The organism is Mesorhizobium sp. WSM4808, from assembly GCF_055811675.1.
On the sequence record NZ_JBVVQX010000001.1, the window covers coordinates 1 to 57671 of the forward strand.

General features: G+C 63.7%; 47 protein-coding genes and 1 pseudogene (1 of these 48 running past the window's edge). 23 read left to right on the forward strand and 25 right to left on the reverse strand.

Annotation, left to right across the window (positions count from 1 at the left end):
• The 6 genes and pseudogenes from AC0L2U_RS00005 to AC0L2U_RS00030 form a co-directional block, all read left to right on the forward strand.
• Positions 1 to 243: pseudogene (locus AC0L2U_RS00005) on the forward strand (hypothetical protein); the annotation flags it as partial.
• An 88-nt stretch (positions 244 to 331) separates the two neighbouring features.
• Positions 332 to 1357 carry a sugar ABC transporter substrate-binding protein gene (locus AC0L2U_RS00010; protein WP_473601249.1) on the forward strand — a complete coding sequence of 342 codons (1026 nt, stop codon included), beginning with the start codon at positions 332 to 334 and terminating at the stop codon, positions 1355 to 1357.
• 87 nt (positions 1358 to 1444) lie between these two features.
• Complete coding sequence (locus AC0L2U_RS00015) at positions 1445 to 3568, forward strand: ABC transporter permease (RefSeq protein ID WP_473601250.1); 2124 nt, start codon at positions 1445 to 1447, stop codon at positions 3566 to 3568.
• Complete coding sequence (locus AC0L2U_RS00020; protein ID WP_473601251.1) at positions 3565 to 4614, forward strand: SMP-30/gluconolactonase/LRE family protein; 1050 nt, start codon at positions 3565 to 3567, stop codon at positions 4612 to 4614. The genes AC0L2U_RS00015 and AC0L2U_RS00020 overlap by 4 nt, the downstream gene beginning before the upstream one ends.
• Complete coding sequence (locus AC0L2U_RS00025) at positions 4614 to 6110, forward strand: sugar ABC transporter ATP-binding protein (RefSeq protein ID WP_473601252.1); 1497 nt, start codon at positions 4614 to 4616, stop codon at positions 6108 to 6110. The genes AC0L2U_RS00020 and AC0L2U_RS00025 overlap by 1 nt, the downstream gene beginning before the upstream one ends.
• Positions 6111 to 6361: 251 nt before the next feature.
• Positions 6362 to 6769: a carboxymuconolactone decarboxylase family protein gene (locus AC0L2U_RS00030; RefSeq protein ID WP_127809928.1), complete on the forward strand. Its 408-nt coding sequence runs from the start codon at positions 6362 to 6364 to the stop codon at positions 6767 to 6769.
• Between the two features lie 4 nt (positions 6770 to 6773).
• Here the strand turns inward: AC0L2U_RS00030 and AC0L2U_RS00035 are convergent, their stop codons facing one another.
• From AC0L2U_RS00035 to AC0L2U_RS00090, 12 genes are all read right to left on the reverse strand, one after another.
• On the reverse strand, positions 6774 to 7661 hold the full coding sequence (locus AC0L2U_RS00035) for an amidohydrolase family protein (RefSeq protein WP_473601362.1): 888 nt from the start codon (positions 7659 to 7661) through the stop codon (positions 6774 to 6776).
• Complete coding sequence (locus tag AC0L2U_RS00040) at positions 7661 to 8797, reverse strand: vWA domain-containing protein (protein WP_367144584.1); 1137 nt, start codon at positions 8795 to 8797, stop codon at positions 7661 to 7663. Before AC0L2U_RS00040 ends, AC0L2U_RS00035 begins: the two co-directional genes overlap by 1 nt.
• A 199-nt stretch (positions 8798 to 8996) precedes the next feature.
• Positions 8997 to 9878 carry an AAA family ATPase gene (locus tag AC0L2U_RS00045; RefSeq protein ID WP_128288635.1) on the reverse strand — a complete coding sequence of 294 codons (882 nt, stop codon included), beginning with the start codon at positions 9876 to 9878 and terminating at the stop codon, positions 8997 to 8999.
• Positions 9879 to 9886: 8 nt separating this feature from the next.
• On the reverse strand, positions 9887 to 10891 hold the full coding sequence (locus tag AC0L2U_RS00050; protein WP_473601253.1) for a xanthine dehydrogenase family protein molybdopterin-binding subunit: 1005 nt from the start codon (positions 10889 to 10891) through the stop codon (positions 9887 to 9889).
• 1 nt (position 10892) lies between these two features.
• Positions 10893 to 12260, reverse strand: a complete 1368-nt coding sequence (locus AC0L2U_RS00055) for a xanthine dehydrogenase family protein molybdopterin-binding subunit (RefSeq protein WP_127397971.1) — start codon at positions 12258 to 12260, stop codon at positions 10893 to 10895.
• Positions 12261 to 12273: 13 nt separating this feature from the next.
• The gene (locus AC0L2U_RS00060) at positions 12274 to 12756 is read right to left on the reverse strand and encodes a (2Fe-2S)-binding protein (RefSeq protein ID WP_127397969.1); all 483 of its coding nucleotides are present in this window, start codon (positions 12754 to 12756) and stop codon (positions 12274 to 12276) included.
• Positions 12757 to 12816: 60 nt separating this feature from the next.
• Entirely contained in the window at positions 12817 to 13611 is a 795-nt protein-coding gene (locus AC0L2U_RS00065; RefSeq protein WP_473601254.1) for an FAD binding domain-containing protein, read from the reverse strand.
• 13 nt (positions 13612 to 13624) lie between these two features.
• Positions 13625 to 14068 (reverse strand): SRPBCC family protein, encoded by a 444-nt coding sequence (locus AC0L2U_RS00070; RefSeq protein WP_127321791.1) that lies wholly within the window; start codon positions 14066 to 14068, stop codon positions 13625 to 13627.
• Positions 14069 to 14198: 130 nt separating this feature from the next.
• Positions 14199 to 15026 (reverse strand): AraC family transcriptional regulator, encoded by an 828-nt coding sequence (locus AC0L2U_RS00075; protein ID WP_292633714.1) that lies wholly within the window; start codon positions 15024 to 15026, stop codon positions 14199 to 14201.
• Between the two features lie 175 nt (positions 15027 to 15201).
• Entirely contained in the window at positions 15202 to 15969 is a 768-nt protein-coding gene (locus tag AC0L2U_RS00080; protein ID WP_127809935.1) for an SDR family oxidoreductase, read from the reverse strand.
• Between the two features lie 87 nt (positions 15970 to 16056).
• The gene (locus AC0L2U_RS00085) at positions 16057 to 17055 is read right to left on the reverse strand and encodes an ABC transporter permease (protein ID WP_127266789.1); all 999 of its coding nucleotides are present in this window, start codon (positions 17053 to 17055) and stop codon (positions 16057 to 16059) included.
• Between the two features lie 41 nt (positions 17056 to 17096).
• The gene (locus AC0L2U_RS00090; RefSeq protein ID WP_013530854.1) at positions 17097 to 17837 is read right to left on the reverse strand and encodes an ATP-binding cassette domain-containing protein; all 741 of its coding nucleotides are present in this window, start codon (positions 17835 to 17837) and stop codon (positions 17097 to 17099) included.
• A 463-nt stretch (positions 17838 to 18300) separates the two neighbouring features.
• Between AC0L2U_RS00090 and AC0L2U_RS00095 the strand changes: the two genes are divergently transcribed.
• Together AC0L2U_RS00095 and AC0L2U_RS00100 are read left to right on the forward strand one after the other, a co-directional pair.
• Positions 18301 to 19290: a sugar-binding protein gene (locus AC0L2U_RS00095; protein WP_127396614.1), complete on the forward strand. Its 990-nt coding sequence runs from the start codon at positions 18301 to 18303 to the stop codon at positions 19288 to 19290.
• A gap of 198 nt (positions 19291 to 19488) precedes the next feature.
• A complete protein-coding gene (locus AC0L2U_RS00100) occupies positions 19489 to 20271 on the forward strand; it encodes a FadR/GntR family transcriptional regulator (protein WP_127396613.1) in 783 nt (260 codons plus the stop codon).
• Between the two features lie 24 nt (positions 20272 to 20295).
• Here AC0L2U_RS00100 and AC0L2U_RS00105 read toward each other — a convergent pair whose 3' ends face one another.
• Positions 20296 to 21234 (reverse strand): NAD(P)-dependent oxidoreductase, encoded by a 939-nt coding sequence (locus tag AC0L2U_RS00105; protein WP_127331723.1) that lies wholly within the window; start codon positions 21232 to 21234, stop codon positions 20296 to 20298.
• Between the two features lie 118 nt (positions 21235 to 21352).
• On the opposite strand from AC0L2U_RS00105, the gene AC0L2U_RS00110 reads away from it, so the two are divergent.
• Positions 21353 to 22249, forward strand: coding sequence for an NAD-dependent epimerase/dehydratase family protein (locus AC0L2U_RS00110; RefSeq protein WP_128288631.1), 897 nt, complete (start codon positions 21353 to 21355; stop codon positions 22247 to 22249).
• Positions 22250 to 22517: 268 nt separating this feature from the next.
• Positions 22518 to 23294 (forward strand): FadR/GntR family transcriptional regulator, encoded by a 777-nt coding sequence (locus AC0L2U_RS00115; RefSeq protein WP_023813240.1) that lies wholly within the window; start codon positions 22518 to 22520, stop codon positions 23292 to 23294.
• Between the two features lie 12 nt (positions 23295 to 23306).
• On the opposite strand, the gene AC0L2U_RS00120 is transcribed toward AC0L2U_RS00115, so the two are convergent.
• Positions 23307 to 23597, reverse strand: coding sequence for a DUF3175 domain-containing protein (locus AC0L2U_RS00120; protein WP_127270870.1), 291 nt, complete (start codon positions 23595 to 23597; stop codon positions 23307 to 23309).
• A 171-nt stretch (positions 23598 to 23768) separates the two neighbouring features.
• Between AC0L2U_RS00120 and AC0L2U_RS00125 the strand changes: the two genes are divergently transcribed.
• From AC0L2U_RS00125 to AC0L2U_RS00155, 7 genes are all read left to right on the forward strand, one after another.
• A complete protein-coding gene (locus AC0L2U_RS00125; protein ID WP_127809937.1) occupies positions 23769 to 24998 on the forward strand; it encodes an MFS transporter in 1230 nt (409 codons plus the stop codon).
• Between the two features lie 177 nt (positions 24999 to 25175).
• On the forward strand, positions 25176 to 26204 hold the full coding sequence (gntR, locus tag AC0L2U_RS00130; protein ID WP_127396021.1) for an HTH-type transcriptional regulator GntR: 1029 nt from the start codon (positions 25176 to 25178) through the stop codon (positions 26202 to 26204).
• A 298-nt stretch (positions 26205 to 26502) separates the two neighbouring features.
• Positions 26503 to 27630: a sugar ABC transporter substrate-binding protein gene (locus AC0L2U_RS00135; RefSeq protein WP_127322625.1), complete on the forward strand. Its 1128-nt coding sequence runs from the start codon at positions 26503 to 26505 to the stop codon at positions 27628 to 27630.
• Positions 27631 to 27712: 82 nt separating this feature from the next.
• Positions 27713 to 29260, forward strand: a complete 1548-nt coding sequence (locus tag AC0L2U_RS00140) for a sugar ABC transporter ATP-binding protein (protein WP_127396020.1) — start codon at positions 27713 to 27715, stop codon at positions 29258 to 29260.
• Positions 29257 to 30237, forward strand: coding sequence for an ABC transporter permease (locus tag AC0L2U_RS00145; protein WP_128288629.1), 981 nt, complete (start codon positions 29257 to 29259; stop codon positions 30235 to 30237). Before AC0L2U_RS00140 ends, AC0L2U_RS00145 begins: the two co-directional genes overlap by 4 nt.
• A complete protein-coding gene (locus AC0L2U_RS00150) occupies positions 30234 to 31220 on the forward strand; it encodes an ABC transporter permease (RefSeq protein ID WP_128288628.1) in 987 nt (328 codons plus the stop codon). The genes AC0L2U_RS00145 and AC0L2U_RS00150 overlap by 4 nt, the downstream gene beginning before the upstream one ends.
• A gap of 2 nt (positions 31221 to 31222) precedes the next feature.
• Complete coding sequence (locus AC0L2U_RS00155; RefSeq protein WP_128288627.1) at positions 31223 to 31771, forward strand: gluconokinase; 549 nt, start codon at positions 31223 to 31225, stop codon at positions 31769 to 31771.
• Here the strand turns inward: AC0L2U_RS00155 and AC0L2U_RS00160 are convergent.
• Entirely contained in the window at positions 31766 to 32917 is a 1152-nt protein-coding gene (locus tag AC0L2U_RS00160; RefSeq protein ID WP_128288626.1) for a hypothetical protein, read from the reverse strand. The genes AC0L2U_RS00155 and AC0L2U_RS00160 overlap by 6 nt on opposite strands.
• 172 nt (positions 32918 to 33089) lie before the next feature.
• Positions 33090 to 33995 (reverse strand): LysR family transcriptional regulator, encoded by a 906-nt coding sequence (locus AC0L2U_RS00165; RefSeq protein WP_127809942.1) that lies wholly within the window; start codon positions 33993 to 33995, stop codon positions 33090 to 33092.
• 119 nt (positions 33996 to 34114) lie between these two features.
• Between AC0L2U_RS00165 and AC0L2U_RS00170 the strand changes: the two genes are divergently transcribed.
• Together AC0L2U_RS00170 and AC0L2U_RS00175 are read left to right on the forward strand one after the other, a co-directional pair.
• Complete coding sequence (locus AC0L2U_RS00170) at positions 34115 to 34537, forward strand: DoxX family protein (protein WP_128288625.1); 423 nt, start codon at positions 34115 to 34117, stop codon at positions 34535 to 34537.
• A gap of 43 nt (positions 34538 to 34580) precedes the next feature.
• A complete protein-coding gene (locus tag AC0L2U_RS00175; RefSeq protein ID WP_473601255.1) occupies positions 34581 to 35450 on the forward strand; it encodes an NmrA family NAD(P)-binding protein in 870 nt (289 codons plus the stop codon).
• Positions 35451 to 35566: 116 nt separating this feature from the next.
• Here AC0L2U_RS00175 and AC0L2U_RS00180 read toward each other — a convergent pair whose 3' ends face one another.
• Both AC0L2U_RS00180 and AC0L2U_RS00185 read right to left on the reverse strand, forming a co-directional pair.
• Positions 35567 to 36016: an RrF2 family transcriptional regulator gene (locus tag AC0L2U_RS00180; protein WP_013530871.1), complete on the reverse strand. Its 450-nt coding sequence runs from the start codon at positions 36014 to 36016 to the stop codon at positions 35567 to 35569.
• Positions 36017 to 36273: 257 nt separating this feature from the next.
• Positions 36274 to 37260: a sulfate ABC transporter substrate-binding protein gene (locus tag AC0L2U_RS00185; RefSeq protein WP_127271870.1), complete on the reverse strand. Its 987-nt coding sequence runs from the start codon at positions 37258 to 37260 to the stop codon at positions 36274 to 36276.
• Positions 37261 to 37488: 228 nt separating this feature from the next.
• Here AC0L2U_RS00185 and AC0L2U_RS00190 point away from each other — a divergent pair, with 228 nt between their 5' ends.
• Positions 37489 to 37761 (forward strand): antitoxin, encoded by a 273-nt coding sequence (locus AC0L2U_RS00190; RefSeq protein ID WP_127271402.1) that lies wholly within the window; start codon positions 37489 to 37491, stop codon positions 37759 to 37761.
• Positions 37762 to 38160 carry a type II toxin-antitoxin system VapC family toxin gene (locus AC0L2U_RS00195; RefSeq protein WP_127809945.1) on the forward strand — a complete coding sequence of 133 codons (399 nt, stop codon included), beginning with the start codon at positions 37762 to 37764 and terminating at the stop codon, positions 38158 to 38160.
• A 15-nt stretch (positions 38161 to 38175) separates the two neighbouring features.
• Here AC0L2U_RS00195 and AC0L2U_RS00200 read toward each other — a convergent pair whose 3' ends face one another.
• From AC0L2U_RS00200 to AC0L2U_RS00230, 7 genes are all read right to left on the reverse strand, one after another.
• Positions 38176 to 39216: a sulfate/molybdate ABC transporter ATP-binding protein gene (locus AC0L2U_RS00200; RefSeq protein ID WP_127381770.1), complete on the reverse strand. Its 1041-nt coding sequence runs from the start codon at positions 39214 to 39216 to the stop codon at positions 38176 to 38178.
• Between the two features lie 13 nt (positions 39217 to 39229).
• A complete protein-coding gene (gene cysW, locus AC0L2U_RS00205) occupies positions 39230 to 40114 on the reverse strand; it encodes a sulfate ABC transporter permease subunit CysW (protein ID WP_127809946.1) in 885 nt (294 codons plus the stop codon).
• Complete coding sequence (gene cysT / locus AC0L2U_RS00210) at positions 40107 to 40958, reverse strand: sulfate ABC transporter permease subunit CysT (RefSeq protein ID WP_013530875.1); 852 nt, start codon at positions 40956 to 40958, stop codon at positions 40107 to 40109. Before cysT ends, cysW begins: the two co-directional genes overlap by 8 nt.
• 21 nt (positions 40959 to 40979) lie before the next feature.
• Positions 40980 to 42005 (reverse strand): sulfate ABC transporter substrate-binding protein, encoded by a 1026-nt coding sequence (locus tag AC0L2U_RS00215; protein WP_127271865.1) that lies wholly within the window; start codon positions 42003 to 42005, stop codon positions 40980 to 40982.
• Positions 42006 to 42225: 220 nt separating this feature from the next.
• Positions 42226 to 42984 carry a M15 family metallopeptidase gene (locus AC0L2U_RS00220; RefSeq protein WP_473601256.1) on the reverse strand — a complete coding sequence of 253 codons (759 nt, stop codon included), beginning with the start codon at positions 42982 to 42984 and terminating at the stop codon, positions 42226 to 42228.
• A gap of 201 nt (positions 42985 to 43185) precedes the next feature.
• Complete coding sequence (gene pbpC, locus AC0L2U_RS00225) at positions 43186 to 45276, reverse strand: penicillin-binding protein 1C (RefSeq protein ID WP_473601257.1); 2091 nt, start codon at positions 45274 to 45276, stop codon at positions 43186 to 43188.
• Between the two features lie 212 nt (positions 45277 to 45488).
• Positions 45489 to 50987 carry an alpha-2-macroglobulin family protein gene (locus tag AC0L2U_RS00230; protein WP_473601258.1) on the reverse strand — a complete coding sequence of 1833 codons (5499 nt, stop codon included), beginning with the start codon at positions 50985 to 50987 and terminating at the stop codon, positions 45489 to 45491.
• 272 nt (positions 50988 to 51259) lie between these two features.
• On the opposite strand from AC0L2U_RS00230, the gene AC0L2U_RS00235 reads away from it, so the two are divergent.
• Together AC0L2U_RS00235 and AC0L2U_RS00240 are read left to right on the forward strand one after the other, a co-directional pair.
• Positions 51260 to 53188, forward strand: a complete 1929-nt coding sequence (locus tag AC0L2U_RS00235; protein ID WP_127809949.1) for an autotransporter assembly complex protein TamA — start codon at positions 51260 to 51262, stop codon at positions 53186 to 53188.
• 3 nt (positions 53189 to 53191) lie between these two features.
• Positions 53192 to 57671, forward strand: partial view of a translocation/assembly module TamB domain-containing protein gene (locus AC0L2U_RS00240; RefSeq protein WP_473601259.1) — the 5' portion only. Its footprint extends 1574 nt past the window's final position; 4480 of the gene's 6054 nt are visible here — the first part of the coding sequence; the start codon lies at positions 53192 to 53194; its stop codon lies off the right edge, out of view.

Below are 57671 nucleotides of genomic sequence, written 5' to 3' on the forward strand. Positions count from 1 at the left end.
CGCGGCCCCCCGCGGCCGCCGCCGGGCCGCCCGCGGCGCCGGCCGGCGGCCGGGGGGGGGGGGGCCCGCAACGTGCTGGTGGGGGCGGCACTGATCGGCATCCTGCTCAACGCCATGACCATCATCGACATCCCGCTGCTCTACCAGAACCTGATCAAGGCCGCGATCCTGCTCGGCGCCATCATCGTCGACGGCATCATCAACCCACGTGACGAACAGACCGCCCAGCAAGGCGACATTTAGGGCAGATGGGCTAGCCCATCTGCTCGGGGTACCCGGTCCGATCCATCCCGGTCGGCTGGCAATGAAAATCGAAACGAGAGGATCTGACATGAAATTCATCAGGACATTGATGGCTGCCGCCACGGCACTCGCCGTCACCGCATTCGTGGCGCCCACCTTCGCCGCCGACGATCCCGGCCCGGCGGCTTACGCGCAGGCGCTCAAGGGCAAGCGCGTCATGCTGGTGCCGCTGGCGATGGGCTTCGACCTGGCGCAGGGCTGGGCGCATTATCTGAAGACCGAGGTCGAGGCGTGGGGCGGCGTGTTCGAGACGCGCGATCCGAACTGGGTCGTCGACGCCGGCGCGCAGGCGATCACCGACGCCATCTCGTCGGACACCAGGCCGGATGTGCTGATCATCCATGCGCCGGACCTCAACTCCTATTCCAAGCTGATGAAGAAGGCGCAGGCCGCCGGCACCTACGTCATCCTGGTCGACAATCCCGCCAACTTCCCGGCCGACGCCTTTATCGGCAGTGACTGGGACCGGCTTGGCCAGCTCGAGGCCGAAGCGGCGATCAAGGGCTGCGGCCCGAACTCCTCCAAGAAGCTCGGTTTGGTGCAAGGCGACCAGGCCAATTCGTCGAGCCTTTACCAGTATGCCGGCATCATGAAGGTGCTGGAGAAGCATCCCGACTTCAAGGTGGTGGCAAAGCCCGATTCAAACTGGGATGCGACGACCTCGCGCAATGTGACGACGACGATGCTGCAGCAGAACCCGGACATCTGCTCGATCATCGATTTCTGGGATGGTGACGCCACCGGCGCGGCCGCCGCGATCCGCGACGCCAAGCTCGACGGCAAGGTGTTCCTGGTCACCACGGGCGGTGGCGAGAAGGCGGCCGATTGCGACAAGCTGCAGGACGGCACCTATGGCGCCGTGGTGATGACCGACCTTGCCCGCCAGTCGGGTGACATGAACGCCATCATCAAGTTCTTGCTGCAGAGCGGCCAGCCGGCCGGCACGTCGCACACCTACATCTACACGCTGGAGAAGGCGACGACCAAGGCCGACCTGAAGCCCGACAGCTGCTGGGACCTGAAGGCGCTGCAGGCACAAGCGGCGGCGAAATAAGCGAACTCTTCTCAACACCGATCGAAGAGGTGGCCGGATTGCCCGACCACCTCTTCTCTTGAATCCCAGATTTGCAGCAGTGACCTGATGTCCTTTCGCGAACGCCTCCAGTCCTGGCGCTACAATCTCGTGCCCGACCATGTCGTCGGCGAGATCCTGACCAAGCGCTGGACCGACAATGCCATTCCGTTCCTGGCACTGGTGGCGACGCTGGCAACCTTTGGCTCGATCATTCCGGGCTTCTTCAAGTTGACCGCACTGCAGGAATCGACCCGCCAGCTTGGCGAGTTCTCCATGGTGGTGACCGGCATGACAGTGGTGATGCTGGGCGGCGGCATCGACCTGTCGGTCGGCTCGATCTTCGCGCTGTCATGCTTTTCGGCGGTTTACGTCTTCTTCATCCTCGAACAGTCGATCTGGCTGGCGCTGGCCGCGTCGCTGGCCACCGGCCTCATCTTCGGCGCCATCAATGGCTATCTCGTTGGATATCTGCGCCTGCGCGCCTTCCTCACCACGCTGGTCACCTTCATCTTCGGACGGGCGCTGTTCGACATCCTGGTCACCACCTATGCCGCCGATGTGCAGCTCTCGACCGCGACATCGGATGTGCTCGACTTCATCGGCGACAGCACCTTCTGGGGGCTCTCCGTCTCGGTGTGGCTGGCGATCATCCTGGCCATCGTCACCCATATCGCGCTGACCCGTTCACGGCCGGGCTGGCACGTGCTGGCGGTCGGCGGTTCGAGGCGCTCGGCCCACAATGCCGGCATCCGCGTGCGCCGCACGGTGTTCATGACCTATGTCTTCTCCGGCTTCTGCGCCTCGATCGGCGGCTTCCTCATCGCTTGCCGGCTGAGCGGGGCAGGGCCGGGCACGGGCCTCAACCTCGAGATCATGGCGCTGACGGCGGCGGTGGTCGGCGGCGTCAGCCTTGGCGGCGGCCGCGGCTCGGTGATCAAGGGGCTGATGGGCGCCATCATCGTGCTGACCATGACCAACGGGCTGATCCGGCTGGGCTATGGCACCGGCACCAACCAGATGGTGCTGGGCATCATGCTGGCGGTCGCGGTGACCATCGACATCCGCTGGCTGAAGAACCGCCACAAGGTGCTGAACGAGGTCTATGTTGCGCCGGTCTATCTCAAGATGGGAGAGACGCAGTCGGCCGCACCAGGCTCCGGAACGCCCTACGAACTCGACAACCGGTTGTCGGCCGCAGAGCATATCGGGCTTGGTGAGCTGGAAGGGCCTGAAGACGTCATTCTCGACCGTGACGACAATCTCTATTGCGGCACGCGCCATGGCGAAATCGTCCGCTTCTTCGCGCCGGACTACGTCAAATCCGAGGTGTTTGCTCACATCGGCGGTTTCCCCCTGGGGCTGGCCTTCGACAAATCAGGCAATCTGATCAGCTGCGTCGGCGCCATGGGGCTCTACTCCGTCTCGCCGGAGCGGGAGGTCAAACGCCTGTCGACGGAGACGTCGCGTTCGTGGACCTCGATCGTCGACGATGCGCGGCTGCGCGATCCCAATGACTGCGACATCGCACCGGACGGGCGCATCTATTTCACCGACTCCACCAAGCGCTACGACGCGCATGACTGGGCGCTGGATTCGATCGAGAACCGCGCCACCGGCCGGCTGCTGGTCTATGACCCGAAGGACGGCTCGACGAAGACGCTGCTTGACGGCTACCGCTACACCAACGGTGTGTGCATGGCGCATGACGGCAAGTCGCTGTTCTTCGCCGAAAGCTGGGCCTGCCGCGTGCATCGCTACTGGCTGGAAGGACCGAAAGCCGGCACCGCCGAATGCGTCATCCGCGACATGCCGGGCTATCCCGACAACATCAACCGCGCCTCCGATGGCAATTACTGGATGGCGTGGCTCGGCATGCGCACGCCGAGCTTCGACCTGTCGCTGCGCCATCCCGACATGCGCAAGCGCATGACGCGCCGCCTGCCGCAGGATGAATGGCTGTTCCCCAACATCAACACCGGCGGCGTGGTCAAATTCAACGAGAAGGGCGGCATCGTCGAGGCAATGGGCGACCTCACCGGCGGCGCGCATCCGATGGTCACCTCAATGCGCGAGCACAAGGGATATCTGTTCGTCGGCGGCATCCTCAACAACCGCATCGGCCGCTACAAGATCGCAGGCGCCGACCCGAACTGGACCAGTCCCGCTTCCTATTGGGGGGCGAAGCCATGATCCTCGATCCGGTGCTGGACCTGTTTCGCGGCAAGGCGGTCACCATCCCGCCGCTCGACGGCGCTTTTCGCCCCAACACGCGGCTGGATGATGCGCCGGCCTTTGCCGAGCTGACGGAACCGGACAATCTGCTCGTTACCGGTGACAGGCTACTGGCCTCCAGCGGCAACGCCATCCATTCGATTGCGGCTGGAGCGGAACCTGTCGTGGTCGAGACTTTTCCGTCTGCCGTCACCGCGCTGGCGCTGTCGCCATCCGGTGAACTGACGGTCGGGCTGGAAAGCGGAAAGCTGCTGATTGGCGGCAGCGACGTTTCGCTGCCGGCTGACCTCAGCTGCATCACCGCACTTGCCTATGCGGATGACGGCACGTTGTGGCTGGCCAATGGCTCGGCCGAGCACGCGCCGTCGCAATGGGCCGCCGATCTGATGAAGAAGGGTGCCTCCGGTTCGCTGTGGAAGCGAGACGCCGCGGGCGGTGATTTCCGCAAAGTCGCCGGCGAGATTGCCTTTCCCTATGGCCTGCATCCAGTCGGCAGCGATGTGCTAGTCAGCGAAAGCTGGCGTCATCAGTTGGTGCGTTTCGATGGCGCGACGGGCAGCCGCTCGACGGTTCTGACGCATCTGCCCGGCTATCCCGCGCGGCTGTCGCCTTCCGCCGATGGTGGGGCGTGGCTGACCCTGTTTGCGCCGCGCAACCGGCTGATCGAATTCGTGCTACAGGAAACGCATTACCGTCAGGACATGCTGAGCCAGGTGCCGCCGGCCTACTGGATCGCGCCGGCGCTGGCCTCCAGCCGCAGCTTCCTCGAGCCGCTGCAATGCGGCGGCATCCGCACCATGGGCATCCACAAGCCATGGTCGCCGAGCCGCTCCTACGGGCTGGTGGTCAGGCTCGACCAGAAGATGCAGCCGCAATTCAGCCTGCACAGCCGCGCCAACGGCACGCGCCATGGCATCTGCAGCGTTGCGGAAAAGGACGGTCTTCTGTTCATCGCCTCCAGGGGCGGCGACTGCATCCTTTCCGTCGCCACGGGAGGTTTCTGATGGAACCGATTGTCCGTCTGGAGAATGTCACCAAGAACTACCGCGGCGTGCCCGCGGTGAAGAATGTCAGCTTCCACCTGCGCAAAGGCGAAATCCACGCGCTGCTCGGCGAGAACGGCGCGGGAAAATCGACGCTGACCAAGATCATCGCCGGTGTGGTCGACGCCACCTCGGGCAAGATGTTCCACAAGGGGCAGGAGATCGCCTACGCCTCGCCGCACGCGGCGCTTCAGGCCGGTATCGCCATGGTGTTCCAGGAAACCAGCTTGGTGCCGTCGATGACGGTGGCGCAGAACCTTTATCTCGGCACCGAAAAGTTCCTCAACCGGCTGCGCGGCACCTACATTTCGGCGCAGCAATTCCTGCAATCGCTGAACTTTCCCGTCGACCCGAACGCCATGGTGGCGACGCTGGGTGCTGCCAAGCGGCAGATGGTCGAGATCGCGCGCGCGGTGCACCACAATGCCGAGATCATCATCTTCGACGAGCCGACGGCGACGCTGACGCCGGAAGAAAAGCGGCACTTCTTCGCGCTGATCCGGCGGCTGAAGGCGAGCGGCGTGTCGATCGTCTTCATCAGCCACGCGCTGGAAGAGGCGCTCGATATCGCCGACCGCATCACCATCCTGCGCGACGGCGAGCTGGTCATCACCGACGACACCTCTGCTTTCGACCGCGACAGGATCGTTTCCGCCATGGTCGGGCGCACGCTGTCGGGACAGATATACCGGCAGCGCGACGAGGCAAAGCTGCGCAAGGCGGGCAAGAAGGTGCTGTCGGTGCAGGACATCTCGATGAGCAATGTCGTGCGCAACACGTCCTTCTCGATCTTCGAGGGCCAGATCACCGGCGTGTTCGGGCTGATTGGCTCCGGCCGGACCGAGACGTTCAAGATCGTCTCGGGCATCTACAAGCGCGATTTCCGGCGTGGCGGCGCCATTGAGCTGGACGACAGGCCGGTGCGCTACCTCGTGCCGAGCGAGGCGGTGGCCGACGGCATCGTCTATGTCACCGAGGATCGCAAGAGCGAGGGCATCTTCGAGACGATGGGCATTGCCGAGAACCTGTTCGGCGGGCTGCTGGCGGCGGGCCGCGAAAAGGCCTGGGTAATCAACGCGCAGGAAATGCGCGCGCTCTCAGCCGAATGGACGAAGACGTTGAACATCAAGGCGATCAACGACAATGCGCGCGTCGTCGAACTGTCCGGCGGCAACCAGCAGAAGGTGGTGATCGGCAAGGGGCTGGTGCAGCAGCCGCGCATCGTCATCTTCGACGAGCCGACGCGCGGCGTCGATGTCGGCGCGATCGCCGAGATCCATCAGATCATCAACCGGCTGGCCGACGAGGGCCTGGCCGTCGTCGTCATCTCGTCCTACCTGCCGGAGATCATGAACCTGTCCGACCGCATCCTGGTCTGCCGCCAGGGCCGCATCGTCGAGGAGTTTTCGCCGGCCGAGGCGACGGAGGAGAAGATCATGTACGCGGCGGTTCACTAGGTTTTTTGGCGGGTGGTCGGTGGTCCACATACGTTGGCAATTTGGCGAAGGCTTCTACCTCATCGTCATCCTCGGGTCTCCGCGACGGCGCTTCGCGCCTGCTTCGCCCGTGGATGACGAAGTTTAGGTGCCTCGGCTAATCTTCAACGCTATTGCGGGCCAAAAACTGGGTCAAAGAAGCCGGTTAGCCGCCTTTGCTCGAAACTTGATTCAACGAACCAGTTCATCGATCGAAGCGAAAGGACCACACCATGGCCACAGCAAGACTCCTGACCGATGCCGAAGTCGAAAAAATCCCGGCCGTGAAAGTCGTCTTCGACGACATCCGCGCGACGCGCAAATCTGATTTCGTCAACAATTTCTGGCGCGGGCTGGCCAATGATCCTCCGGCGCTGAAGCGGATCTGGGAACAGTTGAAGGTGGTGATGGTGGCCGACAGCGCCATCGATCCGCTGACCAAGGAGATGATCTACATTGCTGTCTCGACCGCCAATGGCTGCTCCTACTGCGTCCACTCGCACACGGCGGCAGCGCGAGCCAAGGGCATGACCGATGCGCAGCATGGCGAGCTGGTGTCGATCATCGGGCTCGCCGGCCAGACCAACCATCTGGTGACGGCGATGCAGATTCCGGTTGACCCGCAGTTCGAGGTGAAGTGAGGCCTCACACCGGCCGGTAAACCTTCTCCGCCGTGTTCCAGAAGATATCCGCTTCCGCTACCGAACCATGCTTCGCCACCGCGTCGCGGTGCGCCTTGATCAGCTCGGCGTGGCTGGTCCACAGTTTTTCGATCGGGAAGTTCGAGCCGAACATCAAATGGTCGGCGCCCAATATGTCGATCGCATTGTCGACGATATAGGCGATCAGAGCCGGGTCGTTGCGGTGGACGAAGGTGCCGAGGCCGGAGAGCTTGGCGTAGAAGTTGGGGGCGGCTGCAAGCGTGCGCAGGCCTGCCTTCCAGGCTTCGGTGGTTTCCGGCTCCATGCCGGTCAGCATACCGGCATGGGTGAGGATGAAATTCGTCTCCGGGTTTTCGCCGACCAGCGTCAGGCCGTCCTTCATCTGGGCGGGGAAGAGCTGCAGGTCGAAGGACAGGCCATAATCCTTGAGCCACGCCACATTGGCGCGCACGTTGGGGTCGATCACCTGGTCGGCGGAGGCGGCGAAACGGAAGGCCGGCGTCTCGTGCCAGTGCAGCTGCATGCGCACGCCGCGCAGCAGCGGATACTTTTTCAGGCGATCGATCTGAGGCCTGATATCGTCGACGGTCATGTCGGTATAGCCGACGATGGCATGCGGCCAGCCGGTTTCGTCGGATGTCTTCTGCAGGAAGGCGACTTCCTTCTCGAAATCCTCCTTGGCCCAGTTGGTCTGGACATAGACGGCCTTTTCGACGGCTGAATCCCTCTGGTCTTCGAGAAATTCCTCGATCGGGTAGTCGCGCCGGATCGGCTCGTAGGGACCGAAGATGCGCGGCACCATCGGCCCGACCAGCCAGGGCTGGTCCTTTTGGCGCCAGATGTGGAAATGCGCGTCGATTGTTTTCTGCATCATGAAACCCTCTTCCAGATTGCCGCCGCCGCTGAAGCAGGGCGAGCGAGCGACAGGATGAAATCGGTGAGGCCGGCGAGTGATGAGCCGTCGACCAGATCGTCGAGCACCGGCAGGATGGCGCGAAGTGCAGCCGTTGCCGGCCGGAAGCGCGGGTCGCCGGCTAGCGGTGTGGCCAGCGACAGCCGGAAAGCGCGGGCGCTCAGCCGTCGCATCGCCGTCTCCATCTCGCCATGATCGCCGCGCTCCAGCGCGTCGGACAGGATCACGACCGTGGCACCGCGTGCAAACGACGAGAAGCGCGGCACCGAGAGGAAGGCGAGCAGCGTCGGTCCCATGCGGGTGCCGCCATCCCAGTCGTCGACCTGGGCAGCGGCGCGCGCCAGCGCCTGGTCGCGGTCGCGGATGCGCAATGCCGTGGTGATGCGCGTCAGCCGCGTGCCGAAGGTGAATATCTCGGCGCGGTCGGCACCTTGCACGGCCGCATGTGCCAGCTTGAGATAGTCCGCTGTGTGCAGCTTCATCGAGCCGGACACATCGATCAGCAGAAGCAGCTTGCGCGGCACAGTCTGGCGGCGGCGTAGCAGTGGCGAGGGCACGTCGCCATCGGCGCTGACGATTTCCCTGAGCGATCGGCGCAGATCGAGCTTACCGCGCGAGTGGGTGCGTACGGTGCGGAAGGAGCGCCGGGCTGGTAAAGCGGTCGAGAGTTTGCGACGAAAGGCGGTCAGCCTGTCATCGTCGCGCTGGAAGTCGCGGGCACTCAACTGCTCCAGGGCCGAAGAGAGGTCGCCGCCCTCTTGGCTTTGTTCGGCCTCGAGCCGTTCGTCGTCGGGGCCGCCATCATCCTTGATGCGAGTTTCCTCGTCGGCGTCGCCTTCGACCACGGCGGACGTATTGCCATAAAAATGGCTCTGGAAATGCGCCTCGAATTCGTCGCGGCGGTCGGGCGGCGGCGCCAGCGTCGCGAGCGCCGCCTCGCGGATGTCTGCCATCGAGCGCGGCCCGAGCAACGTCACCGCCTGCATGAAACAGGAGACCTGCTCGGGGGCTATGGCGAAGCCGTAGCGGCGCAGCAGCCGACCGAAGCCGAGGAGGGGTACGGCGGCGCGGGGCAAGCTTGTTTCCCGCATCATTGCGTGGCGCCCCCCTCTGTCCTGCCGGACATCTCCCCCTCAAGGGGGGAGATTGGCAGGTTCGACGCTTCGCTCTGTTCGGCGACGTCAGCGATTAGCGAAAGCGGGGATGACATCCGATCTCCCCCCTTGAGGGGGAGATGCCCGGCAGGGCAGAGGGGGGCGCTCTCCCGCCCGCATTGCAAAATGACCTCCCGCGTCACGCCAGCGCCTCCTCGACGATCCGGCCAAGCTCCGGTGCGATGTAGGAAAGGTCTTCCTCGTCCTTGATCAGCACGCCGATGGCGCGGCGGAAGGCTTCCGGCCACGGGCTGCCGCCTTTCTCCAGGATGGTGGCGGCATTGGCCCATTCGACGGCCTCGGCGATGCCGGGCGGCTTGGCCAGCGGCCGGGCGCGAATGGTCTGCACGGCTGTCGCCACGGCGCGCGCCGTTGCTTCAGCCACATTGCCGGCGCGCAGCATGATGATGGCGGCCTCGCGCTCGGCGCCGGGATAGCCGATCCAGTGATAGACGCAGCGGCGGCGCAGCGCTTCGGCGAGCTCGCGGGTGCGGTTCGAGGTCAGGATGACGATCGGCTGTGCGGCGGCGCGGATGGTGCCGCGCTCGGGAATGCTGATCTGGAAGTCGGAGAGGAATTCCAAAAGCAGCGCTTCGAATTCGTGGTCCGAGCGGTCGATCTCGTCGACCAGCAGCACGCGCTGCTCGGGCGCCTTCAGCACCTGCAGCAGCGGTCGTGCGATCAGGAAACGGTCGTCGTAGATGTCGATCTCATGCTCGCCGGCATGGCGGATGGCAAGCAGTTGGCGCTGGTAGTTCCATTCGTAGAGCGCGTGCGCGGCGTCGATGCCTTCATAACATTGCAGCCGCACCAGATCGCGGCCGAGCAGCTCGGCGATCGCTTTGGCCGCTTCCGTCTTGCCGACGCCCGGCGCGCCTTCGAGCAGCAGCGGCTTGCCCAGCCGGATTGCCAGGAAGATGGCCGTCGAAAGGCTCTCATCCGCCAGATAGCGCGAGGCGGCCAGATGCTGCGCCACCGCCTCCGGCGAGGTCGCTGATGTCTCGGCGCTTGTCCCGGTCATTTCGGCCCTCAGTTCGCCGCTTGCGCCTTCAGCGCGCGCAGGATGCGCTCCGGCGTGATCGGCAGCGTGTCGATGCGCACGCCGACGGCGTCGAAGACGGCATTGGCGACCGCCGGGATCTGCGGATTGGCGCACATTTCGCCAGGCCCCTTGGCGCCATAAGGTCCGTCCGCCGAGGGACGCTCCAGCACGATGATCTCGGTCTCGGCGAGGTCGCCGGGGCCGGGCATCAGATACTGGTTGAAGTCGGTGCCGCCATGGTCGCGGTTGGGATAATAGGGCTCGGTCGTCTCATAGAGCGCATGGCTGATGCCCATCCAGGAGCCGCCGACCAGCTGCTGTTCGACCATCTTTGGGTTGAGCGCGCGGCCGATCTCGAAGACGTTCTTGACTGTCAGCACGGTCACCTCGCCGGTCTCGTCGTCGACCTCGACCTCGGCCACCGTGCAGGCATGGGCATAACAGGTCGACGGCTTCATCGCGCCGGTTTCTTTCTCGGGGTAGGAGCGCGGGATCAGGAACATGCCGCGGCCCGAGATCGAGCGGCCTCGCTTGAAATGCGCCGACAGCGCGACATCGAAGATCGAGATCGATTTTTGCGGTGCGCCCTTGACCAGGATGTTGCCCTGGCCGTCGGTCTCGAGGTCGGAGGCGTTGACCTCCAGCTCCTCGGCCGCCACTTCCAGCATCACCAGGCGGGCTTCCCTTGCCGCCTGGATGACGGCGTTGCCGGCGCGGTGGGTGCCGCGCGAGGCGAAGGTGCCCATGCAGTGCGGGCCGGTGTCGGTGTCGGCGGTGTCGACGACGACACGGTCGGTCGGCACGCCGATCGCCTCGGCGCAGATCTGCGCCATGATCTGCTTCATGCCCTGGCCGAGATCGACCGATGATAGCGTCACCATGAAATTGCCGGTCGGCGTCGAATGCACCAGCGCCTGCGTCGGGTCGCCGCCGAGGTTCATGCCTGTAGGATAGTTGATGGCGGCAACGCCGCGTCCGCGCCTGATCGCCATCTCAAGCTCCCTTCACGTAGGATGACATCGCCATGTATTTCTCCGCCACCGGCCAGTTGGCGGCGCGCGAGGCTTCCTGCATGCATTCGATCAGCGCCGCGCCCTCGGTCGGCTGGCGGTGCGCTTTCATATCGCCGTCGCGATAGGCGTTGATGAAGCGGAATTCGAGCGGGTCCATGCCGATCAGCCGCGCCAGCTTGTCCATCTGCACCTCCAGCGCGAAATCGCCGATGGTGACGCCGAAGCCGCGCATGGCGGAGGAGGGCGTGCGGTTGGTGTAGACGCAGTAGGTATCGATCCAGACGTTCGGGATGGTGTAGGGGCCGGGATAGTGCCCCGCGCCCTTCTGCGCGCCATAGGGCGAGTGGCGCGAATAGGCGCCGGCATCGGTGTAGCCAGTGACCTTGCGCGCGACGATGCGGCCGTCCTTCATGACGCCGTCCTTGATGACGACCTTTTCGGCCGCGCGCGGTGACGATATCTGCATCTCCTCTTCGCGGCTGTAGATAAAACAGACTGGTCGTCCGGTTAATTTTGCACCGAGGATGGCGACCGGCTCGACGATGACGTCGACTTTGCCGCCAAAACCGCCGCCGACGGTGCCGCCGACGAAATGCAGTTTGCTGCCCGGCATCTGCAGGATGATCGAGGTGTTGTCGAGCGTGAAGAACATCGCCTGCGTGTTGGTGTAGCAGGTGAAGCGGTCATTGCCCTCGGGTGCCACCACGCAGCCGGTGGTCTCGGTCGGCGCATGTTCGATGGGCGAGGACTGGTAGCTCTCCTCCAATATGTGGTCGGCGCCGGCGAAGCCCGCCTCGACGTCGCCGAAGCGCACCTTGCGGCACTCGCCGCTGTCGTAGAGATAATAATTCTGGCCGTGATATTCGTTGACCAGCGGCGCGCCGGGCTTCAGCGCCTCTTCCATATCGAAGACGGCCGGCAGCACCTCATAGTCGACCTTGACCTTGGCGGCCGCCTCTTGCGCCGCGCGCTCGGTTTCGGCCAGCACCGCCACCACGGCCTCGCCCTTCCAGCGCACCTTGCCGTCGGCAAGCACCGTCTCGTCCTCCGGCCCGACCTGGATCAGGATCAGGATGGTGTAGACATTGTGCGGCACGTCCTTGGCGGTCAGAATTTTCACCACACCTGGATGTTTTTCCGCCTCGGAGGTGTCGATCGAGCGGATGCGGGCATGGTGATGCGGGCTGCGCACCATCTTCAGGTGCAGCATGCCGGGGAAATTGCGGTCGGCGAAAAAGGCGGTCTTGCCGGTGACATGGCCGGGTGAATCGGAGCGCGGCCGAGGTTGGCCGATCTCGTGCAGATCATCTTTGCGGACATCGGCGAAGTAATTCTTGCGCAGTTCCATTCTTTCGGACCCCTCAGGCCGCGTTCTGCGAATTGGCGCGGGCGGCAGTCAGCACCGCCTGGATGATCGGCTCGTAGCCGGTGCAGCGGCAGATGTTGCCCGACAGCGCCTCGACCACTTCGTCGCGGCTGGGGTTGGGCGTATGGTCGAGCAGCACCTTGGCGGCCATGATCATGCCCGGCGTGCAGAAGCCGCATTGCGTGGCGAACGTGTCGAGGAAGGCGCGCTGCAGCGGGTGCAGGACGCCGCTTTCCGAAAGCCCTGATGTCGTGCTGATGGCCGCCCCATTGCAGGTCTCGGCCAGCGTCAGGCAGGAGAGCCTGAGTTCGCCGTCTATGATGACTGAACAAGCGCCGCAGGTGCCTTGATGGCAGCCGCCTTTCGGCGAGGTGTCGCCGATCTTGTCGCGCAAGGCGTGCAGCAACGTTGTGCCGCTGTCGATGAATTCGGCCTTTTCAGAACCGTTGAGTGTGAATTGAACCGGAACCTTTGCCATGTTTTCCTCCCAGCGTGCCTGCCCGAAGCATCGGACAGACGCGCGCCCCCGAACGAAATGTTATGTGAGCAGCAGCCGGCCGAGATGAACCGGCAGCACTTCAGCGCGATACCAGGCGCTGGCGATAGGATCCGTGATCGGCGCGATGCCGTCACCTGCCGCCGCCAGTGCCGGCGCGATGCCGTCCTTGGTGAGCTTTCTGCCGATCAGCGCCTTTTCCGCCGCTCTGGCACGCAATGGTCGGTCGGCCATACAGCCGAGCGCGATCCGCGCCGAAGAGACGGTGCCGTCAGACACCTGTTGGAAAACAGCGGCGATGCTGAGCACCGAGACGCCCTTCGGCTTCACCCTGGACACTTTCAGGAAGCGAAAACCGCCTTGTGGAGGAAGCGTGAAGCTTACGGAAGTGACGATGGCGCGACTGCCGTCCCGATTGGCCAGAAAAGTCTCGATCGGCGTTTCGCCGCCGTCGGTGCTGACAATGGCGTCGAGCGCCAGCAGGGCAACGGCGAAATCGCCATAGGGAGCCGGGGCAAACAGATTGCCGCCGACGGTCGCCATGTTGCGGATTGCCGGGCCACCGACGGCGCGGGCGGCCTTGGTGAGTGCGCTGAGCTCCGGATGGCTGGCGATCGCCGCCATCGTCACCGAAGCGCCGATGCGGACTTTGCCGCTGGCAACAGCGATGGTGGACAAAGACGGCTCGGTCGACCTGACAAGGCCGGAAACCGAAACATCGCCTTCATTGGCCGCGCGGACGACCAGCGTGCCGCCGCCGAGATAGCGTGTTCCCTGGGCTTTCAGTGCCGCGTTCGCGTCTTTCACCGTTGCAAAGGTCTGCAGTGCCAGCGCCATGGTTTGGCTCCTGTCAGCTCTGGCCGGCGAAATGGCTTTTCAGGGCGTTGAAGCCGCCCTGAAAGACATTCGCGCCCATGCCCTCGGCCAGCTTGTCTGCCTCCTCGGGCGCGGCGTCGAAGCTGGCGGTCCATTCGGCGTAGGTGCGGTCGCCATCGGTCACACGCCGCAGCTGCAGGGTCGCCTTGTGATTGGTCAGCGGTTGCGGCGTCTCGAGGATGGAGTAGCTGACCAGGAAATTCTGATCGGAGAAGTCGAGCAACTTTTCGCGCAGGCGGGCGCCGCTGGCGAGCTGGAAATTGCGCACGCAGCCGATCGTGGTGGCATCCTTGCCGTCTTCAATGTGGCTCTCCACCATGCGCGGATGCCAGCCCGGCAGCCCGTTGAAGTCGCGTATGCGCGCCCAGACCTTTTCGACCGGCGCGTCGATGACGCTGGATATGGTGACTTTGGCCATTCAAATGTTCCCTTGCAAAAGCGATCCGGTGCAAGGGTAGGGCGGCCATTTCAGCGGCGCTTATCAATGCGTCTTGAGCGTGTATCAAGGAGTCTGAAAAACAGTCGACCTTGACTAAACGAGGACACGCTCAGGCAATCGCCCGCGCGGCCTCGCGGTAGAGCGTCGGCGGCACGCCGACATGGTCGCGGAAAAAACGCGAGAAATTGCCCTGCGTGGTGAAGCCGAGATTGCAGGCGACCGAGATCAGCGGCTCCCGCGACCATTGCAGCTGCCGCACCGCTTCCTCCATGCGCAGCGTGTTCCAGTAGACATTGGGCGTCAGATTGGTCTGTTCCTTGAACAAAGCGAAGAAATGCGGTCGCGACAGGCCGACGCTGCGCGCCACGTCGTCGAAGCAGATGCGCTCGCAGACATTGGCCTTCATCAGCTGGATTGCCTTGCGGACACGGAAATCCTGCATGGTGTTGATGCGGACACGGGCCTCCTGCGGCGCCGAGGTGTCGGCGGCGTCGAGCACGCTATCGATGAAACGCTCGATCTCGTAGTTGGCGATATCGTCGACGCTCTCATTGTCGCTGAGGTGGTCGAGCAGATTGGCGGCGGCCTGATGCAGCCACGGTTCCAGCGTGATCGCGGCTTGTGAAAACAGCGGTGCCGACGAAGGCAGGTCGCGGCGGCGCCGCGCCCAGTCGGGATCGATGTAGAAGGCGAGAAACAGACCGGGCGTCCCGTTTTGCGACAGAACATGGCTGTGCGGCTGGAAGGAGTTGATGCCGGCGGCCGTTCCAGGTCCAAGCCGGACGGTCTCGCGGCCGATGGTCATTTCGCCGGCCGTACCTTCCAGCCAGATGATCAGATGGGCCTCGACATGGGCATGGGTGACGAAGTCGCTTGCGACATTCAGGATAGATACATGTCCGAACCGGCCCCAGTAGAGCCTGATCGCTTCCGTCATGGGTATATCCTCCCGCAGACGACTGGCCTCCCTTCGTCTGCAACAGGGATTGTGCGGCTGAGTTCGGGGCCGCGTCAAGACGCGCGGGGGCGGCGAGGGCGAATGACGGCCGATGCGGCAGGATTTTCAGACTGAGCGATAGGTTTCCTCTCCTCCCACAAGGGAAGAACGCCCCTCAAACCGAAGCCGTCATGCCGCCATCGACATACAGTGTATGGCCGTTGACGAAAGACGATGCGTCGGACGCAAGGAACACGGCGGCGCCGATCAGCTCGTCGACAGCGCCCCAGCGTCCGGCGGGCGTGCGCTTTTCCAGCCAGGCGGAAAATTCCGGATTGTCGACCAGCGCCTGGTTCATCTCGGTGCGGAAATAGCCGGGCGCGATCGCATTGATCTGCAGGCCGTGTTTGGCCCAGTCGGCGCACATACCCCTTGTCAGGTTGCGGATCGCGCCCTTGGTCGCGGTGTATGGTGCGATGTTCGGCCTTGCCAGTTCGCTCTGCACCGAGCCGATGTTGATGATCTTGCCCTTGCCGCGCGGGATCATGTGGCGGGCGACCGCCTTGCCGACATGGAAGGCGCCCGACACATTGGTCTTGAACAGGCGCTCCCATTGCTCCTCGGGAAAGTCCTCGAGCGGGGCGCGGAACTGCACGCCGGCATTGTTGATGAGGATGTCGATGGCGCCGATCTCGGCCTCGATGCGGGCAATGTCCTCGTTGACCGCCTGAAAATCGGTGACGTCGAAGGTCGAGGCGTGCACCTTGAAGCCGGCATTGCGCAGCTTTTCGACGGCACCGCCGATCCTGGCGGCGTCGCGGCCGTTCAGCACCACGCTTGCCCCATGTTCAGCCATGCCCCGAGCCAGCGCGAAGCCGATGCCCTGGCCGGAGCCAGTCACCAGCGCCAGCCGCCCCTCGAGGCTGAACAGGGAGTTGGCCATCAAACCGTCTTTTGTTTGACCATGATCTCCGGACAAACGGTTCCGTTTGTCCGAGAAAACCGGTTTCCACTTTTCGGGATCATGGTTCTAGTCACTGCGGCGGAAATTGCGGATGCGGTCGAACAGCACCGCCAGCAGAATGGCGCCGCCGATGAACACGCCTTGCCAGAAGGCATTGATGCCGAGCAGGCCGAGACTGTTGCGGATCACCTCGATCAGGGCCGCACCGACGATGGCGCCAAAGGCGGTGCCGACGCCGCCAGCCAGATTGGCGCCGCCGATGACGGTTGCGGCGATTACCTGCAGCTCCATGCCGGTGCCGAGATTGGTGGTGACGGCGCCCAGCCAGCCGGTCTGGATGATGCCGGCAATGCCGGCGGACAGCGCCGAGATCATGTAGACGGCAACCTTGATCTGGCGCACCGGAACGCCGGTCAGCGTTGCCGCGTGCTCGTTGCCGCCAATGGCGAAGATGTGGCGGCCGAACTTCGTCCAGCGCAGGATGAAGCCGGTGATCAGCGCCAGAAGGATCATGTAAAGCACTGGATTGGCGATGCCGAACACCCAGGCGCCGCCGCCCAATGACAGAAGCTTGGCGTGGTCCGGCCCGAACTGGAAGACGACGGTGTTGTTGGAGGCGACCATGGCGAGGCTGCGGGCGATCGACAACATGCCGAGCGTCACCACAAAGGGTGGAAAGCCGAGATAGGCGATCAGCACGCCGTTAAAGGCGCCAATGGCGAGCGCGGTGGCAATGGAGGCCAGGATGCCGACCTCGATCGAGTAGCCGGCATGCATGGTGACGGCCAGCACCATTGACGACAGGCATAGTACCGAGCCAACCGACAGGTCGATGCCGCCGGTGATGATGACGAAGGTCATGCCGAGCGCGATGATGGCGACGAAGGTGATGTTGCGGGTGATGTTGTAGAGGTTCTTCGAGGTGGCGAAGGCGTCGGTGGCAAACGACAGGAACACGCAGGCGAGGATAACGGCGATCACCACCCAGAAGGTCTGGCTGGCAAACACTCTCGCGGCCAAGGATTGCTGCTTGTGTTCGATCGGCTGGTCAATTGTCAGTGCCATCGTCGACCTTCATCTGCTGTGCGTGGTGAAATTCGCTGAAATCAAACCTGTTCGATGGCGCCGGTGATCAGCCCGGTGACTTCCTCGGGCGAGCTCGACGCAATCGTCTTGTCGGCGACCTTGCGGCCGCGCCGCATGACGATGACGCGGTCGGCGACGGTGAAGACGTCAGGCATTCGGTGGCTGATCAGCACGACGGCGATGCCCTGATCGCGCAAATGGCGGATCAGGTTCAGCACTTCGGCGACCTGGCGCACTGAGATCGCCGCCGTCGGTTCGTCCATCAGCACGATCTTGGCCTGCGACAGCATGGTGCGGGCGATGGCAACCGCCTGGCGCTGGCCACCCGACATCTGCTTGACGAGATCGCGCGGACGGGTTTCGGACTTCAATTCGGCGAAGAGCTGGCCGGCGCGCTTGTACATCGAGGCATAGTCGAGGATGCGGAACGGCCCGACGCCGCGCCGCAGCTCGCGGCCGAGATAGACATTGGCGGCGGCGGTCAGATTGTTGCAAAGCGCAAGGTCCTGGTGGACGATCTCGATGCCGTGCTGGCGGGCTTCCGCCGGCTTGTGCAGGATCAATTCCTTGCCGTCCATGTGCATGGTGCCATGGCTCGGGCGGAAATTGCCGGCGATCATCTTGACCAGCGTCGACTTGCCGGCGCCGTTGTCGCCCATGAGGCCGACAACCTGTCCGGGCTCGATCGACAGCGAAACGTCGTTGACAGCCTGGATGGCGCCGAAATGCCTTGAGATGTTGGTGAGTTCGAGAACCGCCACCAGCCTTTGCCTCCCCTTGATTGCGACCTGCTGCTGTTCCCGGCATGGATGCCGACGCTGCTTAGGCCTCGCTCTCCCCGGCTCCTCCCGAAGTCGGCGTTAGCGTTCTTTTACGCAAAAGCCGGCGCACGTCAATCAATTGTCGGACGAATTGGGCCAGGACTATTTTAAAAATCCGTTTTGTAGGACAAATAGCATTGACGTTGGCGCCAAGCCGATATTAGCTAAGCGTCGGAGGAGATTATGTCGATCCCCGCTGGCGGTTCGCCGGCCGGAATCGGCGGAGGTTTGACGGCCCAGCATCCGGCGGCACCTGTGTGTGAGCTGATCTGAAGCCGAATCTGGAAATGCTTATCGATCTGTCCTGGCGACACGAGCGCTCGAAACGACCCTCGGTCATCACGCATCCGGTCGATCTGTATGGCGGGCACGCCGTGTCCGTTTGTTTCAAGGGAGGACTGACATGAGGAAGACACTTTTGCTCGCCGCCGTCGCCGCAATGGCGTTGGGTGCCGGGCCGGCTTTGGCCAAGAAACAGCTCGTCATTGTCGTGAAAGGTCTCGACAATCCGTTCTTCGAGGCCATCCACCAGGGCTGCGAGAAATGGAACAAGGAAAACGCCAGCTCGGAGTATGAATGCTTCTACACCGGTCCGGCGTCGACTTCGGACGAGGCCGGCGAGGCGCAGATCGTCCAGGACATGCTGAGCAAGGCCGACACGGTGGCGATGGCCATCTCGCCGTCCAATGCGCCGCTGATCGCGCAGACGATCAAGAGCGCCAATCCGACGATCCCGATCATGACGGTCGATGCCGATCTCAGCAAGGAAGACGCAGGTCTTCGCAAGACCTATCTCGGTACCGACAATTACCTGATGGGCAAGAAGATCGGCGAGTACATCAAGAAGGGCAAGCCGAATGGTGGCACGATCTGCACCATCGAAGGCAACCCGGCAGCCGACAACATCCTGCGCCGTGCGCAAGGCATGCGTGACGCACTGTCGGGCAAGGAAGGCCTTGCCGCACTTGCCGGTGAAGGTGGCTGGACCGAAGTCGCCGGCTGCCCGGTGTTCACCAATGACGACGGCGCCAAGGGCGTACAAGCGATGACCGACATCCTCGCCGCCAACCCCAAGCTGGACGCCTTCGGCATCATGGGCGGCTGGCCGCTGTTCGGCGCGCCGCAGCCCTATCGCGATCTGTTCGGGCCGCTCAAGGACCGGATCGCCAGCAACGACTTCGTCATCGGCGCCGCCGACACGATCGGCGACGAAGTGGCGATCGCTCGTGACGGCCTCGTGACGGCTCTGGTCGGTCAGCGGCCGTTCGAAATGGGTTACAAGGCACCGTCGGTGATGATCGACCTGATCGAAGGCAAGGCAGTCGCCGATCCGGTGTTCACCGGCCTCGACGAGTGCACCAAGGATACGGTCGACACCTGCATCCAGAAGTAGGTTCTCGATTTCGGGGCGCCCGGTTGCGGGCGCCCCGTCATTCCTGAACGGAAGCGATAATTCCCGAACGGACGCAATGGTTGGGGCAACCGGCTCCGGCTTTGCCGTGCCCGTGATCTGGATTTTTCGGCAACGAGATCGGCGCCCGTGCGGTTCGGCTCAATCCGGACGACAGACGGTCGACGCATTGGAACGTGGATGCCGGACGAGAAGTCAAGCAAGCAAACCGACCGGGCCAAGGCACAAGCCAGCCACGGCCCGGCTGTCATGCGCAAGGCCGGTGCCGCGCATTTTGCGGGAGCGAGCGTCCATGTCTCGCTGGCCGGCGAGATTGGCCTGCGGATCGTGCGTGGCGACTATCCGCCCGGCACCATCCTGCCCAACGAGTCCAGATGGGCCGAGATCTTCAATGTCAGCCGTTCGGCGGTGCGCGAAGCCATCAAGATGCTGATGGCGAAAAGCCTGCTGGCCTCACGCCCCAAGATCGGCAGCTGGGTCGAGCCGAAGGAGCGCTGGAACCTGCTCGATCGCGACGTGCTGGCCTGGTACGCGACGGCGCCCGACCGCGAGGCGTTCCTGCGAACCGTGCAGGAGTTTCGTCATATCATCGAACCGGAAGCGTCGGCCTTTGCCGCCATACGGCGCAGCGACGAGCAAATGGCGGAAATCAGCCAGGCCTGCCGCGAGATGGGCGAGGCCTTGAGCCTGCAGGAGCGTATCCGCGCCGATACGCGCTTTCATCTGGCCATCCTGCGCGCCTCCGGCAACGACCTCCTGGTGCCGCTCGGCGTGCTGATCGAGTCGGCCCTCGACCATCTCTTCGCATTCACGACACAGCAGGTCGCCGATCAGCGCCAGGCGCAGAAGCTGCATGAGGCGATCGAAAAGAACATCCGCCTGCAGCGCCCAGCCGCCGCGCGCAACGCCGTGCACAAGCTGCTTGCAGATACCGACGATGGGATAGGGCGGTGGAGGCGGTGACCGGCGCCAGGGTTGGGTAATCGGTCAAATGGTCTGCTTCTTGCCATCCTTCATCGGCATCAGGTCGACACCGTTCACCCCAGCGATATGCGTAGCCAGCATCGGCACGAATTGCTCGGCCGGCCCGGTTGCATGGGCACCGGCGAAGGAGTTCTTGGTGGCGTTGCCGAGCGGATTGGCAATACCGGCCGCACCCGCCATCGATTCCAGATAGGTCAGGTCTTTGAAGGCATTGGCGATGGTGAATTTGTGCGCGTCGCGGTCACCTTCCAGCGTCCAGCGCATGAAGGTCTGGTAGAAGCCGCAATCCATGCGGCCATTGCGAATGACGCTGTCGAAGCGCGGCGGCGAGATGCCGACCTTCTCAGCCAGCGCCAGCGCCTCGGAATAGATCGCGGCGTAGCCGAGCGAGATGAAATTGTTGAGCAGCTTCATGCGATGGCCGTCGCCGGTGTCGCCGATATGGACGATGCGGCCGGCCCAGGTTTCGATCACCGGCTTCACCCTGGCAAAGAGGGCGTCCGGCGCGCCGACCATGGCGTCGAGCGTGCCTTCCCAGGCTTCCTTCGGCGTGCGGCTGAGCGGCGCGTCGACAAAATCGATTCCGAGCGCCTTGAGTTCCGCTGCCAGCGCCACCGTCGAGACCGGATCGGAGGTCGAGCAGTCGACGACGACCGAGCCCTTTTTCAAGCCCTCCTTGAGGCCGCCGGGGCCGCGAATGATGGCTTCGACCTCGCGCGAACCGGTGACGCAGATGAAGACGATATCAGATGCCGCCGCCACATCGCGCGAGGTCGATGCTTCCGTGGCGCCGCGGCCAAGCAGGTCTTCCGCCGGTTTGCGGTTCTTGCGGCCGAGGAAGGTCAGGCTGTAGCCCTTGTCGACGATGTTCTTGGCGATCCCGTGGCCCATAAGGCCAAGCCCGATGAAGCCGATCTTTTCGCTCGCGGCAGTCGTGTTCATGTCTTCAAGTCCTGTTGCAATGATTGATGTCAGGCGCTGCCGTTTTGCAGGCGAGGTGGTTGCGGATGGCGATATTGTCTGACAATACACATAAATTCCTGAGGATGTGGAGAGCAAAATGACGAAGCGGATCATGTTCACCGGCGGCAGCGGCAAGGCCGGACGCCATGTCGTCCAATATCTGGTCGAGCAAGGCTGCCAGGTGCTCAACATCGACACCAAGCCGCTCGACAATCCCAAGGTGCGCACGCTGATCACCGACATCACCGACAGCGGGCAGGTGTTCAACGCACTGTCGAGCTATATGGGCCTGCATGAATTCGACCCCTCGCTGCGCCCGCAGCCGGTCGATGCGGTGGTGCATTTCGCTGCCATCCCGCGCATCATGATCACCACCGACAACGAGGTGTTTCGCATCAATGCGCTCGGCACCTACAATGTCATCGAGGCGGCGGTGAAGCTCGGTATCCGCAAAATTATCATCGCCTCCAGCGAGACGACCTATGGGCTTGTGTTCGCCAACGAGCCGCGCGATCCCAAATATTTCCCTCTCGACGAGGAGTATGATGTCGATCCGATGGACAGCTATGCTTTGTCCAAGGTCGTCAACGAGAAAACGGCGCGGGCCTTTGCGCAACGCAACGGCACCGACATCTACGCCCTGCGCATCGGCAACGTCATCGAGCCGCACGAATATTCGCTGTTTCCGAAATGGTTCGCCGATCCGGGTTTCCGCAAGCGCATCGCCTGGAGCTATGTCGACGCGCGCGACCTCGGCCAGATCACGCTGCGCGCCATCGAGAAGGACGGGCTCGGCTATCAGGTGTTCAACGCGGCCAATGACGACACCTCGTCCGACCTGCCGACCGCCGAACTCCTGAAGCGGTTCTACCCCGGCGTGCCGGTCAAGGCCGAGCTCGGCGAATACGAGACGCTGCTCTCCAACCGCAAGGCGCGCGACGTGCTGGGCTTCCGCCCGGAGCATAGTTGGCGCAAATACGTCAAACAGGCCTAGGCATGTCGACATTCAGGTGATGCCGGCCTGCGAATGACGGCTTTCTGCGCTTCCCGTTCTACCGCGTTGCGGTAGAACTGTGCTCACGTACCCAAAAGTACGCTGCGCTCCGGTTCTCGAAATCCATCATTCTCGGCTCGGCCTGACTTGAATATCGACATGCCAATCAAGCGGCGGACCGGGGCTGATCTGTGCACAGCGGGCGGCTTTGCGGTGCAAGCCGCTTGCCGCGCTTGACAGCCTGCTTAATACGGACTTTCTGGAACCCATGCGGGACGCGAAGCCGAACAAGGAAAAATCGTTGGGGAAAGCGGCCTCCGGGGACCGTCCGGGCGGCGTTCGCCGCGCGGACGCCGCGCGTATTCCAGGCTCCAGCGTCCACGCCTCGCTGGCCAGCGAAATCGGCCTCAGGATCGTGCGCGGCGACTATCCGCCCGGCACTATCCTGCCCAATGAAGCGAAATGGTCGGAGACCTTCAGCGTCAGCCGCTCGGCGGTGCGCGAAGCCATCAAGATGCTGATGGCCAAGAGCCTTTTGGCCTCACGCCCCAAGATCGGCAGCTGGGTCGAGCCGAAGGAACGCTGGAACCTGCTCGATCGCGATGTGCTTGCCTGGTACGCGACGTCGCCGGACCGCGAAGTGTTCCTCAAGACGGTGCAGGAATTCCGCCACATCATCGAGCCGGAAGCGACCGCCTTTGCCGCCATGCGAAGAACCGACGAGCAGATGGCTGAGATCAGCCTGGCCTGCCGGGAGATGGGAGAGGCGACGAGCCTGCAGGAGCGGACCCGCGCCGACACGCGCTTCCATCTTGCCATCCTGCGGGCTTCGGGCAACGACCTTCTGGTGCCGCTCGGCGTACTGATCGAATCCGCGTTCGATCACCTCTTTGCCTATACGACGCGGGAGATCGACGATCTCAACCACGCGCAGAAGCTGCACGAGGCGATCGAGAAGAACATCCGCCTGCAGCGCCCCGACGCCGCGCGCAATGCAGTGCGCAAACTGCTCGCCAACACAGACGGCGTCATCCGCGCCCGGTAGGGCCGGCCGCCGCTAATCATCCTTGTCACGTCCGAAGGCGCTGCGCAGTTCGTCCTTGGCGTCCTCAAGCACTTTTTTGCGCGCGGCAGGCAAGTTCTTGCCGGCGCGGTTGATGTAAAAATTCAGCATCGACATGGCGGATTGGAAAGGCTCGGCCTTGCGCCTGTGGCTGTGTTCGGCGGATCGTTTCAGCGAGCCGGCGATCTTCCTGGCGTCGTCGGATTCGAAGACGTGATCCTCAAGATCCATTGCGTTGCTGTGCTCGGTCACCTCGGCCGACCATTTTTTCCTGGTGGCGGTCATCGCTGGACTCCTTTGCAGGGTGGGTTGCCGTGAAAACTCTGCACATCGGCATCGGTTCCGGCCTGGCTCTGGAGCCACGGATTTGCCCGCTGTGGCGCTGCTGCGGCCTGAGAATGCGCCGATAGTGGCGCAAACGGCAGCCGATCTCCGAGACCGCCGACAGGAAACGCCTTGACCCGAACCGACAGCATCCAGCCCGGCCCCGGCATCGACAGCTCCTATGCCTGGATGCGGCTTGCCATCTCGATGCTGCTGGCGACGATCGGCGCCGTGGGCATGTGGGCTGTCGTCGTCGTGCTGCCCGCGGTGCAGGCCGAGTTCGGCGTCGACCGCGCCGCGGCGTCCATGCCTTACACCGCGACCATGGTCGGTTTCGCCGCCGGCAACGTGCTGGTCGGCCGCGCCATCGACCGGATGGGTTACTGGATCCCGGCGCTGCTCTCTTCGATTGCGCTTTCCGCCGGCCTGCTGCTCGCGGCGCTGTCCACCTCGATCCTGCAATTCACGCTTGCCCAAGGAGTGCTGATCGGTGTCGGCACGTCGGTGATCTTCGGGCCGCTGATCGCCGATATCTCGCACTGGTTCAACCGTCGTCGCGGTGTCGCGGTCACGGCGGCGGCGGCCGGCAATTACCTTGCCGGGGCGTTGTGGCCGACCATCATGCCGACGCTGATGAAGGCGGAAGGCTGGCGCTTCACCTATGCGGCAATCGGCATCTTCTGCCTGGTGACAATGGTGCCGCTGGTGCTGATGCTGCGGCGCGGTGCCCCGGCGGCGGCCGTCGCGGGTTCGCCCGGAAGCCGGTCGGTGCAGCCGATCTCGCTGTCGCCGGCGGCCTTGCAGGTGCTGCTGGTCGTCGCCGGGCTCGGCTGCTGCGTGGCGATGTCGATGCCGCAAGTGCATATCGTCGCCTATTGCATGGATCTCGGCTACGGCGTGGCGCATGGCGCCGACATGCTGTCGATCATGATGGCAGGCGGCGTCGTCAGCCGGCTGGCGTCCGGCTTTCTCGCCGACCGTATCGGCGCTGTGTGGACATTGATGATCGGCTCGGTGCTGCAGTGTCTGTCGCTCCTGTTCTATATCCCGTTCGACGGGCTTGCCTCGCTCTATGTGGTGTCGCTGGTGTTCGGCCTGTCGCAGGGCGGCATCGTGCCTTGCTACGCGATCATCGTGCGCGATTACATGCCGGCCAACGAGGCCGGCCAGCGTATCGGTATCGTCATGATGGCGACCATCTTCGGCATGGCGATCGGCGGCTGGATGTCGGGCTGGATCTACGATTTGACCGGTTCCTACGCCGCCGCATTCCTCAACGGCATCGCGTGGAATTTGCTGAACCTGGTGGCGATCGGGCTGCTGTTCTGGAAGGCACGGCGCAGCACAGCCGTGATGGCGTGAGCTCACCGTGCCCAATGGTCCGGGAGCTGCGCGGCTTGACAACCACCCAAGGCTGCGCGACGCCGGAAGGCGAATGGGTGCGGCAACAGGCCGGTTTGGCATGACGACGGTGGCAAAGACCCTGAATATGGTTCTAAAGGCGCTTGGCTGCACAAGCCAGTCGCCAGGAGTGCGTCCTTGACCAAGCCGCGCTCGCGCCGGGGCGGCGGCCGCCCGACCATCGCGGATGTCGCGCGCAAGGCCGGCGTCGGCGCCATTACCGTGTCGCGCGCCTTGCGCGAGCCGGAGCGTGTCTCCGAAGAATTGCGCCGCCAGATCCAGGCCGCTGTCGACGAACTGGGCTACGTGCCGGACCCGAATGCGCGGGCGCTGGCCTCGGCGCGCGCCGAGGTGTTCGGCGTGCTGGTGCCGTCGCTCACCAACAACGTCTTCGCCGAGGTGGTGCGCGGCATCTATGACAGCCTGTCGGCCAGCCCGTTCCGCATCCAGCTTGGCAACACCCACTATTCCGGCCTCGAGGAAGAGCGGCTGCTGCAGCTGTTCGGTTCGCAGCGGCCAGCTGCGCTGATCGTCGCCGGCATCGATCAGACACCGGCCTCGCGAAAGCTGCTGGAAAGTGCCGGCTGCCCCGTGGTGCAGGTCATGGAAACCGGTCCAGATCCGGTCGACATGATGGTCGGCTTCTCGCATCTCGATGGCGGCAGGGCGGCGACCGAGCATCTGATCGAGGCCGGCTATCGCCGCATCGGCTTCATCGGCGCACGCATGGACCCGCGTTCGCAGCGGCGCCTTGCCGGCTATCGCGCGGCGATGGAGGCCGCGGGCCTGTTCGACCCGCGCCTCGTCACCACCACGCCGGTGCTGTCCAGCGTGTCGCTCGGCCGCGAGATGTTCCGCGACGCGCTGGCCAAGGTGCCGACACTCGACGGTGTCTTCTGCAACAATGACGACATCGCGCTCGGCGTCTTGTTCGAATGCCATCGAGCCTCGATCGCGGTGCCGACGACGATCGGCATCGTCGGTTTCAACGATCTCGACATGATGCAGGTGGCGTTTCCTTCGGTCACCAGCATCCGCACCCATCGTTATGAGATCGGCCGGCGTGCCGTCGCCATGGCGCTGGCGGCGATCGCCGGCAACAGACCGGAGCAACGGATCGTCGACCTCGGTTTCGAGCTCAAGCGCCGCGAGAGCACGGCGCGTTGAAACGCACAGAAGCGACTGTGCGAATGCCGGTTTACACGCCAGTTTGGTAGCGCTACCATCCTTGTTTGACAGGCGCATGTGGGAGAGATAACGCCTGTTTATTATACATAAGCGACAACTGATACTTGTTTATTATGGATAATATGATAGTTTCAGCTTTGCTGACGGGGACAAGGGGAGGAACCGGGTCGGCCATTCACCGACCAATGAAAGCGTGGCCAAGGCAGGAGGTGCCGGGCATCGCGCGAGACTTCGCAAAGTCAAATAACAAACAGAACTGCAATTGGGAGGAATATCGATGATCAAGTCACTTGTTGGTGGCATCGTTGCCGCCACTGCATTCGTCATGTTGAGCTCGTCGGCGATTGCTGCGGGCCCCGAAATCGTCAAGGGTCCAGCGGCCGAGCCGGATTGCTTCGCACCCTGGGCTGCGGATACGCAGTTCTTCAAGTTCCCCAAGAAGGACGGCCCTTACCGCATTGCGCTCGCCAACGGCTATATCGCCAACACGTGGCGTATCCAGATGGTGCAGACTGCGAAGGCCTATGCAGCCCAGAAGGACGTTGCTGCAAAGCTGAAGGAATTCAAGGTCGTCTCGACCGGAGAAGACGTGCCGGCACAGATCTCGGCAATCAATAACTTCATTGATTCCGGCTATGACGCGATCGTGGTCAACGCCCAGAACCCGACCGCTTTCGGGCCGGTGATCAAGCGCGCCAAGGAAGCCGGTGTCATTCTGGTTGCCTTCGACAACATTCTCGACACCAAGGACGCCATCAACGTCAACGTCGACCAGAAAGGTCTTGGCGAGCTGTGGGGCAAATGGTTGGTCACGCATGTGCCGAATGGCGGCAAGGTGCTCGAAGTGCGCGGCGTTGCCGGGACATCGGTCGACACCGACCGCCACAACGGTATCCATGAGGCTCTCGACGCGTCCGGGAAGAAGTGGGAGGTCACCGAGGTGGTCGGCAAATGGGATGACGGCGTGGCGCAAAAGGCCTCGGCCGACGCCATCGCAACCAACGGCCCCTTCGACGGCGTGACCGGACAGGGTGGCGACACCGGCATCGTGCAGGCGATGATCGATGCCAAGCATCCCTTCGTGCCGTTCGGCGGCGAGACCGAGAATGGCTTCCGCAAGTTCTGCGCCGCTCATGCTGCGGACGGGCTGAAATGCTCATCGGCCGGCACCGGTCCGGCCCAGGTGGCGGTTGCCATCAAGACGGCGATTGCCGCACTCGAAGGCAATGTCGTTCCGCAAGCGGTCAAACTGCCGCTGGCGATTGTCGAGGATCCGAACTTCAAAGCCGGTCAGGATTTCTTCCCCGACCAGTCTGACAATTTCTTCGTCGGCAACTCCTTCCCGACCTGCGGCATCAATTTCACGGCGCAGGAAATCATGGGCCAGACCAAGGCGGACCAATAGGCAGCATACAAGGCGCCGCGGGATCTCCCGCGGCGCCGGCCATTCGATATCCCTGGTCGTCAAAAGTGCCTCGGGAGGGCCGATGGACGGTATGGTTCCGCTCTTCCGGATGGAAGGCATATCCAAGCGCTATGGTGGTGTGCGGGCGTTGGAAAAGGCCGAGCTTTCGGTCTCATCCGGCAGCATTCACGCCATTCTCGGCGAAAACGGCGCCGGCAAATCGACGCTGATCAAGGTTATGGCGGGCGTCGTCGCGCCCGACGAAGGGCGCATGACGCTGGATGGACGCGAAGTGACATTCGCCTCGCCAGGCGCGGCCAATAAGGCCGGTATCGTCTGCATCTTCCAGGAACTGTCGCTGGTTCCCGAACTCAGCGTTGCCGACAACATAGTCATTTCCGATCCGCCGAAGCGTTTTGGCATGATCGACCGCAAGGCGCAGCGCCGCATCGCCGAGGAGGCGCTGGCACGCGCGGGCGCCGCCGATATCCACCCGCTGGCGCTGGTCAAGGACCTGCCGCTGTCACGCCGCCAAATGGTCGAGATCGCAAAGGCGCTGGCCAGGAAGCCGCGCATCCTGATCCTCGACGAGGCGACCTCGGCACTGACCGCGACCGACGTTGCCAAGATCTTCAGCGTGCTCAAGCGATTGCGCTCGGAAGGGCTGGCGCTGCTTTACATCTCGCACCGCATGAACGAGATCGCCGAGCTTGCCGACCACTGCACGGTGTTTCGCAACGGCCGCAATGTCGCCAGCTACAAGGCAGGCACAAAGAGCGACAACGAAGTGGTCGAACTGATGATCGGTCGCGAATACAGCCATATCTTTCCGCCCAAGCCGGCGGCGGTGCCTGCCACCGCAGCCCCCAGGTTAGAGGCCCGCAAGCTCTCCTGGGCCGACCGGCTGCACGACATCTCGCTGACCGTCAGGGCAGGTGAGGTGGTCGGCATTGGCGGCCTCGACGGTCAGGGCCAGCGCGAATTGCTGCTCGCCTTCTTCGGCGTGCTGCGGGGCCTCAGCGGCCAGATCCTGATCGACGGCAAGCCGGTGTCGATCACCAGCCCATCCGTTGCGCGCGACGACGGCATCGGCATGGCGCTCATCCCCGAGGACCGCAAGACTGAAGGCCTGATGCTGCCGATGACGGTGCGCGAGAACCTGTCCTTCGCGGCGCTCGACCGGCTGTCGAAAGCCGGCATCATCGATCGCGCCGCCGAGCAGCGGCTGATCGACGACATGGTCGGCCTTTTGGCGATCAAGACGGCAGGCCTCGACATTCCGGTCGGCGCGCTTTCGGGCGGCAACCAGCAGAAAGTGGTCATCGCCAAATGGCTGATGCGCCAGCCGCGCATCATCCTGCTCAACGATCCGACGCGCGGCATCGACGTCGGCACCAAGCAGGAGCTGTACCAGCTGATGCGCAAACTGGCCGACGCGGGTGCTGCGATCCTGTTCTACTCGACCGACTATGATGAACTGATCGGCTGCTGCGATCGCGTGCTGGTGCTCTATGACGGGGCGGTCAAGCGCGAGTTGGTCGGTGCCGAGATCACCGAGCGGGCGCTGATATCAAGCGCGCTCAACATCCATGGCGAGGAGAGCCCGGTGGGCCTGGGAGCAAGCGCGTGAAAGATTGGCGCTACTGGCTGGCCGAGCAGCGCGGAACTCTGCTGGCGCTCGGCATCTTCATCGTCATGTTCGTCATCTACACCTCAAACCATCCGGCGGGCTTCACCGCCAATGTCGTGCAGACGGCGTCGAACAAGGGCGTGCTGCTCGCCTTTGTCGCCATGGCGCAGACGCTGGTGGTGATCACCGCCGGCATCGACTTGTCCGTCGGTATGATCTTCCTGCTCACCAACTGCCTCGCCTCCTGGCTGGTGGTCGGCACGCCGATGCAGACGACGCTCGGTGTCATCGCCGTGCTGGCGGTGGGGCTGCTGTGCGGCGCGATCAACGGCGCCATCGTCATCTATGGCCGGCTGCAGCCGATCGTCGCCACCATTGCCACTGGCGCCGTCTATTACGGCATCGGCCTTTTGCTGCGGCCATTTCCGGGCGGCTCGGTCAATGAGGATCTGGCCGATGCGCTGACCGGCCGTGTGTTCGGCGTGGTGCCGGCGAGCCTGGTCGTCCTGTTCGCCATCGTGCTGGTGATCTGGGTGCCATTCAGCCGCTCGGTACTTGGCCGCGCGGCTTACGCGGCCGGATCATCGGAGACGGCGGCCTACATGTCCGGCGTGCCGATCCGGCGCGGCAAGTTCGCTGCCTACACGCTGGCCGGATTGCTGGCGGCGATCGGCGGCCTGTTTTTGACCTTCTTCACCTATACGGGCGAGGCGGCCTATGCCAGCGGCAATGCCTACACGCTGTTTTCGATCGCCGCCGTGGTGCTCGGCGGCGTCTCGCTGTTCGGGGGCAAGGGCAGCGCTATCGGTGCGATCTTCGGCGCGCTGGCTTTCCGCACCATCGGCGACCTGCTCTTCGTCTTCGATTTCGATCCGCTCTGGCAGCCGCTGTTCCAGGGCGTTATCCTGCTGGTCGCCGTCAGCCTCGGCGCCTTCGCCCTGTTTCGGGTCCGCAACCGGCTGGAGTGGTTCCTGTGAGCGAAACGACACTTGGCGGCATTGCCGGCCGCATGCCCAGATTCATCCGCCGCGCCGATCCGGCGGTGCTGACGGCCTTTGCCTGCATCGTTCTCTTGCTGTTCCTGGGCAGCCTCTATTCCAGAAGCTTCCTGTCGCCTGAATATCTTCTGCAGCAGCTCAAGGTGGCTTCGTTCCTCGGCGTCATCGCAACCGGCATGATGCTGGTCATCCTGCTCGGCCAGATCGACCTGTCGGTGCCATGGGCGGTGGCAGCGGGCGCCATGATGGCCTGCGCTGCGGCGGCGTACGGCCCGGTCGGCGTGGCGCTGGCCATGCCGTTCGGTATTTTCTGCGGCATGCTGATCGGCGTCGTCAACGGCATCGGCGTCGCCTATCTGCGCATCCCCTCGATGATCATCACATTGGCCACCAACGCTGTCGCGCAAGGGCTGATGGTGGTCTACACAGGCGGCTTCTCGCCGCAGGATTCGGCAACGGGCGCGATGCGCTACCTGGCGACCGGCTTCGCCATTCCGGGCGTGCCCAACGCGGTCATCATCTGGGTGCTGATCGGAGCCGCGATGGTGTTCGTGCTGACCCGTACCAGCTTCGGCCGCACCGTCTACGGCATCGGCAACCGCGAACGCGCGGCGTATCTCTCCGGCATCGATACGCGGCGCGTGGTGATGGTCGCCTTCGCCGTCTCCGGCGGGCTCTCGGCTTTCGGCGGCGTGCTTCTGGCTGGCTATGCCTCCAAGGCGGCGCAGTCGATGGGCGACGCTTATCTGCTGCCGTCGATCGCCGCGGTGGTGCTTGGCGGCACCTCGATCCTGGGCGGGCGCGGCTCCTATCTCGGCACGGTCGCCGGTGTCATCCTCATCACGCTGCTGCAGTCCATCCTCTCCGTCATGCAGATGCCGGAGGCGGGGCGGCAGATCATTTACGGCGTCGTCATTGTCGCCATGCTGCTGCTCTACGGCCGCGCGCCGGCAAGCCGCTGACCGTGGACGAAAAGGCAGCACAGGCGCCAGCGGGCGCTCCCGGCTCGGTGCCTCCGGCCATCGTGGTGATGGGCGTCGCCGGCTGCGGCAAGTCGGCCGTCGGTATTGCGCTGGCGGCCGCGCTGGGTGTTACCTTCATCGAGGGCGACAGGCTGCACCCGCCGGAAAACGTCGCACGCATGGCAAGCGGCGAACCGCTTACCGATCAACTGCGCGAAGGCTGGCTCGACGCGATCGGCGAGCGCATCGCGGAGTCTGTGGGCAGCGGACAGGGCGTGGTTGCCGCCTGCTCGGCACTGAAGCGCAGCTACCGCGACCGGCTGAGCAGCTTCTGCCCGGAAATCGTCTTCCTCTATTTGAAGATCGACCCTGCCACGGCCAGGCAGCGTGTCGGCAGCCGCAAAGGCCATTTCATGCCGGCAAGCCTGGTCGACAGCCAGTTCGCCATCCTCGAGCCGCCGGTTGCGGAAGAGCGCGCCTTGACACTCGATGCCACACGTCCGGTCGGTGAGCTCGTCGCTGCCGCGGTCCGCCTGATACGCCGGTCATGAGCCTTCATCCATTCCGATGCCGGTGCTGTCCGGCGCCTCGGTCAGCCGCTGCCGGCGGGACCACGTCAGCATCTGCTCGGGGTAGAGCCTCAGCGCCTCCAGCAAGCGGTCGCGCTTGAGCAGGATGTAGTGCGCCTGCACAGTCATGTTCTTGGCGCCATCCCTGGCCATGTCCGTCGCCGGGGTGACAGACGCCTCCGGCGTCAACTCGGGGCAGAGCACGGCCTGGTACTCGATGAAGGGAACCACTTCGAAGGTCGACATGGCAAACAGGGCGGTTCGGCCCCTGGCGGCAAAATTCGCCGGCGCCGAGGCGAGATGCGTCCAGCCGCTTTCGCCCATGGCTGCCTCGGTGAAAGTCGTGCCGGCATGGACGGTGTTGGTCATCGTCACCACGCCATTCTGCTTCAGGATCTTCTGGATGCGGATGGTGACCTGATAGGCGTCGTCACGATCAAAGACGACCCGGCTTTTCAGGAACCGGTTTTCGACATTGACTAGCGGCGGGTTGAGGAAACGCAGGCCGAACGCGCTTTCGGAAATACCGTGGGTGTTGACGCTCACCTGATGCGCCTCGACACCGGCCTCGTATAGCGCGCGCTTGCCGATGATGGTCTGGGCGGTGAATTGATCGCACCAGAGGATGGCGCCGTGGCCGCGCTGCAAGGCCGACCGCAGCCCCTCCAGTCCCTCCAGCCGGATCGTCGGCGACCAGCGGCCAGCCACCAGATGTGCGGCAAGTTGCAGGCGGCGCCGATGGCGCGCCGCCAGCAATCCCTCGAACAGCTTGCATGTATCGATGCCATCGCCAAGCACCGCGCGTGTCGCGGCCGCGTAGGCCGGGAATTCCTTGCGCATATGGCGCTTGAGGCGAACCCTCGATATGCGGCCGCAGATCGGCGCCCACCAGCGCACCGGCAGCGCCGCTGCCACCACGAGATAGAAGACGGACAGCAGGCCTTCGCGAAGGTCCTTGTTGGAAAAGCGGCGAAACCGGCCGGGGTGAACCAGCTTGCGGCTGAAGAAGCGGACGTCCTCCGCCCGTTCCGGGACGAAGACGTCGGCGATGATTTCAGTGCGGAAACTGGCTGCCGATGGCAGCTTGCGGGCGGCCTTGCGGGATTTTGCGAACCACCAAAGCCTCATCGGTCCAGCCCGTTCTTCGAACCCCGCTTTACTGCGTCGGCTTGGGACGTGCAAGGTCATGTCCGCGCTCAAGACTTCTGCAAATTTCGCTTGCCCTATACCTGGGGGACAGGCGTGTGCAACGCGAGCTGGCGCCCGCGACGCCGGACCGCTGATCGCTGACCGGCAGTCGCTATTCCATATACGGCGTCAGCACATCTTCGATCCATTTCATGAATGCGCGGACTCGGCGCGACAGATTGCTCCGATGTGCAACGACGAGGGATACGGCGAGCGCCCGTCGACGAAAATCGGGTATGATCTCGACAAGCGCTCCACTCTCCAAGTATCGGCCAATGCCCAAAAGTGGCGCCTGAATCACACCAAGGCCGGCGAGGGCGGCGGCTTCGTAGGTCTGCGCGCTGTTGACGTGCAGCGCACCTGGCAACTGAAGCGTCGCGTAGCTGTCGCCGTCCGGATATTCCCATCCATAGGGTCTCGCGCCCAGCACCGTCGAAAAGTGAATTGTCCTATGTTCCTGACGCTGGAGATCTTCCAGCGACCGAGGGACGCCATGGCGCGCCAGATAGGCGGGACTGGCAGCGTTGGCCATGCGCAACAGGCCCAACGGGCGGGCGATCAGCGTTTCGTCGCGAATGGGTCCAAGCCGCAATACACAATCGAACCCCTCTTGAACCAGATCGACTTGCCGGTCCGTACTCGACACCTCCAGCTCCAATTGGGGGTGCGCCGCCATGAAATCCGGCAAGGCCGGCACGATCGTTGTGCGCGCCACTTCGGTCGGAAGGTCGACTCGCAAACGCCCGCGAAGTGCCACGCGATCGCCTGCGAACATCGAGTGCAGATCATCGACTTCAGCGAGCAGATCGCGGGCACGGGCATGAAATGCACGTCCGTCTTCCGTCAACCGCACGCTGCGCGTCGTCCGGTGCAGGAGCCTGACACCGAGATCTTCTTCCAGCTTCCGGACCGCCGTTGAGGCTCTCCCCTTTTGGATGCCAAGGCTGTCGGCTGCGCGGGTGAAGCTCCCCATTTCCGCTACCGTTATGAAAATGAGGATGGGTTCGAGATTTTGTATTTTCGTGCCCCGGTATTGTTCCCCAAAAAGAGAACAGTCGGTTCATTTCCTCGGTGTTTATCACGCCTGAGAGGCACAGTAAGCTTCGAATATGGGATCTCCCCATCGGAGAATGACAAGTGTCCGAAACTGTGAACCCGCATCAGACACCGGGAACTATGACCTTGCATCGCGCCCTGTGGGCCGGCCGGATAATGAGCGCGTTTGTCGTTATCGCTTTGATGGCAGACGGCACTGTTCAGCTTTTCGCGCCGGCACGGGTCGCGAGCATGTTGCAGGAAACCGGGTTCGCGATGGATCTGACGCGCGTCGTGGGTCCGATCATCCTCGCCTGCGCCATCCTCTACGCCATCCCGGTCACCGCCGTCCTCGGCGCGATCCTGGTGACGGGCTTTTTGGGAGGTGCCATCTGCGCCCATCTCCGCATCGGTGAGTTGGGATCGCCGCCGGAAATCATTTCCCTGCTTCTGGGCGCGATGACCTGGGGCGGCCTCTATCTGCGCGATCCCCGTATCCGGGCCATTCTGCCGCTCATCCATTGAACCAACAGGGGCAGTTCTGTCCCTCAACATCAGGAGAAAACACATGTTCTTAGTAATGGGAATCACCGGAAACGTGGGCGGCGCGACGGCAAGGCATTTGCTAGCGCTAGGCAAAAAGGTGCGCGCGCTGGTCCGCGACCGCGAGAAAGCGTTGAGCTGGGCGAACCGGGGCGTGGAGCTGGTTGACGGCGATTGGAATGATTCGGCAACCATCGAGCGGGCGCTCGAAGGCGTCGAAGGCGCGTTCGTCATGCTGCCTCCTGTCTGGGCGCCTTCGCCCGATTACAAGGAAGCAAAGGGCGTCATTGCAAGCTATGTCGAGGCGCTCACCAAGGCAGCGCCGCCGCGAGTGGTTGCGCTTTCGTCGATGGGCGCGAACAGAACCAGCGGGCACGGGGTGATCGCGGCCTTGTCCCTTCTGGAGCAAGGTTTTCGCGACCTGAGATCGCCAGTTGCTTTTGTGCGCGCAGGCGGATTCTTCGAGAATGTTCTTTTCGGGTTGCAGGTCGCGCAGGGCGGAACGCTGCCGGCTTTCTACAATCCGACAAACCGGAAATCGACCATGGTCGCGACGAACGACATCGGCGCGGAATTCGCAACGCTTTTGACCGGGCCAACGTGGTCAGGGCAGCGCATCGTCGAGCTTGGTTCGATGGTCAGCGCGGATGAAGTCGCGGAGCAGTTGGGTGAAGTCCTGAACCTCGACGTGAAAGCCTTTGCAATCCCGCGTGCAGGGTGGGCGGAAGCGCTCGAACAATTCGGCATCCCGAGGGGCCACAGCGGACCTGCCGAAGAAACGTACGAGGCCGTGAATGCAGGATGGATGGACCTCGGTGTGGCGGGTACGGAGCATGTAGCGGGTACGACGTCCGCACGCGCTGTATTCGAGGCTGCGTCAAATGTGAACGGGTAGGCCAAAACTGCATGGGGTTTTCCGTGATTTCGAGCTTCGAAACCCGAGATTCGGAGAACTCCCTCCTTCAACGCACGAATCTCACATCTGTCTGAGCGCGGTCAGCTTGCAGTGGTTTATATCTGCGACGTCAGTTCAACCGGGAAATCGTCATTGTCGGCGTCGCGCATGGCGGCAAGGCTGCGATTGTCCAGCACTTCGGCGATCGCCTGCCGCACCTCCAGCATCATGTGGCGGACCTGGCAGGTCGCCTCGTCGCAATCCTCGCAGCGCTGATACTGCGTGCGGCTGGCGCAAGGGATCGGCGCCAGCGGCCCATCAAGCACGCGCACGACGTGGCCGATCTTGATTTCGGAGGCCGGCCGGGCGAGGCGATAGCCGCCTTCCTTGCCCTTGCGGCTCTGAACGAAGCCGGCATTGCGCAACTCGCCAAGGATGGCATCGAGGAATTTCTTCGGGATGTTGTTGGCCACCGCGATGTCATTGACGAAAGCCAATTGGCCGGCCGGCAGGCCGGACAGATGCACTAGGGCCTTGAGGCCGTATTTGCCTTTTTTCGTCAGCATGCCCAGATCAACCCATTGAAGCCCCAACCACTCGCATCTGGCGACTGTTTGTGTGCAAATAATGACGTTTTCGCCGCGCGATGATGTTTCGCGAAAACAAGCCGCCGGATTGCAGTTAGGCACAAACGCGTTGATTCTTTGTAACGTTTTGCACTGAGAAGGCGGATATTCCGCTGATAACCAGGTTTTCGGCGTTCAAAACGAAAAAAGCCGGCAGGGCGCCGGCTTTTCCGTCAACTGCGCAGATATCGCGGCCTTCAGCGGCTGCCGTAGGTCTGGTCGAGCAGGCCGCCAGCGGCGAAATGCTCTTTCTGCACTTTGTCCCAGCCGCCGAAGACGTCTTCCACCGTCAGCAGCCGGATATCGGGGAAATCGGCCTTGTATTTTGCCGCCACAGCGGCGTCGCGGGCTCTGAGGCCGTTGCGGGCGGCGATGTCCTGGCCCTCCGGCGTGTAGAGGAAGTCGAGATAGGTCTTGGCCAGATCGCGCGTGCCGTGCTCGTCGGCAACCTTGTCGACGATCGCGACGGGGAATTCGGCCAGCAGGCTGACCGTCGGAGTGACCTGCTCGAATTTGCCGTCGCCATACTCCTTGCGGATGCCGCGCGTCTCCGACTCGAAGGTGATCAGCACATCACCGATCTCGCGCTGCACGAAGGTGGTGGTCGCGGCGCGGCCGCCGGTGTCGAAAATCGGCACGTTGTTGAAAAGCTTGGTGATGAACTCCTTCACCTTGGCCTCGTCGCCCTTGAAGGCTTCCTTGGCGTAGGCGGTGGCCGCCAGATAGGTGTAGCGCGCATTGCCGGAGGTTTTCGGATTTGGGAAAATCACCTGCACGTCGTCGCGCACGAGATCGTTCCAGTCCTTGATATGCTTGGGATTGCCCGCGCGGACAAGGAAGGACGGCAGCGAATAGAAGGGCGAGGCGTTGTCGGGAAAATCCTTTTGCCAGTCGGCCGAGACGAGGTCCTTCTTGACCAGGAAGTCGATGTCGGTGACCTGGTTGAAGGTAACGACATCGGCGCCAAGGCCCTCGGCGATGGCACGCGCCTGCGCCGAAGTGCCGGCATGCGACTGATCGACCGTGACGCCCGGATGCTGCGCGATGAAGGCCTTGTTCACCTGCACGAACAGTTCGCGGCCGACGTCATAGGACGCATTGAGGAGTTTGTCGGCCGACCAGGCTTGGGAGGATGCAAGGAACAGGCCTGCGACGGTGGCAAGCCCGAGGAAAAATCGTCTCATGAAAACAGGCTCCGATGCAATTTATGGTGGGACCATAGCCGGGGTGCGTGGTGTGCGACGAGGCATGCGCCGTAGGTTCGTGGCCTCATCGTAGGAAAATATGTCGCCTAAGTCGATGAATGTTGGAATTCTGTTCCAGGAGAATGCTACCTTCGTCGGAGTTTTTCTGCGCCTTGTTTTGCGGCGCTGCATGGCATATACAAAAGGCATATACAAAAGAGCTGCAACATGCCCCAGAGCCGACATTCAACAACGCCGCCCAAGGAGGCGAAGCTGTTTCGCAACAACCGCAGCCAGGCGGTGCGCATTCCTGTCGAGTTCGAGCTTCCCGGCGAAAAAGTCCTGATCAGCCGGGAAGGCGATCGTCTTGTCATCGAGCCGGTTCGCAAACCTGGCCTCACCGCGTTGCTCGCCCAGTGGGCGAAAGAGCCGCCGCTCGATCCTGAAGATGACTTCCCCGAGATCTACGACACGCCAGTCAAATCCGAGGACATTTTCTAGATGCGGTTCATGCTGGATACGAACATTATCAGCGACATGATCCGAAACCCGGCTGGCAAGGCCGCGAGGGCAATGTCGCGCGAGGGAGATGACGCCGTTTGCACCAGCATCGTGGTCGCCTCGGAATTGCGATATGGCTGCGCCAAGAAGGGATCGGCCAAGCTGTTCAAGAAGGTTGAAGACTTGCTGGCCGAGATTCCTGTCTTGCCGCTCGATGTGCCGGTGGATGCCGAGTATGGCGGACTTCGCGCCGAGCTTGAAGCCGCGGGCCAGACCATTGGCCACAACGATCTTTTTATCGCCGCTCATGCCTGTGCATTGGGCACCACGCTGGTGACCGCCAACACGGGAGAGTTCAACCGGATCAGGGGCCTGAAGGTCGAGAACTGGCTGGCGTAGCCATAGACCAGAGGATCAAGCCGCCGGAAAAAGCTTCCAGCGTCCGGGGCGGAACGCCACCCGGCTTTTCTGCGCCGCGGGGTGATCGACCGGCAGTTCGATTTCGACCCGCTGGCGCTCTCCGCCGATCTCAAGCTCGACCCGGCGCGTGCCGGCGACGCGCCGGCTGGCGGCGACCGTGCCGGCGATGCAGCCGCTGCAGCCGTCCAGCAATTCGACATCGTGCGGGCGGAAGTAGAGCGTCGCATCGCCCGAGGGCTCGTTGGGCGCGGCAAGCCCGATCGGACGGTCGGCGAGCCAGATTTCGCCATTCTCGACCTTGACGGGAAGCGAGCTCGATTCACCGATGAAGCCGTAGACGAAGGGCGAGTTCGGCGTGTCGTAGATATCGTCGGCGGTGCCGACCTGCTCGATGCGGCCCTGGCTCATCACGACGACGCGGTCGGCAAGCTCCAGCGCCTCTTCCTGGTCGTGGGTGACGAAGACGGTGGTGTGGCCGGTGGCGTCATGGATTTCGCGCAGCCAGCGGCGCAATTCCCGGCGCACTTGCGCGTCAAGCGCGCCGAACGGCTCGTCGAGCAGCAGCACCTTGGGCTCGATCGCCATGGCGCGGGCTAGCGCCACGCGCTGCCTCTGGCCGCCGGAGAGCTGCGCCGGATAGCGCTTTTCGAGTCCTGAAAGCTGGACGAGGTCCAGAAGCTCGGAGGCGCGACGGCGGATCTCCTGCGCCGGCGGGCGCGACGGTCCGTGCCGGACCTTCAGGCCGAAGCCGATATTGTCCGCCACCGTCATGTGCCGGAACAGCGCATAGTGCTGGAAGACAAAGCCGACATTGCGCTCCTGGATGGACTTGTGCGAGGCGTCCTCGTCGCCGAAGAATATCTTTCCCCGTGTCGGCCGCTCCAGCCCGGCAATCAGCCTGAGCAGCGTCGTCTTGCCGGAACCGGACGGTCCCAGCAACGCGATCAGTTCGCCCGACTTGATGTCGAGCGACACGTCGTGAAGCGCCGGAAACCGGTCAAACTCCTTGCGCACGTTGGCAACGCGAACTTCCATAGTGGTCCCTTTGTCAGTGCCCGCGTGTCGCGGCGATCTCGGCGCCGTAGCGCATCTCGAGAAGTGTTTTCAAGACCAGCGTGACGAGCGCCAGGCCCGCAAGCAATGAAGCGACGGCGAAGGCACCGACGGCGTTGTACTCGTTGTAGAGGATTTCGACATGCAGCGGCATGGTGTTGGTCAGGCCGCGTATGTGGCCCGACACCACCGATACCGCGCCGAACTCGCCCATGGCACGCGCATTGCACAGGAGCACGCCGTAGAGCAGCCCCCATTTGACGTTGGGCAAGGTCACGTACCAGAAGGTCTGCCAGCCATTGGCGCCGAGCGAAAGCGCTGCCTCCTCGTCGCCATTGCCTTGCTCCTGCATCAGCGGGATCAACTCGCGGGCGACGAAGGGGAAGGTGACGAAGATTGTGGCCAGCACGATGCCCGGCACGGCAAACAGGATAACGATGCCATGCGCTTTCAGCCAGGTGCCGAGCAGCCCCTGGGCGCCGAACAGAAGCACATAAACGAGGCCTGATATGACCGGCGAGACCGAGAAGGGGAGGTCGATCAGCGTGGTCAGGAAGGCCTTGCCCTTGAACTCGAACTTGGCGATCGCCCAGGCGGCGGAGATGCCGAAGACGATGTTGAGCGGCACCGAGATCGCCGCCACCAGCAGCGTCAGCCGGATCGCCGAGCGCGTGTCGGCACTGCTGAGCGCTTCGGTGTAGGCACCGATGCCCTTGGCGAAGGCTTCGTTGAAGACGATGATCAGCGGCAAGAGCAGGAAAATGCCGAGGAAGGCGAAGGCGACGGCCATCAGAGCCAGGCGCGCAGGGCGGCTTTCCGTGACCGCCGCCGACTGGCTTTCATGATGCGGTTCGTAGGATTTGATCTCCGGGTCAGCCATAGCGCTTGCGGCTCCATGACTGTGCGAGATTGACGACCAAAAGCATGATGAACGACAGAGCGAGCATGATCGCCGCGATCGCTGTCGCCGCCGGATAATTGTATTCCTCCAACCGAATGACGATCAGCAGGGGTGCGATTTCTGATTTGTAGGGCAAGTTGCCGGCGATGAAGATGACCGAGCCGTATTCGCCGACGCCACGCGCGAAGGCGAGGGCGAAGCCGGTGACGATGGCCGGCGCCAGGCCCGGAAACAGGATGCGGGTGATGATCTGGAAGCGATTGGCGCCAAGCGTGGCGGCGGCTTCCTCCACTTCCTTGTCGATCTCCTCCATGATCGGCTGCACGGTGCGCACGACGAAGGGCAGCCCGATGAAGATCAGCGCGATGACGATACCGAGCGGCGTATAGGCGACCTTGATGCCGAGCGGCATCAGCAATTTGCCGATCCAGCCGTTCGGCGCGTAGAGCGTGGTCAGCGCGATGCCGGCCACAGCCGTCGGCAGGGCGAAGGGCAGGTCGACCATGGCATCGACGATGCGGCGGCCGGGGAAACGGTAGCGCACCAGCACCCATGCGACCAGCGTGCCGAAGACGACGTTGACCGCAGCCGCGACGAAGGCGGTGCCGAAGCTGATTCTCAGCGCATTGATGGTGCGGCGATCGGTGGCGATCGCCCAGAATTCAGGCCAGCCAAGGGCGGCCGAGCGCCAGAGCAGCCCGGATAGCGGGATGAGGATGATGAGGGTGAGGTAGGCAAGCGAGAAGCCGAGCGTCAATCCGAAACCCGGAATTACGCTCGGCTGCCTGAATCGCCACCCCGCCTGGGCGGGTGCTGTGGTCATGTCGTCCTGAATATCGACTGCTTACTGGGGCTTGTAGATCTGGTCGAATATACCACCATCGCCGAAATGATAAGGCTGTGCTTTTTTCCAGCCACCAAACTGTGGATCGTCGATGGTTACGAGCTTGATCGGCGGCAGCTTGGCGAGGTCCTCGGCCGGCACCAGATCGGGCTTGGCAGGACGATAATGGTTCTTGGCGATGATCGTCTGCGCTTCTTTGGAATAGAGCCAGCTCAGATAGGCTTCGGCGACCTTGCGCGTGCCCTTGGCATCGACATTGGCGTCGACCACCGCCACCGGCGGTTCTGCCAGGATGGAGGTCGGCGGGTAGACGATGTCGAAATTATCGGCACCGAACTCGTCGAGCGCCAGATAGGCCTCGTTTTCCCAGGCGATAAGCACATCGCCAAGACCCTTTTGCGCGAAGGTCACGGTCGAGCCGCGCGCGCCGGTGTCGAGCACCGGAGCATTGGCGTAGAGCTTGCCGACGAATTCCTTGGTCTTGGCCTCGTCGCCGCCGTCATTGGCGTTGGCGTAGGCCCAGGCGGCGAGATAGTTCCAGCGCGCGCCGCCGGAGGTTTTGGGATTGGGCGTAATCACCTGGACACCGTCCTTGACGAGGTCGCTCCAGTCGTGAATGCCTTTGGGATTGCCCTTGCGGACGAGGAAGATGATGGTCGAGGTGTAAGGCGCTGAATTGTTTTCGAATTTGGTGCGCCAGTCCGGATTGATCTTCTTCGCCTTCGAGACGATGGCGTTGATGTCGCCTTCAAGTGCCAGCGTCACCACATCGGCGTCGAGGCCGTCGATCACGGCGCGGGCCTGGGCGCCCGATCCGCCATGCGACTGCTGGACGGTGACGGTCTCTCCGGTCTCGGCCTTCCAATGCGCGACGAAAGCTTCGTCATAGGCCTTGTAGAGCTCGCGTGTCGGATCGTAGGACACGTTGAGAATGGTGGTATCGGCAAACGCGAAACCGAGCGTGCCGAACTGGACAGATGTGGCGACCAGTGCGCCGAGCAGTTTCCTGAAATGAGGTTTGGTCATTTCTGCCTCCGTTGAACCCGCGCCAAATCTACCGAATTGGTAGAAATTAGATGCATTCAATGTTGCCTTTTTTGCCCCTCTTGAGAAAATGTTCGACGCTATTTCGCCGTTAGGAGAAATATTTTCCTCTTGCGGCCTAAGGAAGAATCCATGGCCCGGCCACTCAGCCTATCTAGCAAGGGGCGGTGCCGAGGCAAGGTGTGGAATTTGGTCGGGTGGATCAATCTGCGGTGATGGGAAAGTCGAAACGCTGTCTGGCGAACGGTTCGCTTTTCAGCGTGAAGTGCCACCATTCCCTTGCATAGTTCTTGAAGCCGCCGGCGCGCATGGCGTCGACAAGCATCTTGCGGTTTGCCGCCGCTTCACTGGCAAGGCCGCGGTGGGCGGTTTCGCTCATCGGATCAAAGCAGTCGAAACCGGTGCCGAAATCGAGCGTGTCGGCATCGCCCGCGCCGCAGGCCTGGTTCGGGCTGGACCTGCGGTCCGTCCGGGCGACGGCGACATCGACGGTCGAGCCACGTGAATGGGTCGATAGTTCTCCGACATAACCCTTGGCGATCAGCTCACTGCGCCTGACCTTCGGATACCATTGTGGATCGGGCGACCCGCCATCGCGCGTCCATTCATTCATGTCGGCGACGGCGCGGGCAGGGCGGTAGCAATCGAACAACACCAGGGTCAGGCCTTTGGCGGCGATCGCTTTCTGGACGGCGGACAGTGCCTTTGCCGCCTGCTCGGTGAGGATGCAGGCCGGGGCGTCATAGCCGTCCACCTTGCGATGCAGAAAATTGTCCGATCCGGCGTAGCGTATGTCCTGGCGGATCGAGGGATCGACATCGGCGAGCCGGACGAAGCCGGCGGGCAGGGCATCGGCCAAAGCGGGGAGGGTGGTTGCCGCGACAAGGACTGTTGCTGCCAGTGCCGAGGCTGCCGACAAGAACGGATTGCGCGAGGCATCCCCCTCTGCCCTGCCGGGCATCTCCCCCTCAAGGGGGGAGATTGGCAGCTTTGCCGTTGCGCCCTGTCTTTGACGATTGGCGAAAGCGGAAAGGAAATCCGATCTCCCACCTTGAGGGGGAGATGCCCGGCAGGGCAGAGGGGGGTGCCTTGGAACAACCATGGGCAAGTGTCTGCTATCCTCTGCCTTGGAAAGCTAAGCCTATGAATCGCTTGCAGCCGTCTATTCGACAAACACCTTCACACTCGCCGCACGCCCTGCGGCGTCGATGACGGTCAGCGTCGAATAGCCGGCGCCGTCGGGCTGCCAGGTCGCGGTGCGGCGACGATCGATGCCTGCCAGCGGCTTGCCGTTGGCGAGCCAGCGGAACGGCGCACGGCCGCCTTGCAGCTTCAGCACCAGTGGCGAGGCGTCGGCCGAATTGGTGCCGAGATCGACGCGGGCGCCGTCAGGCGGGAAGATGATGGTCGGTGCGGGTTCGCTCACCGTCGCCTGCACCAGGCCATCCGACCCGGCGCCGAAGCGGGCGAGCGTCACCGGCAGGTCCTCGCGTCTGGGGCTGAACATGCCGGGCGGTTTGCCCGGCAAGGGGACGGTGGCGAGGCCCGAGCGGACAAAACCCTCGAACAGAATGGGAGCGGCCGAGACATAGCCGGAAAGGCCGGGCACCGCGCCGGCATCCGGGCGGCCGACCCAGACGCCCAGCACATAGCGGCCGTCGAAGCCGACCGACCAGGCGTCGCGGTATCCGTAGGACGTGCCGGTCTTGTAGGCGATGCCGCGCTGCAAGGCACCCTCGGGCGGCTTGACGCCCGACAATATGTCGATGATCTGCCAGTTGGCCTGACCGTCGAGGATGGTGGCGCTGGTGCGCTCGGCATCGGCAGGCTCGGTGCCGTCATGCAGCGTGTGCGTCTTGCCGCCATTGGCGAGCCCTGTGTAGAGCTGGACGAGGTCGCGCAATGTCACCCCGACGCCGCCAAGACCGATGGCCAGGCCCGGGGCTTCGTTGACCGGCAGTATGGGGCTGACGCCGGCCTGGCGGAAGCGCGCCATCAGCCGCGTTGGCCCGACCGCGTCGAGCACGCGGATCGCCGGCACATTGAGCGACAATTGCAGCGCTTGCCGGATGCTGACATCGCCCTGGTAGCCCATGTCGAAATTCTTCGGCCGGTAACCGGAGAAATCGACGGGGCTGTCGTCGATCAGCGTTTCCTGCGCCAGCAGGCCCTGTTCGAAGGCCAGGCCGTAGATGAAGGGCTTCAGCGTCGAGCCGGGCGAGCGGACGATCTTTGTCATATCGATCCAGCCGGAGCGGCTGGCGTCGAAGAAATTGGCCGAGCCGACTTCACCAAGGATGTCGCCGGTGCGGGAGTCGGCCAGCACCATGGCGACCGACAGGCGGGGGCCGAGCTTGGTGGCCGCGTCCCTCGCCACCTGTTCCAGCCCCTCCTGGACGCTCTTGCGGATCGTCAGCTGCAAGGGCTGGCCGCGGACGGCCTTGGGCAACATCGCATAGGCGGCGTGCGCGGCGAGCGCCGGCAGCGTGCGACGCAGGTCCGACACATCGTCGAGGGCGGCCCGTGCGGCCTCGCGCTCGCCGAGCAGGCGGGAGGAGACCATTCGGGTCAGCACCCGGTCGCGGGCGGCGTGGGCGATCTTCAAATTGCGGTCGGGCCGGCGCTTTTCCGGCAGTTGCGGCAGAGCGACGAGCAGGGCGGCCTCGGAAACGGTGAGCCGTTTCGGCTCCTTGCCGAAATAGGCGAGCGAGGCGGCGCGCACGCCTTCCAGATTGCCGCCATAAGGCGCCAGCGTCAGGTAGCGTTCGAGGATCTCGCGTTTCGACAGCCGCCGCTCTATCTGGATGGCGCGCAGCATCTGCTTGACCTTGGAGCCGAGGCTGCGGCTTTCGCGCGGCTCGATCAGCCGGGCAAGCTGCATCGAAAGCGTCGAGCCGCCGGAGACGATGCGGCCGCTGGTGGCGAACTGGCCGGCGGCGCGGGCCAGCGCCAGCACGTCGACACCTTCATGGTCCCAGAAACGCTTGTCTTCGTAGGTGACCAGCATGTCGACGAACTGCTTGTCGACCTGGTCGAGGCGGGTTTCGAGCCGCCAGTAGCCGTCCGGCGTGGCGAAGGCGCGCAACAATTCGCCGTCGCGGTCCTGGACTTCGGTGGAGACCGTGAGTTCGGCTGGAAGCGGGGGTGGGAAGGCACGGTCGAGCGCCCAGAGGGTGGTGGCGGCAATTGCGGTGAGTCCAATGAGGGAGGCTCCTGCAACGGCCGTGCGACGAAGGAACTTCTTGGAAAGCATGGCGCCGCCCCTCATCCGGCTGCCGCCACCTTCTCCCCGTATAGTGACGGGGAGAAGGGTGCTGTCATGGCCCTTGGCGCTTTTCCAGCAACGTTCAAAGATGGCGAAAGCTTTGTTGCAGGCCTCTTTCTCCCCGTCACTATACGGGGAGAAATGCCCGGCAGGGCAATGAGGGGCAGCACAAGCCTCACTTTCATGTTCGCCAAGGCGCCTTACGGCGCCTTGACCTCCATCATGCCGGTGGCGGTGCGGGCCGAATATTGCGGCCGGTACATGTCCTCCACCGTTGCCGCCGGGTGCGCATAGGTACCAGGCGTCACCGCGCGCACGACATAGGCGAGCGTCAGATTGTGGTCATGATCGCCGTCGGCCGGGTTGAACGCCGCGACGAAACGGTCGTCGCGGAATTCGAGATGCGCGGCATCGGTCTGCGCCAGCCACGAGAAGTTCGTCAACTGGGCGCTGGAGACCAGGCCGGGATTGTCGATCTCGAAGCCGGCCGGCAACAGGTCGGTGACCAGCAGGCGCGACGGCCATTTGTTCTGCTCGTTGACCTTGAGCACGACGACATAGCGTTCGTTCTGCGTCGCCTCGGTGACATTGGCCTCGGTGCCGTCGAGCTTGTAGTAGGTGCGGTTGATGGTGAAGCCGTCGCCGCCGGCCGGCAAGGGCTGGACCGGCGACGCCACGGTGGTGACGACGGCCTGCAGCGGGGTCTTGCCGGTGTTGGCGATGGTCAGCGGGCTGTCGGCCAGGTCAGAGCCTTCCACCTGGTTGGAGTAGCCGCCGGAATGCGCCGCGCCATTGACGGCCAGCGTGATCGTATCATTGCCCTCCTTCAGCGCGCGGGCCGCCAGCAGCATCCAGGATTCGTCCTGGGTGGTGGTCCAGCGGGCTTCCGCGCGTTCCCTGGTCACCAGCTTGATCAGTTCCGGCACGATTGTCGGCACCGGCTTCGATTCCGCCGCCAGCGCCAGCATCGCCGCGCCATCACGCAGCCGCGAACCGTAGTCGGAGCGGTAGTAGTCGTAGTCGGTGGTCGACTTTGCCAACTGCAAGGCGGTCTTGAAGGTGGCTTCGGCGCGCGGTGTATCGCCGTAGAGCGCCAGGCTTGCCGCCAGCTGGGCAACGGCCATCGGGCTTGAGAAAGCTTCGAGTTGGGTATCCGCATAGTAGCGCAGGTCGCCGATCGAGGCCTTCTTGTTGCGGGCCAGAACGTAGAGGGCGTAGGCGATCTCGCTGCCACGGTCCTGGACGCTCTGGTCGTAGCCGAGCGAGTTCTGCAAATTGCTCAGCGCCTGGTTCATGGCCAGGCTCGGCACGTCGTATTTCTGCTCGCGCGCCCTGGTCAGGAAGTCGGTGACATAGGAATCAAGCCACAGATCGCCGGAGCCCGGACCCCACAGGCCGAAGCTGCCGCCCGAGGCCTGATAGCTCAGAACCTTATAGATGGCGTCCTGGATGCGGCCATGGATATCGGGATCGCTGGCCATGCCGACGCCGGAAGCCAACTCATTGACGTAGAGAAGCGGCATGGCGCGGCTGGTGGTCTGCTCGGCGCAACCATAGGGGTAGCGGTCGAGCGTCATCAGCAGCGACGGCACGTCGAAGGCGGCGGCCTGCGAAACGCCGACACTGACGGAGGCGCCGTTGAGCAGGCTGGCTGCCAGCAGTTCCTTGTCGACGCGCAGCGCGCCGCCATTGCCCTTGAGGTCGACCACCAGCCGGGTGGTCACCGGCAATTGCGCCGGGCGCACCGGCACATAGAGCGTCTGCTCGACCCTGGTGCCGTCGGCATGGGCAAGCTTGATGGTGAGCGAGGCATTGCCGGCCGTCTGAGCGACCAGCGGCACGGTCAGCGTCTGGCGCTTGCCCTGGGCGAGCGTCAGCTTCTGGGGCAGGGGCTTGTCGCCGGTCGACAGGTCACCCGTTGTTTCGATCGAGAACGCATAGTCGCCGGCCGGACCATCGGTGTCGGCGACGTCTAGGCGCATGACGGCGGCGTCACCAGGCGCCAGGAAGCGTGGCAGGCCAGCGGTGATCACGATGGGATCGCGCACGATGACATCGGACTGGGCGTGGCCGACCGCATCCTTGGTCCAGGCGACGGCCATGACGCGCACGGTGCCGTTGAACTGCGGGATGTCGAAGTCGACGCGCGCCTTGCCGTCGGCATCGAGTTCGACGATGCCGGAGAAGAAGGCGACCAGTTTTTCGGTCGGCGGGTTGCCTTGCGCCTGCATGTTGGCGCCGTCGCCGCCGGTCCGGAGCTTGCCGGTATTGCCGAGCGAGCCATCGATCAGGCGGCCGTATATGTCGCGGATTTCCATGCCCAGCATGCGCTGGCCGAAGAACCAGTTCTCCGGATCCGGCGCCTTGTAGTTGGTCAGGTTGAGGATGCCGACATCGACGGCGGCAACCATGACGTAGGCATTGCTTCCCGGCTGCACGCCGGCGACCGAAACCGGGATCGACAGCTGCTGGCGCGGCATGGTCTTGTCCGGCGGCGTCAAGGTGATGGCGAGCTTCTTCGAGCCCGGATCGACCTTCAGCCATTTCACGCCGATGGCGCGGGCCGGCATGCGCGTTTCCTGCGCATCGCCCGGCCTGAAAAGCGTTGCCGTGACATAGGCACCGGCACCCCAATCGTCGCCGACCGGTATGTCGACCGTGCTGCCGCCGGCCGGCACGGATGCCGTGACGGTCTTCAACAGTTTGTCGGAACCGATGTTGATGAGAAGTTCGCCGGCAAAATGCGGCGAGACTTTCAGCTTGGCCACTTCGCCGGCGGCATAATTGTCCTTGTCGAGGGCGATTTCGAGGCCGTCAGGCGTTTCGGTGGTGGTCGAGGAGACATACCAGCCGGCATCGAACTCGTAGCTTGTCGCCGGTCCCTCGGGATCCGATGTTTCGACCTCGAGGCGATACTGACCCCAATCGACCGGCACGGAGACCGTCGCGCCGCCGTCGGCGCTAAGGTCGACCTGGCCGTTGGCGATCGACTTGGTGAAGGTGACCGGCTCGTAGTTCCAGGAATTGTTGGAGCGGTACCACTGGTAATTGCGTTCGACCTTGACCAGCGTCCACTGCGCGCCTTTCAGCGCCTCGCGCTTGCCGTCGGGATCGACGGCGATCAGGCTGAACTTGGCGGTGCCGCCCTGCGGCACTTCATTGTCGGCGAAATCCGGACGGATGCCGATCATATGGCCTTGCGGGCGGATGCCGATGTTGAGCGAACGCTCGATGGCGCGGCCGCCGGTTTCGCGCATCCTCACCGTCACCTTGGCGTCGACCAGCTTGGTGGTCGAGGGCAGTTGGTCGACGGAGACCGGGAAGGTCACCTTGCCGTCATCGCCAACCACCGGCAGACCGGCGAGGGGGGTGACCGTGGGTTCGGCCGACTGCTCGTCGGCAAGACCGAAGGAAAAGCCCTGGAAACGGTCCCAGTGGCGCGACGTCGACAGCGTCAACTCGCCTTCCAGCGCCAGGCCCGCCGCCGGCGCGCCATAGAGGAAGCGGCCGTCAATGTCGATGTTGGCGGTTTCGCCCTGGGCGATTTCCTGCTTGTCGGCCTTCATATCGAATTCGATGCGATCCGGCACGAAATCCTCGACCAGGAACATCTGGCTGGCCACCGCCGGCTGCTTGGGATCGGTGTAGATCGACACCGACCAGGTGCCTCGCATGGCGTTGGGTTCGAGCGGCAGGTCGACGGCATGGCCACCGGCCGAAGCGCCGTCACTGACGATGCGGCGGCTTTCGACACCGTCGGGGCGCGAGAAGACGAAGGTCAGCGGCAGGTTCTCGACCGCCTTGGCGGCGCCGTCGCGGGCAAGGGCCGCGACATGGACATCCTCGCCGGCACGGTAGATGCCGCGTTCGGTCCAGGCATAGACGTCCAGGGCTCCTGGCGCCGCGCGCCCGGTGACGCCGCGGTCGGACAGATCGAAGCCGGCCCGGCCCATGTCGAGGAAGACGAAATCATTGTCGCCCTGCTTGGCCATCAGCACGGCCGGCACCATGCCGCCGTCGCCGCGCGTCAGGCCGGGGTTGAAGACGGCATGGCCATCGGCATCCGATGTCGCCGTGCCGAGAACCTCATTGTTCCTGGCAACCAGCGTCAGTTCGGCGCCGGCGATCGGCTTGGCGCTGCCCAGCGAACGGGCAAAGACATTCAACCCATCCTGGCCGGTATAAGTCGACAGGCCGATGTCGGAGACGACGAACCATTGCGTGGCCATCGAATTGTAGTCGTCGCTCTTGTCATTGACGGCCTGCGCGGTCAGCACATAGACGCCGGGCTTGCGCTGCGGCAGCGCCTCGTCAACCGGGAAGGAGGTGGTGACCTCCTTGTTGAGATCATTGGCGATGTCGAGCTGGCCTTGCCAGACCGGCGCGCCCATCTGCTCGGAAATGTTGGAGATGTCGTAGCCGTCGAGCTGGTGCAGGAACTGGTAGCCCGACAGAAGCTGGGCCAGCGAACGATCGCCGATGCGGTAGAGCTTCATTTCGGCGGCGTTCATGTTGACGGTGACGATCGGAATGCCGCGGCGCGCGCCGGCCGGCAGCACGAAGCTGTCACCGGTGAAGCGGGCGGACGGTGCGCGGTCCTGCACATAGATCGACAGCACCACCGGGGCCGCGGTCACCTCGCCGATTGCCGCCGGCAGGCCGGCGCGGAAAGTGACGTCGTAGTGCTGGCCATGCTCCAGTCCTTCGACGCAGATTTGCTTGTCCTTGGCCTCGACGCCCTTGGGCGGCGCGTTGTCGACGGTGACGAACTGCGCGTAGTCGACGCCGGTCTTGACCAGATCCTCGGAGAATTGCGCGCAGATGCGCGGCGCGCTGGTGTCGGCGTCGATGGTGTGGTCGATAACGCGGAAACCCTTGCGGGCCTTGAGATCGGCATAGTCGGCCTGGACCGCCGGCGAAGGGTTCAGGGCAAGGCTGGCTTCATAGGCCTGCAGCGCCGGCCGGTAGAGATCGCGCTTGTCGAGCCCGTTGCCGAGCAGCGCCAGCACTTCGGCGCGCGTCTTGGTGGTGCGCAGCAATTTATAGGCATTGAAAGCGGCCGACGTGCTGTTCGCCGGCAAAGTGGAGGCTTCGGAGGTGCTTGCGGCAGGCTGCACGGCCAGCGTTTCACGCGCCAGGTTAAGCCAGAGCTGGCCATCATCGGGCAGCACCGAGACCGCGGCCTCGTATTTCAGCATGGCGGAGCGGTGATCCCCGGTCAGCACGGCCTGTTCGGCGGCGTTCAGCAAGGCAGCCATGCCTTCGGTCGGCTTGTCATAGGCCGGGCCGAGCAGCTTGTTGCGGTATTGCTGGGCCTGATCGGCCATCCAGTTGGGGAAGAAAGCGAGTTCCGGCGGCGCGCCGATATCAGGATCGCCATCGATGTTGACGACCTTGCCCGCGACCGCGCCGTTGAAGGTTTTCAGCTGGTTGTAGTCGGATTTGAGGAAGCACCATTTGGCTTTTTTGTTGTAAGTGAAGGCGCGGCAGGCCGGGTCTCCCAGGCATGTCGTCTTGCACTGGTCGATTGTCACATTCTGGTCGGACCTGAGATCAAAGCCGAAATAATCGGAATTGTCCGTTGTCGCGATCCGCCGGGCCTCGGCCGCTTGCGCGGCGCTGCTCCAGGCCAGGACATTGGCCCAGGCGAGAAACAGAAGAATCAGGATAGACAGACCACGAGCCGCGCGCATTGCCATAACACCCCTCCAGACACAGCTGACGTCCGGGCATGATCAAGCTTCAGTCAGGCTTGTCAACACAAGGACGCGGCAGGGTTCCGCCTGCCAACGGTTTCCTTTCCGGCCGATCACCGGTAGTACCTCCATAGGACAGGGGATCACGCTTTCTTGCGGCGACGCAAAAGGTGTGAATTCCAAGCCCGCCCTATTTCAGACAATTGGATTGTGGCCCCTTTACGAGCGCTTCAGAACTTCATTCCAATTTTAGTTTTGTAAACTAGGTTGTCTTAATGCCGGCGCATGAAGAGCAGATGTCAGGAGGTCGCGCGCCAGGGCGTGCGCTTCCGCGCGCCCTGCTGTTGGCCATGATGTGCTCGACCGTGCTCGTCGCCGAATCGCGCCCGTCGGTCGCTTTCGAGCTTTTCGGCATCAAGCTGTGGGGGTCGTCCAGCGACGAGGATGCCGATATCGTCGATCCCCTGCGTTACGCCGTGACCATTTCCGCCCCCGACGCCGACAAGGATCTGGTCAAGAAGCTCGAAAATGCCTCTGCGCTGAAGAGTGACGAGGAGCGTCCGGTTTCCGGTTCGCTCGGACTGATGGCCAAGGCGCGCAGCGACCGCGAACAGCTTGTCGCCGCGCTCTATGCCGATGCCCGTTACGAAGGCGTCGTCACCGTCACCATCGACGGCAAGCCGCTCGACGATTTGCCGCCGGATGCCGAATTCAACGGGCCGCAGCCGGTTCCCGTGGTCATCGACATTGCCAGCGGGCCGAAATTCACCTTGGGCAATATCCACCTCGAGGGCGACGCAGCGGGGCTGATGAGCGCCGATTACGGCTTGATATCAGGCGGCGATGCGGGATCCGGCGCTGTGCTCAAGGCCGAGGCGCTGATCGTGCGGACGCTGAAGGAGCAAGGCAGGCCGCTGGCAGAGGTGACGGACCGGCAGATCGTCGCCGACCACGCTACTTCGACGCTGGACGTGACGCTGACGGTCGCCGCTGGGCCGGTCGCCGGCTATGGCGACACAACGGTGGAAGGCACCGAAAAGGTCGACCGCGACTTCACCGAATACATGACCGCCCTCAAGCGCGGCCGGCAGTACTCGCCGCAAGAGATCGATGACGCGCGCGACCGGCTGCTGGCGCTCGAGGTCTTCAACAGCGTGACGTTCAAGGAAGCCGACACGCTCGATGCCGACGGCAACATTCCGATCGGCGTCCAGGTCAGCGAGCGCAAGCCACGCTATTTCGGCGTCGGCGGCACCTTCTCCAACACCGAGGGGCTGGGCCTGGAAGGTTATTGGGGCCACCGAAATTTGTTCGGCCGGGCCGAGAAGCTGCGCATCGACGGCAAGATCAGCGGCATCGGCAGCAACGATCTCGGCGAGCTCAACTACAATGCCGGCATCATGTTCGAAAAGCCGGGCGTGATCGGGCCGGCATCGAAGTTCTTCGCCGGCGTCAAGACGGTACTCGAACATCCTGACGCCTATGACCATTTCTCGGTCAAGGGCAGCACCGGGCTGTCCTACGAGCTGACCAAGAAGCAGACGGTTTCCGCCGAGGTGGCGCTCGACTATTCCCGCATCCACGACGCTTTCGGCAAGCACAAATACCTGATCGCCAGCATTCCGCTGCAATATGTCTATGACAACCGGGACAACCGGCTGAACCCGACAAGCGGCTTCCGGGTGCTGGCCTATGCCGAGCCCAGCTACGACATTTTGAGCGGTGCGGCGTTCCTGAAGCTGAGGGGCGAAGGGTCGGCCTATCAGTCGCTGGACTCGGCTTCGAAGTTCGTGCTGGCCGAACGTGTCGCCCTCGGTTCGATCGTCGGCACCAGCCTCGAACATGTGCCAGCCGACCGGCGCTTTTATTCCGGGGGCGGTGGCTCGGTGCGCGGCTATGCCTATCAGGGCATCGGACCCAAGGACTTCACCGGCCAGCCGATCGGCGGCCTGTCCTTCTTCGAAACCTCGGTCGAGATGCGCATCGCCATCACCGATACGATCGGCATCGTGCCGTTCGTCGACGCCGGCACCGTATCGACCAAATCGGTTCCCGATTTCTCCGATGTCAAGGTCGGCGCCGGCGTCGGCCTGCGCTATGTCACGCCGTTCGGGCCACTGCGCATCGATGCCGCCGTGCCGCTCAACCGCGATCCGGGCGACCCGCGTTTCGGCATCTATGCCGGCATCGGGCAGGCATTCTGAGCGATGAAAACAGTCTGGCGCATCCTCCGCATTGTCCTTTACACGCTGCTGATCGTGGTTGCGGGAGCGATCGGCGCGCTGGTGGTGCTGACCAAGACCGAGCGCGGCCGCGACAATCTCGCCGGCATCATTTCGCGGCTGGCTTCGAACGATGACCGCAAGATCACGGTCAGCGGCATAGACGGCATCTGGTCCGGGGCGCTCAGCGTCGACCATGTCGTGCTGGAGGACCGCGAGGGCGCCTGGCTGGTGGCGCGCAAGGTGGCCGTCGACTGGTCGCCGCTGGCGCTGCTGTCGAAAAACTTCAGCGCCGACCGTATCGCTGCCGAGCGTATCGAACTGGCGCGATTGCCGGTGACCAGCACGCAGCCAGCGCCGAGCGGGGGTACGACGACGCTGCCGGTTTCCATCGACATCAAGCAGATCGATCTGCCCGAGATCGCGCTTGGCCAGCAACTGGCCGGCAGCGGCGTCGCCGAGCTTGCGGCCAAGGGATCGGTCAAGGCCGATGCCGCGCCACTGGCGGTCGAGACGGTGCTCAACATCACCCGTCATGACGGCAAGCAAGGTAATGTCGACGCCAAGATCCACTTTGCGCCGGCAGACAACAGGCTCGATCTCGACCTGAAGGCCTCGGAGCCGGCAGGCGGTATCATCGCCAACCTGCTCAAGCTGCCCGACACGCCGCCGGTCGACATAGATGTCTCGGGCACCGGGCCGCTCGCCAACTGGAACGGCATCGGCACGTTCTCAGTCGACGGCAAGATCGTCACCCAGCTGACGGGTCGCCACCAACTGACCGACAAGGGCAATCATATCGAGGCCAAGGGCGACGGCGATTTCGCTCGCTTCCTGCCTGAGAATCTCAAGCCGCTGTTTGCCGGCAAGACCAGTTTCGACGTTGCCGGCACCGCCACATCGGCCGGTGGCGTCAGTGTCGACCGCGCGAACATCGACAGCGATGCGGTGCACGGCACCGCGACCGGCATTGTCGATCCTGCCGGCGCCAGCGACCTCTCGGTCGAACTCGCCGCCAAGGGGCCGCCCGTGGTGATCAGCGTCGGCAGCAAGGCGCAGCCGATCACGCTGGCGATCAGCAATGCCACCGCCCGGGCCTTCGGCGACGGCAAGGCGCCGATCATCGACATCGGCGCCTCCTTCGTCTCCATCGTCGCCGGTGGCACGCGGCTGGACGATCTGGCGGCCCAGATCCATTCCGACGGTTTTGACATCCAGAACCGCGCCGGGCCGGTCACCGTCAAGCTGGAGGCGGGCGGCCTCAACACCGACGTGGCGACGCTGGCGCCGCTGATCACCGGCAAGATCGATGTCGATCTGGCCGGGTCGGTCAGCAAGGACGCCATTGCCGTCGACCAGGGCACGCTGCGTTCCGACGCGCTCAACGCCTCGCTGACCGCGACGGTGGCGCTTGCCGACCTGTCGATGCAGCTGAAGATGAACGCGGATGCCGTGGCGACGGCCTTTCCGCCGCAGATCGCCTCGGTGCTCGGCGCTAGGGTGAAATTCTCGGCCAGCGCGGCCCGCGATCCGCAGGGATCCTTCGCCGCGAATTCGATCGAATTCACCTCCGGCACGCTCAGCGCCGCCGGCACGGCCAGCATGCAAGGCACCGATATCCAGGCCGACATCAAGGGCAAACTGGGCGACGTTTCCGTGCTGTCGCCGACAGTCGGCGTGCCGGTTGCCGGTGGCGTCGATTTCGCGCTGTCGGCAAGCGGCGCCATGACGGCGCCGGATTTCACGGTTACCGCCGATAGCGACAGCCTGACGGCATCGGGCCGCACGGTGAAGAGCATCAAGCTGACGGCTAGCGGCAAGGCCGATATCACCAGTCCCGCCGCCAATGTCTCGCTGACCGGCTCCGTCGACGACCAGCCGCTCGACATCAAAGCAGCGCTGGTGACGAGCGAAGGCAAGCGTTCGATCAATGGTTTTCTGGTCTCGCTCGGCGACAACAAGGTCTCGGGTGATCTCGCGCTCGACGACAAATTCATGCCGCTCGGCACGCTGACGCTCGATGCACCTGCCATTGACCAGCTGGCCGCACTTGCCGGCCAGGCGATAACGGGAGACATCGACGGAACCATCCGCTTCGCGGGGGATCGCGACGCGCCCTCCGTTGCGATCGATGCGAAGAGCACATCGATCGCGCGTGGCGAGGTGACGGCCAAGGCCATCACCGTCAATGCGCTGATCGCCAATTATCTCAAGGCGCCGGCGATCGCGGGTACGATCAAGGCCGACAGCGTCACCTCCGGGACCACGGAAATCGGCGGCATCGGCGTCGACCTGAAGCGTGATGGCGACTGGACCAATTTTACCGGCGGCGCCACCATAGCGGGCATTCCGGCGACCGCTGCCGGCCGGGTGAAGATCGCCGACGGCACGACGAGCATCGAGATTGCCTCGGGCGAGGCGACGGTTCGCGGCATCAAGGCGGCAATCGCCCAGGCGTCGACACTAAGCATCGCCAACGGCACGACCAGCATCGAAAGGCTGGCGCTCGACGTCGGCGGCGGCTCGGTGACCTTGTCCGGGACAGCTGGCCAGACGCTCGATCTCGCGGCGCAATTTTCGGCGCTGCCCGCGGCGCTCGCCAATGGATTTTCGCCCGGCCTCGATGCTGTGGGCACGCTCAGCGGCACGGCTGGTGTGACCGGACCGCCGGCCGCTCCCGATGTCCGCTTCAATGCGCAACTGGCCGGCATCGAAACCAGCCAGACCCGGCAGGCCGGGCTCGGACCGCTCGCCGTCGATGCGGCCGGCAGCTACACGATTGCCGGCGGCGTGGTGCTCGATCAGGTGACGCTGACCGGCGACAAGGTTTCCGGCAAGGCAACCGGCACCCTCAACCCGAACGGCGCCAGCGATTTTGTGCTCGATCTCATCTCATCCGGCCCCAGCCTGCCCCTGACTGTCGGCAGCGCCGAGAGCCCGGTCAAGATCGAGATCCAGTCCTTGTCGGCAAAGGTGGCGGGCGAGAGCACGCGGGCCCGCCTGGATGTCTCGGCGATCCTGCCCTCGATCGTCACCAGCCCGGCGAGGGTGGAGGGGCTTGCCATGGCGTTGCATTCGGATGCGTTCGATCTCAAGAACCGTGCAGGGCCGGTTTCCGGCACGGTGTCGGTGGACAAGGTCGGTCTCAACAATCCGGTGATCGCGCCGCTGATCGCCGGCAAGGTCACGGCAGCCGTCAGCGGCCGCCTGACGGCCGACCTGTTTGCCATCGACAGCGGCTCGCTCAAGAGCGATGCGCTGAACAGCCAGGTCGCCGGCCAGGTATCGCTGCGAGACGGTGCCATAGACCTCAACCTGAAGGCGGATGCCCCATCGTCGGCCTTGCCGGCGGCGGCGCGCGGCATGCTTGGCGAACGCGCTGAGATCAGCGCCACGCTGAAGCGCGACCCCAACGGCAGCATCAACATAGGCGGATTGAAGTTGACCTCGGGTGCGCTGACCGCCGACGGGCAAGCCAGCCTTGCCGACAACAAGGTGGCCGCCGACATCAAGGGCGCGCTGAGCGACATCTCGCTGCTGTCGAAGGATGCCAAGGGCGCCATCGCCTTTGCGTTGAACGCACAGGGGCCGGCCACTGCGCCGGATCTGTCACTGACGGTCGACAGCGACCGCCTTCTCGTGGCGGCGCGAGAGATCACCGGGTTGAAGCTGACCGCCACCGGCAAGGCCGACGCCGCCAATCCGGCGGCGAATGTGCAACTGACCGGCAATGTCGCCGGCCAGGCGCTGCAAGGCAGTGCGGTGCTGGCGACGGCGGACGGCAAGAGCGCCATCAACGGCCTGCTGCTGTCGCTCGGCAAGAACAGGATTTCCGGCGATCTGGCGCTGGACGAGAAGTTCGTGCCGGTCGGCACCATCGCGCTCGACCTGCCCGATATCGGCCCGCTGGCGGCACTTGCCCTGGAAAAGGCCGAAGGCGACGTGCGCGGCACGATCGCCTTTTCGAAGAACGGCACCGCACCGCAGGTCGCCATCAAGGCGGCGACAGCGTCGATCACGCGCGGCGACCTGCAGGCGAAAGCCGTCTCGATCGATGCGCTGGTCGCCAACTATCTGGCGGCGCCCGTGATCTCCGGAAAGATCCGCGCCGACACCGTCATTTCGGGCGGCACCGTGATCAGCGGCATCGATGTCGACTTAAAGCGCGACGGCGACTGGACCGGCTTCGCCGGCGGCGCAACCGTCAAGGGCATTCCGGCGCGGGCCGCCGGCCGGGTGAAAGTGGCCAACGGCACGACAACTATCGAGCTTGCCTCCGGCCAGGCGACCGTCCAGGGCATCAAGGCGGCCATTGCCCAGGCCTCGACCGTCAGCATCGCCAATGGCACGACGACGCTGGACCGGCTGGTGCTCAACCTTGGCGGTGGCACGGCGACGGTGACCGGCAAGGTCGGCACGGCGCTCGACATCAATGCGACGCTGGCGCGGGTGCCGATGTCGCTCG

Bases quoted from the DNA above. Each gene is read 5' to 3' on its own strand.
- AC0L2U_RS00235 (WP_127809949.1), top strand. From the start codon at position 51,260: ATGCCGGCGCATGAAGAGCAGATGTCAGGAGGTCGCGCGCCAGGGCGT.
- AC0L2U_RS00100 (WP_127396613.1), top strand. From the start codon at position 19,489: ATGCCGGACGAGAAGTCAAGCAAGCAAACCGACCGGGCCAAGGCACAA.
- AC0L2U_RS00095 (WP_127396614.1), top strand. From the start codon at position 18,301: ATGAGGAAGACACTTTTGCTCGCCGCCGTCGCCGCAATGGCGTTGGGT.
- AC0L2U_RS00140 (WP_127396020.1), top strand. From the start codon at position 27,713: ATGGACGGTATGGTTCCGCTCTTCCGGATGGAAGGCATATCCAAGCGC.
- AC0L2U_RS00015 (WP_473601250.1), top strand. From the start codon at position 1,445: ATGTCCTTTCGCGAACGCCTCCAGTCCTGGCGCTACAATCTCGTGCCC.
- AC0L2U_RS00195 (WP_127809945.1), top strand. From the start codon at position 37,762: ATGCGGTTCATGCTGGATACGAACATTATCAGCGACATGATCCGAAAC.
- AC0L2U_RS00010 (WP_473601249.1), top strand. From the start codon at position 332: ATGAAATTCATCAGGACATTGATGGCTGCCGCCACGGCACTCGCCGTC.
- AC0L2U_RS00120 (WP_127270870.1), bottom strand. From the start codon at position 23,597: ATGACCGCCACCAGGAAAAAATGGTCGGCCGAGGTGACCGAGCACAGC.
- AC0L2U_RS00230 (WP_473601258.1), bottom strand. From the start codon at position 50,987: ATGGCAATGCGCGCGGCTCGTGGTCTGTCTATCCTGATTCTTCTGTTT.
- AC0L2U_RS00135 (WP_127322625.1), top strand. From the start codon at position 26,503: ATGATCAAGTCACTTGTTGGTGGCATCGTTGCCGCCACTGCATTCGTC.
- AC0L2U_RS00030 (WP_127809928.1), top strand. From the start codon at position 6,362: ATGGCCACAGCAAGACTCCTGACCGATGCCGAAGTCGAAAAAATCCCG.
- AC0L2U_RS00105 (WP_127331723.1), bottom strand. From the start codon at position 21,234: ATGAACACGACTGCCGCGAGCGAAAAGATCGGCTTCATCGGGCTTGGC.
- AC0L2U_RS00065 (WP_473601254.1), bottom strand. From the start codon at position 13,611: ATGGCGCTGGCACTGCAGACCTTTGCAACGGTGAAAGACGCGAACGCG.
- AC0L2U_RS00040 (WP_367144584.1), bottom strand. From the start codon at position 8,797: ATGATGCGGGAAACAAGCTTGCCCCGCGCCGCCGTACCCCTCCTCGGC.
- AC0L2U_RS00220 (WP_473601256.1), bottom strand. From the start codon at position 42,984: ATGCCCGGCAGGGCAGAGGGGGATGCCTCGCGCAATCCGTTCTTGTCG.
- AC0L2U_RS00050 (WP_473601253.1), bottom strand. From the start codon at position 10,891: ATGGCGATCAGGCGCGGACGCGGCGTTGCCGCCATCAACTATCCTACA.
- AC0L2U_RS00075 (WP_292633714.1), bottom strand. From the start codon at position 15,026: ATGACGGAAGCGATCAGGCTCTACTGGGGCCGGTTCGGACATGTATCT.
- AC0L2U_RS00070 (WP_127321791.1), bottom strand. From the start codon at position 14,068: ATGGCCAAAGTCACCATATCCAGCGTCATCGACGCGCCGGTCGAAAAG.
- AC0L2U_RS00045 (WP_128288635.1), bottom strand. From the start codon at position 9,878: ATGACCGGGACAAGCGCCGAGACATCAGCGACCTCGCCGGAGGCGGTG.
- AC0L2U_RS00180 (WP_013530871.1), bottom strand. From the start codon at position 36,016: ATGCTGACGAAAAAAGGCAAATACGGCCTCAAGGCCCTAGTGCATCTG.
- AC0L2U_RS00020 (WP_473601251.1), top strand. From the start codon at position 3,565: ATGATCCTCGATCCGGTGCTGGACCTGTTTCGCGGCAAGGCGGTCACC.
- AC0L2U_RS00215 (WP_127271865.1), bottom strand. From the start codon at position 42,005: ATGACCAAACCTCATTTCAGGAAACTGCTCGGCGCACTGGTCGCCACA.
- pbpC (WP_473601257.1), bottom strand. From the start codon at position 45,276: ATGCTTTCCAAGAAGTTCCTTCGTCGCACGGCCGTTGCAGGAGCCTCC.
- AC0L2U_RS00110 (WP_128288631.1), top strand. From the start codon at position 21,353: ATGACGAAGCGGATCATGTTCACCGGCGGCAGCGGCAAGGCCGGACGC.
- AC0L2U_RS00025 (WP_473601252.1), top strand. From the start codon at position 4,614: ATGGAACCGATTGTCCGTCTGGAGAATGTCACCAAGAACTACCGCGGC.
- cysT (WP_013530875.1), bottom strand. From the start codon at position 40,958: ATGACCACAGCACCCGCCCAGGCGGGGTGGCGATTCAGGCAGCCGAGC.
- AC0L2U_RS00200 (WP_127381770.1), bottom strand. From the start codon at position 39,216: ATGGAAGTTCGCGTTGCCAACGTGCGCAAGGAGTTTGACCGGTTTCCG.
- cysW (WP_127809946.1), bottom strand. From the start codon at position 40,114: ATGGCTGACCCGGAGATCAAATCCTACGAACCGCATCATGAAAGCCAG.
- AC0L2U_RS00080 (WP_127809935.1), bottom strand. From the start codon at position 15,969: ATGGCCAACTCCCTGTTCAGCCTCGAGGGGCGGCTGGCGCTGGTGACT.
- AC0L2U_RS00055 (WP_127397971.1), bottom strand. From the start codon at position 12,260: ATGGAACTGCGCAAGAATTACTTCGCCGATGTCCGCAAAGATGATCTG.
- AC0L2U_RS00175 (WP_473601255.1), top strand. From the start codon at position 34,581: ATGTTCTTAGTAATGGGAATCACCGGAAACGTGGGCGGCGCGACGGCA.
- AC0L2U_RS00085 (WP_127266789.1), bottom strand. From the start codon at position 17,055: ATGGCACTGACAATTGACCAGCCGATCGAACACAAGCAGCAATCCTTG.
- AC0L2U_RS00060 (WP_127397969.1), bottom strand. From the start codon at position 12,756: ATGGCAAAGGTTCCGGTTCAATTCACACTCAACGGTTCTGAAAAGGCC.
- AC0L2U_RS00185 (WP_127271870.1), bottom strand. From the start codon at position 37,260: ATGAGACGATTTTTCCTCGGGCTTGCCACCGTCGCAGGCCTGTTCCTT.
- AC0L2U_RS00160 (WP_128288626.1), bottom strand. From the start codon at position 32,917: ATGAGGCTTTGGTGGTTCGCAAAATCCCGCAAGGCCGCCCGCAAGCTG.
- AC0L2U_RS00115 (WP_023813240.1), top strand. From the start codon at position 22,518: ATGCGGGACGCGAAGCCGAACAAGGAAAAATCGTTGGGGAAAGCGGCC.
- AC0L2U_RS00190 (WP_127271402.1), top strand. From the start codon at position 37,489: ATGCCCCAGAGCCGACATTCAACAACGCCGCCCAAGGAGGCGAAGCTG.
- AC0L2U_RS00035 (WP_473601362.1), bottom strand. From the start codon at position 7,661: ATGCAGAAAACAATCGACGCGCATTTCCACATCTGGCGCCAAAAGGAC.